We start from the raw sequence: 55,928 nt of genomic DNA on the forward strand, positions 1-55,928 counted from the left end.
GCCGAACCGGGAGCTGCCGTCGGCCGCGCACTGATCCGGGGCGTGCAGGGGACGCGCCGTCCGATCCGGCCGAGATGGGTGAAGCCGAAGCCGTCGGCGTATTTCAAACCGTAGCCGGCGAGGCGGTCGACGCCGACATGGGCAAGCCAGACGGTCGCGATCGCCGTGACCAGCGGTTGTCCGGCCAGGAGTCCGAGGGCGAGCAGGGCGGCGGGCGCCAGCGTGCTGTGGACGGCATTGTAGACGACCGCGCCGACGCGCGGTCCGCCGAGATAGGCCGCGAAGCTGGTGTCCGGGGCCAGAAACAGCGCCGCGAACAGCCACCACGACCCGCCCTGGTGGGCATAGAAGGCGGCTGCGCCGGCGGCCAGCGCCAGCCCTTCGAGCCGCAGCAGCAGGCGCGGGCCGCCATGGACGGCGCCATGGGATGTGCCGGAAGGCTCAGTGACCAGATCCGGTTGAGCGGCCATATCCATGATTCTGCTTCCAATTCCGAACTGTGGGAGGAGGGGTGGCACGGCCGAAAGCGGCTTTCCGGCTCCGAAATAGCCGTGATAGAAGGCCGCCAACAGTCACGACATCGGGAACGGGCGGGAAGCGCATGAAGGACATCCTGGACACCCTCGAGGAGCGGCGCAAAGGCGCCAAGCTCGGCGGCGGCGAGAAGCGCATCGAGGCGCAGCACGCACGCGGCAAGCTGACGGCGCGGGAGCGCATCGAGCTGCTGCTCGACAAGGGCTCGTTCGAGGAGTTCGACATGTTCGTCGAGCACCGTTCGACCGAGTTCGGGATGGAGAAGACCAAGGTCCCGGGCGATGGCGTCGTCACCGGCTGGGGCACCGTCAACGGCCGCAAGACTTTTGTGTTCGCCAAGGACTTCACGGTGTTCGGCGGCTCTTTGTCCGAGACCCACGCGCTGAAGATCACCAAGCTGCAGGACATGGCGATGAAGGCGAGGGCGCCGATCATCGGCCTCTATGACGCCGGCGGCGCCCGCATCCAGGAGGGCGTCGCGGCGCTCGCGGGCTATTCCTACGTGTTCCGCCGCAACGTGCTGGCGTCCGGCGTGATCCCGCAGATCTCGGTGATCATGGGCCCGTGCGCCGGGGGCGACGTGTATTCGCCGGCGATGACCGACTTCATCTTCATGGTGAAGAACACCAGCTACATGTTCGTGACCGGCCCGGATGTCGTGAAGACCGTCACCAACGAGGTCGTGACCGCGGAGGAGCTCGGCGGCGCCTCGGTGCATGCGACGCGCTCCTCGATCGCCGACGGCGCCTTCGACAACGACGTCGAGACCCTGCTGCAAATGCGGCGCCTCATCGACTTCCTGCCGTCGAACAACTCCGACGGCGTGCCGGAATGGCCGAGCTTCGACGACATCGAGCGCGTCGACATGTCGCTCGACACGCTGATCCCGGACAATCCGAACAAGCCCTACGACATGAAGGAGCTGATCCTGAAGGTCGTCGACGAGGGCGACTTCTTCGAGATCGCGGAAGGCTTCGCCAAGAACATCGTCACCGGCTTCGGCCGCATTGCCGGCCGCACCGTGGGCTTCGTCGCCAACCAGCCGATGGTGCTGGCCGGCGTGCTCGACAGCGACGCCTCGCGCAAGGCCGCGCGCTTCGTCCGCTTCTGCGACGCCTTCAACATCCCGATCGTCACCTTCGTCGACGTGCCGGGCTTCCTGCCGGGCACCGCGCAGGAATATGGCGGCCTGATCAAGCATGGCGCCAAGCTGTTGTTCGCGTACTCGCAATGCACGGTGCCGCTCGTCACCGTGATCACCCGCAAGGCCTATGGCGGCGCCTTCGACGTCATGGCGTCCAAGGAGATCGGCGCCGACATGAACTACGCCTGGCCGACGGCGCAGATTGCGGTGATGGGCGCCAAGGGCGCCGTCGAGATCATCTTCCGCGCCGACATGGCGGATCCGGAGAAGATCGCCGCGCGCACCAAGGAATACGAGGACCGCTTCCTGTCGCCGTTCATCGCTGCCGAGCGTGGCTACATCGACGACGTCATCATGCCCCACTCCACCCGCCGCCGCATCGCCCGTGCGCTCGCCATGCTGCGTGACAAGAAGATGGAGATGCCGGCCAAGAAGCACGACAATCTGCCGCTGTGAGCGGCGGTTGAAGAGCAGGGAGGGCGGCGCACGGCGGGTCGCCGTCGTATTTGACGAAGTCTGGCGGCCGCCGCGCGCTGCCGCCGGATCGGCGCGGCAATCTGCGCCGTTTTCGCCCCTGGCGTTAAGCTTACGGCTTAACTAACCTTTAACGAAGGGTTTGCGGGAACTGGGCCGCTGGCCTAGCCTTTGTCGATCGCTGATGGGTCAGAAGAGTAGGGTCGCGTATCATGGCTGTTAGAACATCGGCATATCGGAATTCCAGAGTTCTGGTCGTCTGCGCGGCCGCCGCCGCGCTGGTGTTCTCCTCCGAGGCCGCGTCGGCCCGGTCTGGCGTTGCCGTGGCTGCGCCCGTGGCCGCCGGTCAGGCGGGGGCAAGCCAAGTCGTCCCGCCGGCGCCTGGCGTGCGGCCCTTCGTCCGTCACCACCACCGCGGCTATCGTTCCTATCTGCCGGCTGCCGGCGCGTTCGCCTATGGCGGCTATGGCGAGCCCGTGCCGCAGCAGATCCCCGAGCACACATCGGCCGATGTGCGCTACACCTATACCTACGACGTCCCGTGGGACTGGGTCCACCGCTTTCCGCCGAACGTCGTGCCGTCGGATCGCCCCTATGTGTCGAGCTGCCCGATGCAGACCGTGACGGTGCCGGGACGCCGCGGCGGCGATCACTCCGTCACGATCACCCGCTGCTACTGACGTTTTGAGCCAGCTCAATGCGACCCGTGTGAACCGGCGCTAGATTTCATCAAATACCGACCGGCCTCGCTCGCGCGAGGTCGCGAGGTGACGAGGCCCGGACTCCTAGGCACTCCGGGCCTCGTTGATTCTGATAGTCTCCCGTCATCGCGCGAGTCGGCGCGGGGGAGGCTCCAATGATCGAGACGACGGCGAGGTCGCGTTTTTTCATCGTGCGCATCTGCATGGCGCTGATGATATCGGCCGCCGCCGCTCAAGCCGCCGGCGCCGATGAGACCGTGACGATCGGCGGCTCCCGCGTCGCCCTGATCAGGCCGGCCTTGGTGCGCGCCAGCGTGATCCTGCTGCCCGGCGGCGACGGCGCCATCAATGTCGGCGATCGCGGCGACATTCACGGCCTGCTCGGCAACCAGCTGGTGCGCACGCGCAACGCCTATGCCGCCCGCGGGCTCGCCGTCATGGTCGCGGACGCCAGCACCGATTTGAAGGCCGCGGTGGACTACATGGCCGCGATCAAGCGGCCGGTGACGGTGATCGGGACCAGCCGAGGCACGTTGCGCGCCGCGGAAGGCATTGCCCGCGGTGCCCGGCCGGATGCGCTGGTGCTGACTTCGGGCTTCCTCAGCTCGGAGTCCGGCAGCTCCTCGAACGTGATGTCGATCCTGGGCTCGCCCTCCGCCTTGCCGCGGACGCTGGTCATTCATCACACCAGTGACGGCTGCAAGTTCACGCTGCCGGCGGGCGTCGATCCATTCATCAGATGGTCGGGCGGCCGCGCGCGGGTGAAGTGGCTGTCGGGCGGCGCGGAGGCGGGGGATCCCTGTCAGGCGCGCGGCCATCACGGCTTCAACGGGCTCGACGGGCAGGTGGTCGGCCTGGCCGCAGGGTTTCGCTGAGCGGCCGATTGCAGGTAGACTCCGCGGCAACACCAACATGGTCCGGAGGAAACTCGATGCCGTCAGCCATTTTCGTCGTTCGCGCGACCCTGCCTGATCCCGCCCGGCGCGATGAGTTCGATCGCTGGTATCGCGACGTTCATCTGCCCGACGCGATCAGGAGTTTTGGCGTGCGCAAGGCGTGGCGGATGTGGAGTCTCGCTGATCCCTCGGTGCATCAGGCGATGTATCAGTTCGATGCCATCGACGCGATGGAGCGCGCCGTCGGCGGCGACGAGATGAAGCGCCTGATCGCCGACTTCAATCGCGACTGGCCCGACGTGACGCGGACGCGTGAGAGCTTCGTACTGGCGGACGGATTTCCAGTTGATTCTTGACTTTGGGTGCATTCTCATCGAGCTGCGGTAGCCATCAATTCGCAAGTGGCCACCAAATGCTCGCAATCGGAGATGAATTTTCTTCAGCATCCGCACAATGGCCGAGCAGGTGTTCAACAATCTAGCAATTGTCTCGCTCGTACGGCGTCACTTTGGCTGAGGCCAGAAGAGCAGCTAAGCACAATTCAGCCAAGACGAAGAAACGCATTTTGCGCAGTTCGTAAGCAATCGGACAATGCGCACTTGGACAATAGCGTATTTCACCCAACTCGTAAGGCCGGTGCTGGATGCTCTCGGCGCTTTCGGAAATGATGGTCTCACGCGGTCGAGGCCCGCCAGCAAAATCTTCAACCGGTCTATATCTCCTTCAGGATTGCTTCTATCTCGGGTATCAAGTTCCGCCCGGGACAGTCGGTAGGGGCATGAAGTTTGTGGATGGTGACGCTGGACGTTGGAAGATTCCAACGAATTAAGAGCCACTTCAATAGGCCTCGCAATGCTTCTCTTTGCCCTGGGCGTACCACTTCATGTTCGAAGTCACCCTCGACAGCAATCTGAATGTAACCTCTAGGATCGTAGCCCGTATTAGTGTCACCGGCGAACCTTACATCCCGTCCCTCAGCGATGGAGCCCCTTGCGTCGATGTAGAAATGATAAGGTACATCGGGCCAGGATGGTTTTGACTTTGATGGTGAGACTCGACCTGGCGATTGCGAGAATGCCTGCAAGCCGCGCATCTTCGCCTCGATGCTCGTCGAGTTGTTACTGCGAACGCCCGTATGATGTATAATTATGCCAATTACAGTCTGGGCTGTCATTCCACCATTTGCCGGTTTCGCTCCCCATTGTTCGCGCGACACGATCTCCGGCTGCACGCCCTGAACATCGGGGTTTCGGTCAGCAAAGGACCGCTCGGTACCGGTCGCGCTGCAATTCGAAAGGGTTGCAGCGAGGGCGAGTAACAAAACGAGCTGCTTCCCCATGGCCATTCCTTCGGGTCTGAAGTCGAATAGAGCGTATCCGGGTGCTATTAGGAATGCCTGGACAATGGTCAGGGCGGCCCAAGCTGGACGATCGGCACCAAAGTTAGGCGCGCTTCAGCAGCTATTCTTAAAGTATGCTGTTGGATAGCCGCGCTGCTTGTATCCTTGTGCGGCGCTCTGGGCTGTGTCCCTGTTCAGCGGGCCGACTCCGACACAGTACCAGCCGGCGCGGAAGTTAGGATAGTAATTACGAGCATTTGTGTCGATGAGTTGTGCTTGAAGCGCATCGCTGATTCCGCGGGCGACACTCAGATCTTCGGAACAATATGCTATCGCGTAGTAGCCGCACCTGCGGCCCCCTTCTGAGGGCGGGTTCGGCTGCGTAGGGCTGGGTGCTAAAGCTGCGTTGGGCGCCTGAAGAGCAGCGGGTGCCATCGCCGTTGCAGGTCGGGCACTCGAGTTGGCCTTCTCATTTTCAGAGTCGGCCCTTTCAAAGACGGCATTTGCGAAGCAAGGGCTTGAGCCACTCTTCAACTCCCATACCATCTTGGCTTGAGCATTCGTAGTAAGAATGAGGTAGTAACAGGTAAATCCAGCGCCAGCGATCTGATAGTTCGATCCGCTCTCGCCCCTTGAACTCGTGATGGAGGCCTGACCGAGATTGGGTAAGCTAGCTTCGCGCGTCTGACCAATCTTGTTGAAGACGATGTGCGGTCCAGGCGGACTGATCGAAACCCACACGCCATCGAACATTTGTAAGGCATCGTCGGCGAGCGCATTTGTCGAGAAAGCCAATGATACGCTCGTCACCCCGGCAACGAGAAAGACGGGAACGCGCATCGCTCACTGCTCCGCGCTAGGGAGGATCTTTCTTGAAATGCGCAGATGGGAAACACACCGAGGAGCCGCCTTTGAGTTCCCAGGTCATCTCGCTATTGTTTATCTTGCCGACGAAGTATTGACACGAAAAGCCCTCGCCGGAGACTAGGAAGTTCGACCCGTTCTCGCCGTTTGAAACTCGGATGGCCGCCTGTCCTAAGACAGGAAGGCTGGCTTCACGAGAGTTGAGGCCCACCTTGTTGAAGATGAAGTGCGGACCGGGCGGATTGACCGAAACCCAAACGCCGTTGAAAATGTCCAGCGCGTCCGCCCGAGCGTTAGCGGTTGCAAAAACAAGGAGGTACCCAAGAGCTATCAAAAAACAGCGCATTGCGCTTCCCCTTCAGGTTAATATACTAAGGTCAAAAAGCCGTATGCGCGGCATTGCCAAGGCTACAACCACTGCATTAGGATTTCCAGTGTTTTGACGAGGCCCGGACTGAGCACGGAATAAGGGCAGAGGGGGATAGTATGTTGATAGTTAGGGTATGGAAGAGTGATTTCTCTTCGAAGCTTCTGGTGGCCGGCCTCTGCGCAGCCTTTTTCCTGCCTCAAGCCCAAGCGCAAACTCAAGGCCTTCTCGATGGTCGGTTGCTCGGCAACTGGCTCAAGAGTGGATCCGGAGACAATATTCGCTTTCTGTCAAATGGTGATTTGAACATTTCGTTTTCCGGGGCGGCAACCGTTTTCAACGGAGTCGGATCGGTCGAGAGGTGTGCCGATGGCGGCGCGAATATTTGCCTGGTCGGGCCACGCTTTAGGTGTGCCTACCGGTATGCTTTTGCCGGTGAAGGACTAAATCTCTCGTTCCGTACAGGTGGGCCGGACGTGGCCTGTAGAGCCGCGGCAGGCGATTACCGGCGGGTGGAGCCCTAAGCGACTGGGGCTACTTCCGTTCTGAATCGTGTCCATCGAGCAGTCCCGGCGGGGCTTTTGATCCATTGGTCCCGCAAAAACGTCTGCTGACGGTTTGAGTGATTGCTTGCGCTATTTGAGCCTGCATTGTCTCCGTTTGAAGATTGATTTCGTCCGCTCGGTTGACGATCACGCCCGCCTCAAGGAGCAGAGCCGGATAGAAAGCTTCCTTCAGCACGGCTAACCGATCATTCAGATAGATCCCGCGCTGCCGATCAATGAGTTTTCGCCCTTCACCGGGAATCTTCATCGCATGGTGCAACGAAGGCCGCAGTCCTTGCCTGATCAGTTCATCTGCCAAAATCTGGGCAGCCGCTAAGCTTTCGGCAAACTTGGGAGTGAGCTCAGACAGGAAGATCGAAAAGCCGGAAAATTCGTCGCTGTAATGGTTTGCTCGTCCGGCGAAGCTCCATTCATGGATGAATAGCGGCTGAACTGAATCGTGATGAATGGAGATAAATAGAGTTGGAGAATAGCGCTTTGCCTGGGCGACGCGGTTGAGTAGCTGTTCTTGACCTATGCCGTGTACGACCAGCACGCTCACAAGGTATCCCGACCTTGCAAGTTCCAATGAAACCCTGCGAGCGAGGTTGAGGTTGAACTCAAACTCCGGCACGCCGCGCGCGCTAGTCGCTCCGGGTTGCTCAGGCGTGTGGCCGACGTCCAGCATAACCTTCGCGATCGATGTGCAGTGCGGCGCAGACGCTGACTGTGATGCTGCGGTCGGTATCAGAGCGATACTGCTAAGGCTGCTCGCGAGAAGGACAGCTCGAAGGCAAGATAATGCTCGCATGGAGGCCCCGGTCCAAAGCACCGCTTCTAATGCACTTGTCGATGGAGACCGATCCGATCAATCATACGGTTGTGTTCGAGGGAACTGTTAGCAGCCGTCACCACTGCGAAGCCGAGATAAGCAGGCTTTCAACTGGGAAATCCGCCTCGAGTAGGCGCTCGCCAAGCAAGTTATATTCGTAGCACAGGCATTTCGATCGTTGGACAACCAACTCTTCTCGGTTGCAGCCAGTCGTGAAGAGCTGGCTGCGTCACCGTTGCTGCGAGCGTAAGCCTGAGCCGATGTATACAAAGCGTCAAGATTTTGATCGAGCTGAGCTAGGCCGCTGTCTGAACAGACAGTTCGTTCCGCCTCATTCAAGCGCGCGGAGCAGGAGAAGCTCGGAGAGACGGGGGTGCGAGGCGGTGGAGGTGGCGGTAACGGTGTCGGTGCCGGTGCCGGTACCGGGCTATCGGCTTGCTCGAAAGCAGCTGATTTGAAACAGATGTCCCCACCGCTCTTCAGCTCCCAGACCATTCTTGTCCGCTGGTTGGTGGTGAGTATTAGGTAGAAGCAGGTGAACCCTGGGCCCGAGATTCGGAAATTTGATCCGTCTTCTCCATTGGATGGACCTATCGTGGCTTGGCCTAGTATCGGCAAACTAGCCTCTCTTTGACCCAGGCTGATCGTATTAAACACGACGTGCGGTCCCGGCGGGTTAACTGCCACCCACACGCCGTTGAAAATCTGTGTTGGATCGCCCTGCGCCTGAGCGCCGACGGCTGAGGCTAGGGAGCTCAACAACACCAAGGTAATGGCACGATAAAACACTGCTTGCTCTGAACGTTTCTTCAATTCGGGTGCTCAGTCTAATCCGCTCGCCAGCGGCTGATCAAGCCATACTCGACTGGACCGCGTACGCTCCTCCCGAGGCCGGATCATTATTGCCGCGCCATGTCCGATCGTTACGTGCTGGTCATCCGAACGCGTAGTTCTCCGCCTATTCAAGCGTTCACTCACGAGCGTCGTCCTGAATCGTAGTCGGCAACATTGAACGTCGGGGCTTTCCGCACGTGGCTATGGCATTGGGGTGTATGGTCGCCGCAAGCGTCGCACTCGTTGCAACCTCGTCGGCCGCTGCACCGCCGTCAGCCGCGCCGCTCGACGATGGCGCCGCGGTGGAGCGCGCGATCGGCGGCGTGAGATGTCGCGGCTGATCGCGGACTTCAATCGCGATCGGCCGGGTGTGACGCGTATGCGCGCGAGGTCGTGCTGGCGCAGACGGTCGACGCATGCTCGGTGCCGCCGGAAGAAGCCCTTTCGGATCACGGGGACGACGTGTCGATGGTATCATGTGCGCGCCATTTGGCTGTGATCGACTAAGTTCAGCTCACGTTCAGGTGATGGGTCGAATACTCCCTTCATGCCCTGGCTCGTGCATCATGGAGGCGTGCGATGGAACGACGGAACTTCCTCAAGCTGGCATTGGGGTTCGGCTGCACGGCGGCGGCCGGCGCCGTGCTCCGCACCACCGATGCGGTCGCTGCGCCGCTCGCGCCATTGCCGCTGAACGAGGCGGCGCCTTCAGCCAGGGATCAGCACGTCGAGCCCGCGGTCGGTTCGCAGGATGAGGCCGACCGGCTCGCGCCGGAGCAGGTTCGCTGGGGGCATCACGGACACCATGGTCACGGACACCATTGGGGCTGGCGCCGGCGGCATTGGGGTTGGCGGCGCCGTCATTGGGGCTGGCGCCACCATCATCGGCACTGGCACCGCCATTGGCATCGCCGCCACCATTGGTGATCGGCGCAGCCGCATTGCGAGAAAGCGCAGTTTCTGGCGTGTGACCGCAACACGGCAGGGGTCGGCGTGGCGCGATCCCTGTCGCTCATTGTTTGCTTTCACCTGCCGAGGAAGTCCAGCAGCAGCCGGTCGTACGTCTGCGGCGCATCGAGGAAGACGAGGTGGCCGGCATTGGCGACCACCTCGGCGCGCGCATCGCCCATCCGGCTGGCCAGGCCCTTTGCCAGCTCGGCGTTCTGGCCCATCTTCGCTCTCAAGGCCTCGGGCGCGTTGGGCCGTCCCGGCGCGTTGTGATCGTCCGCGCCCATGATGAACAGCATCGGCTGCGCCAGCAGCGGGATCTCGTGCACCACCGGCTCGCGGTAGATCATCTGATAGGAGCTGACGAAGCTCTTCAGCCAGCGCGAATAGTCGGCGCTTTGCTTCAGGTTGAAGCGTGCATCGATGAACGGCGTGACCTGCTCCGGCGGCAGCTTCAGCGCGTAGTTGGTCTCCAGCTGCTTGCGATAGCCGTCCGCCGTCAGCCGGTCCTCACTCTCGATGATCTTTTCCGACGGGATCGGCGGCACGTAGACGCGATAGTCCTCGAGCCCGATCGGCGCGGTCAGCACGAGATGCGCGACGCGGTCGGGATAGGCGCGGGCGATGCGCACGGCCAGCATGCCGCCCATCGAATGCGCGACGAAATCCGCCTTGGCGATGCCGAGGTGATCGAGCAGCGTCATGGTGTTGCGCGCCAGCGCGTCGAAATGCAGCTCGCCTGCAGGCTTGGATGATTTGCCGAAGCCGACCTGGTCGGGCACCACGACGCGGAAGCCGGCGTCGGTCAGTGTCTTGATCACGGGCGCCCAGTAGCTCGAGGGGAAGTTGCGGCCGTGCAGCAGCAGGGCAACGCGGCCGTTCGGCTGCGCCGGCGCCACATCCATATAGGCCATGCGCAGCTGCTCGCCGTCATTGACCAGGGGCAGCAGGCCGACCGGATACGGATAGGGGAAACCTTCGAGATTGATGCCATAGGGCTCGCGCGGTGCCTCCGCCGCCGGGGCGACAGTCGGGGCGAGGGCGAGCAGGGCGGCACAGAAGGCGACAGCGAAACGCGACATGAACACTCCACGACGGACGTGACGAGATGGTCGTCAACCGTCACGCCGTGCCCCGCGTTCGCCTTGGCCGCAAGGCACGAGGGCCACGCTGCGATAAAGAGCGCGTGATCGTCAGTCTTCGGCCGGACCGAACAGCGCCGCGAAATGCTTTTCCCCGGCGCGGCTGAAATTGACCACGCGACTGCCCGGGGTGGCATCGCGCGCCGCCCATTTCAGCTCGGTGAAGCGCTTCATCAACGCTGCGCCGAGCGTGCCGGCGAGATGATGCCGCCGCGCGCTCCAGTCGAGGCAGGCCTTGCACACGGGCCGGCGCGGATGCGCCAGCATTTCCGGCGAGATCCGCAAATGCTGCGACAGGAAATGTTTGCCGTCCTCGGTCAGCACGATCTCCTGCTTGCGCCGGCGGACCAGCTTCTGCCGCGTCATGCTGTCGAGCATCTGCACGCCGAGATCGCCGGCGAGATGGTCGTAGCAGATGCGTGCTCGCCGCAGCTCCGGCTCCTTCGGCCCGGTGCGTACCCGCATGTGGCCGGCGCGCGCGGCAAGGCCGGCGAGCTTCTCCAGCACGTCGGCGACATCGGGATCGGCGAGCCGGTAGTAGCGGTGGCGGCCCTGCTTCTCCGGCTCGACCAGGCCGCCGCCTTCGAGCTTGGCAAGATGCGAGCTCGCCGTCTGCGGCGTCACGCCCGCTTCCTGGGCGAGCTCGGTCGCGGTCAGCGCACGGCCCGAGAGCAGCGCAGTCAGCATGTTGGCGCGGGCGGGATCGCCGACCAGCGCCGCCACCATCGCAATGTCCGGACCTGATTTCATACTTCGATGCTAGCCGAAGCATTCTCGCCCGGCAAGCGGATAGTGTCGACGATACAGAACTCACCGGAGGTTGTCATGACCATCACCGTCTTCATCCGCTATCGCATCGATCCGTTCAAGCGCGACGTGTTCGAGGCCTATGCCAGGCGCTGGCTGTCGATCATCCCCCGTTGCGGCGGCGACCTGATCGGCTATTTCATGCCTCATGAAGGCACCAACGACATCGCCTACGGCCTGATTTCATTCGACAGTCTCGCAGCTTACGAGCGCTATCGTACAGCCTTGCGCGGCGATGCCGAGGGCCGGGCGAACTTTGCGCTGGCCGAGGAGCACAAGCTCATTCTGGGCGAAGAGCGAACATTCTTGCGCAACGTCGTGGCGGCGCAATGATCGCGGCTCTATGCTGCCGCAACGCGAGGATGCATGGGAGGATGACATGACGTTGATCAACACGGCGGACAAGCGCGCGGCCTTTCGCAAGCTGCACGAGGCCGGCTGCTTCGTGCTGCCGAACCCGTTCGATGCCGGCACGGCCAAAATGCTGCAACATCTCGGCTTCAACGCGGTCGCCTCGACCAGCGCCGGCTTCGCGTGGTCGATCGGCAAGGCCGACACCGGCACGACGCTCGACGAGATGCTCGCGCATCTGGCGGCGCTGTCCGCGGCGGTCGACATTCCCGTCAACGCCGATTTCGAGGGCGGCTTCGCCGATGCCCCCGAGGGCGTGGCCGCCAACGTCACGCGCGCGGTCGCCACCGGCGTCGCCGGTCTGTCGATCGAGGACTCCACGGGTGACAAGGATGATCCGCTCTACGCGCGCGAACTGGCGGTTACGCGCATCCGCGCCGCACGTCAGGCGATCGATGCAAGCGGTGGGGACGTGCTGCTGACCGGCCGCTGCGAGGCGTTTCTCTGGGGCAAGCCCGACCTCAAGCTCGTGACCGACCGCCTCGCGGCCTATGCCGAGGCCGGCGCGGATTGTCTGTACGCTCCGGGGATCAAGACGGTCGAGGAGATCACGGCTGTCGTCAAAGCGGTGGCGCCCAAGCCTGTGAACCTGCTGATCGGCGCGTCGGGTCTGTCATTGAGCCAGGCCGCCGAGCTCGGCGTGCGCCGCATCAGCGTCGGCGGTTCGCTGGCGCGGGTGGCCTGGGCCGGCTTCGTCCGGGCGGCCAAGGAGATGGCCGAGCAGGGCACCTTCACCGAACTGGCCAATGGCTATCCCGGGGGCGAGCTGAACAAGCTCTTCGGTTGAGATCAGGCTGCGCGCCCGTCCTCCCGCAGATTCTGATCTCATCCGCCTGTAGAAAAGCCGCGGACTCTGCCGCGGCTTTTCAGTCTGATTTGCTGAAATCGCTTAGTAGCGATCCGTTCCGATGCCGACGCTGACGCCCGGGGCGCGGAAGCCGATGCCGCCGCGGTCTTCGTAGCCGCGCCGTTCGATGTAGCGCTCACGCGGAGCGTACGCGTAGGAATCGCGATCTTCGCCTTGAATGATGACGCGGCGTTCACTGCGCTCGCGCCAACAGCGGCCTTCCTCGTTACAGACCATCCGGACGTTCTGGATGTCTCGTTGCGGGACCGCCGAGGCTACGGGAGAGATCGGTGCCGCCGAAGCGGCAGTCACGGCCAGCGTGCTTGCCGCGGCTGCGATAGCTATGGAGAGAGCTTTCATTACGTATCTCCTGGGTGAGAGTGTCAATGAGCCAACCGGTTCGCGCTGCTATGGTTCCATGGCGGCCCTCGCACGCTTCGCGTAATTTGTCGGAGGACTCGCCAAAAAACGGCGGCGGGTGATGCTCACCCGCCGCCCAGGAGTGGGACGGCTGATTGCCGTCCGCGAGATTATTTGATGGCGTTGGGCTTGTCGCTCGGGGCCGCCGGCGGCGGTGTGGTGCGATCTCCCGCGGCGCCGGTCGTCACGCCGGGCGAGGTGTTATCTTTGGTGGTCGAGGCGGATTGCGAGGCCGGCGTGGTGCTCGCCTGATCGTTGCGCATCGACATGTTGTTCAGCCCGTAGAACACGGCGCCGAGCAAAATCGCGATGCCAAGGGCGTACGCTGCGATCCGGCCGGTCGAGGCGGAGCCTTCCCTCAACTCGGGATCGGGCTGCAGCTGGCTGTCCGTCCGCGCCGCGCGCTCGTAGTCGGCGCCGGTCATGTCGGCACCGGGCATGCCGGGCCGCGTCGTCATGTCCGGCCGGTTCATGCCGTCGGGATAGCGTTCGTTCGGGAGCCGTTCGTTGGCCATGATGTCCTCCTTGCGATTGTCACCCGACAACCAGTCGGGCCCCGGCTCTGTTCCGCGAAACCTTACGAAATCGCCAGTCGATCCGTTGCACCGCGCGCTAAGGTGCCTCGCGTGCACTGCGATTCTCCGTCCTGTTTGTTGGAGCCTTCGATGTGGAACCTGCCGCCCGGTGACAGCGTGTTGCATCTGTTGACCTGGGTGGCGCTGGCGGCGCAGGCGATGACGGCCGCGCTGGCGGCGGGACGCCGCAGTATGGACTGGATGGGCGTCTGCTTGTTGGGGGCGATCACCGCGCTCGGCGGCGGCACCTTGCGCGACGTGCTGCTCGGCCACTATCCGCTTGCCTGGGTCGAGCAGCCGTCCTTGCTGCTGCTGACCGTGCTGGCGCCGTTCGTGACGATCGCCATGGCGCGCCTGGTTCACAGGCTGACCATGGCGTTCCTCGTTCTCGATGCGGTCGGCCTCGTCGTGTTCACGATGACGGGCTGCGACATCGCCTGGCAGATGAACGTGCCGATCGGCATCGTCATCGTCGCCGGGATGATCACGGGTTGCGCCGGCGGCGTGCTGCGCGACATCCTGTGCAATGACGTGCCATTGCTGTTTCGCGCCGAGCTCTACGCCAGCGTGTCCCTCGTCACGGGCCTGGTCTATGCGACCGGCTTGTCGCTCGGCATCGCCAGCGGATGGTGGACGGCGCTGACCTTCGCGCTCGGACTGTCGTTCCGGCTGCTCGCGATCCGCTACAAATGGAACATGCCGCGCTTCGTATTCGCGGGCGACGATCGGGGATGAACGACCGCGGTCTTGTCGCATCGCACAATTCGTTTCGGGCCAGAATCGCGCCGGCCACAACGGTTCACTAACCGTCCGCCGAGCCGCCAAAGCCATGGTGCGCATCATCCCATTTCGCGGCAGTGGCCGTTTTCGACACAAACCGCAAAAGCCGCAGCCGGCTCCCGCCACGAAATTGCGATTTCGGTTGGCTGCCCTGCGCAGACGAGATTTGTGATGCGCATTCTTCAAAAGCAGACATAAATGATTGGCAGAACGCGCGCTTCCGCCGGCCGGCGGCAGCCGCGCACCCTGACAAGGCACGGCAAGAGGGCGGAATGGGACTCAACGAGAGCGAGATCAATCTCGACCAGAAATACACCGCAAGCTCCGGCCACATCTTCCTGACCGGCATCCAGGCGCTGGTGCGGCTGCCGATGGCCCAGATCCGGCGCGACCGCGCCGCCGGCCTCCATACCGCCGGCTTCATCTCCGGCTATCGCGGCTCGCCGCTCGGCGGCTACGACCAGCAGCTGTTCTCGGCCCGCAAGCATCTCGAGCAGTACAACATCAAGTTCCAGCCCGGCGTGAACGAGGACCTCGCGGCGACCGCGATCTGGGGCTCGCAGCAACTCGCACTGTCGCCCGGCGGCAGGTATGACGGCGTCGTCGGCATCTGGTACGGCAAGGGCCCCGGCGTCGACCGCTGCGGCGACGTGTTTCGCCACGGCAATGCGGCCGGCTCCGCCAAGAACGGCGGCGTGCTCTGTCTCGCCGGCGACGACCACGGCGCCAAATCCTCGACCGTGCCGCATCAGTCCGACCATGCCTTCATCTCGGCGCTGATGCCCTATCTCTATCCGTCCTCGATCCACGAGATGATCGAGATGGGCCTGCTCGGCATCGCGATGTCGCGCTATTCCGGCTGCTGGGTCGGAATGAAGGTGATCACCGAGACGGTGGAGACGACCGCCGAGATCAACCTCAACGACGAGATGACGCCGTTCGTCATCCCCGCCGATTTCGAGATGCCGCCGGGCGGCCTCAATCTGCGCTGGCCGGATGACCGCTTCGAGCAGGATCGGCGGCTGCAGGACTACAAGGGCTTTGCCGCGATCGCCTTTGCCCGCGCCAACAAGGTCAACCGCATCACGATGGACTCACCGAACGCCCGCTACGGCATCATGGCGTCGGGCAAGAGCTATGAGGACATCCGCCAGGCGCTGCGCGAGCTCGGGATCACCGAGGAGGTCGCCGCCAAGATCGGGCTTCGCCTCTACAAGATCGGCATGCCCTGGCCACTGGAGCCGGAAGGCGTGCGGCAGTTCGCGGTCGGCCTCGAGGAGATCTTCATCATCGAGGAGCGTCGCGAGATCGTCGAGAACCAGGTCAAGCAGGAGCTGTTCAACTGGCGCGACGACGTCCGCCCGCGCATCGTCGGCAAGATGGACGACCACGACAAGCGCTTCCTGCCGTTTGCCACCGAGCTCTCCGTCGCCTCGCTCGCGACATCGCTCACCGAGCGTCTTCTCCGCCTCGACCTCAACCCCGAGATCAAGGCGATGCTGCGCGCCAAGGCCGACTGGTTCAATGGCCGCGACGCCTCGCAGATGCAACTGGTCTCGCCGGTGGCGCGCACGCCGTATTTCTGCTCGGGCTGCCCGCACAACACCTCGACCAAGGTGCCCGAGGGCAGCCGCGCGCTGGCCGGCATCGGCTGCCACTTCATGTCGTTGTGGATGAACCGCAACACCGAGACCTTCACCCATATGGGCGGCGAGGGCGTGCCGTGGGTCGGCATCGCGCCGTTCACCGACGAGAAGCACATCTTCGCCAATCTCGGCGACGGCACCTATTTCCATTCCGGCAGCCTCGCGATCCGCCAGTCGATCGCCTCCAAGGCCAACATCACCTACAAGATTCTCTACAACGACGCGGTCGCGATGACCGGCGGCCAGCGCCATGACGGCGATTTGTCGCCGCAGCAGATCACCTTCCAGCTCCATGCCGAGGGCATCCGAGAGATCTATCTGGTCTCGGAAAATCCCGACGCCTATCCGGCCGACAGCATCGCGCCCGGCGTCAAGCTCGCGCATCGCGACGAGCTCGAGAACGTCATGAAGACGCTCCGCGAGACCAAGGGCGCCTCGGCGATCGTGTTCGTGCAGACCTGCGCCGCCGAGAAGCGCCGCCGCCGCAAGCGCGGCACGATGGAGGATCCGCAGCGCCGTGTCTTCATCAATCCGGCCGTCTGCGAGGGCTGCGGCGACTGCTCGGTGCAGTCGAACTGCATCTCGGTCGAGCCGCTGGAGACCGAGCTGGGGCGCAAGCGCGTCATCAACCAGTCCTCCTGCAACAAGGACTATTCCTGCGTGAAGGGCTTCTGCCCGTCCTTCGTCACCATCGACGGCGGCAAGCCGCGCAGCCGCGCGCCCGCTGAGCTCGGCGACATCGGCGAGATGCCGGAACCGCTGACCAAGCCGTCACTGGAGCGGCCCTACAACGTCGCGGTCGGCGGCGTCGGCGGCACCGGTGTGCTGACGATCGGCGCGCTGCTCGGCATGGCCGCGCACATCGAGGGCAAGGCCTCGATGATCCTCGACATGTCGGGCCTCGCGCAGAAGGGTGGCGCGGTGCTCAGCCATGTCCGCCTCTCCGAGAATACGGCTGACGTGACCTGCTCGCGCATCGTCACGGGGACCGCCGACCTCGTCATCGCCGCCGACGAAGTGGTGGCGGGTGCCAAGGAGACGATCACGCTGTGCGATGCCGAGCGCACCCATGGGGTCATCAACAGCCATCTGATCCCGACCGCCGATTTCGTGCTCAACCGCGACTTCAATTTCCAGAACCGCAAGGTGACGAGCCTGCTGGAAACGGCGCTGCACAAGGACTCGACCTTCCTCGATTTCACCAAGCCGGCCGAAGCGCTGCTTGGCGACAGCATCGCCACCAACATGATGATGATGGGCTACGCCTACCAGAAGGGCCTGCTGCCGCTGTCGGCCGAGGCGATCGAGAAGGCGATCGCGATCAACGGCGTCGCGGTCAAGATGAACACCGAGGCGTTCCGGCTCGGCCGCCTCGCGGTGGTCAACCCGGAGCGGCTCGCCGACATGATGACCGGCAAGGACGAGGCGGTGCCGCCGAAATCGCTTGAGGCGATGACGCTCGACGAGATCATCGCCCACCGCATGGCGTACCTTACCGGCTATCAGAATGCGCGGCTCGCCAAGCGCTACCGCAAGCTGGTCGATCAGGTGCGCGAAGCCGCCGACAAGGGCGGCTACGGCGAGGCGCTGCCGCGCGCGGTGGCGATCAACTATGCCAAGCTGCTCGCCTACAAGGATGAGTACGAGGTGGCGCGGTTGTTCTCCGACGGCAGCTTCGAGAAGCAGCTCCATGACGCGTTCGAGGGCGACTACAAGATCAGCTTCAACCTCGCGCCGCCCATCCTCAATTCCGGCCTCGATCCGCAAGGGAGGCCGAAGAAGCGCAGCTTCGGGCCGGGCATGATGAAGATGTTCCGCCTGCTGGCAAAACTGAAGGGCCTGCGCGGCACACCACTGGACGTCTTCGGCTACGCGGCCGAACGCAAGATGGAGCGCGACCTGATCGCCGGCTATGAGAAAGACGTCGCCACCGTGCTGAACCTGCTGTCGCCTGCCAACGTCGACATCGCCGTCGAATTCCTGTCGCTGCCGGACAAGATCCGCGGCTACGGCCCGGTCAAGGAGAAGGCGGTGAACGACGCGAAAGTGCGTTATGCGCAACTCGCCGCCGACCTCGCCAGCCCGCCGCCGGCGCCACGGCAGATGGCGGCGGAGTAGGCACTCCAGGCGACGTGCCGTAGGGTGGGCAAAGGCGCGCGAGCGCCGTGCCCACCATCATGCGATCTGTATACCTCTCGTCATTCCGGGGCGCTCGTGCGCGCCTGCGCGAGCCGGGAATCCATAACCACAGACGGGATCATTGCGCGAGATTTTCGCTTTCGTCGTCGCAGCGGCCCGTCGTGGCTCTGGAACCCGCGCTCAGCTCTCACGTCAAATGGCTCCGCTATTTTGTCGAGCGGTCTGCCCCGGAATGACGCCTGGGAGTGTGTCGTGCGCTCACACCACCGTCATTGCGAGCGTAGCGAAGCAATCTAGCGTCCTTGCCCAACTCTGGATGACTCCCGTTCACCCACTCGTGCGGATGTCGCATAAATCTGCCGTATTCACTACATGTTGCTATATGCATGGAGGCGTCGATAGGGGTGATCCATGCGAGTTCTGGTTTTCTTGTTCGCGGCTATCGCGGCGATATCGACCTCGAGCCACGCCGAGGTCATGTCCTGGCGTGGCGTGGGGCCGGTCGACCTGGGCATGACCGTTGCCGAGGCCGAGCGTGCGTTGAACGCAAAGCTTGGTCCGATGGAGCCGCCGTACACGAAGGAGTGCTATGTCGCCAGTCGCGCCGACGGCAAGGACGAAGCGCTGTCCTACGTGATCGTCGATGGCAGGATTGCCGTGATCTACCTCTTTCTCGACGATGGGCGTCGACCAGATCCGAAGATCGTCGACGCGAACGGAGTTGGAGTGGGGTCGACGGAGGCCGACATCGCGGGTGCCTATGGAGCGACGGAGCGGACATTCGCGCCATACGAGAGCGAGGAGACCGAGGAAGACAAGGCCGAGCGGCTGAAGCAGGGTGTCACGGAGCCGCCACCCGCACCCAATCATTGGGTGATCGCCAAGAGCCCGGATGCCAAGAGAGCGATCATTTTCGAGACCCGGGATGATAAGGTGATCTACTGGAGGACGGGAATCTTGCCGGCGGTCATGTCCTGGGAGGATTGCATATAGTGCCCACGTGAACGAAGCGACACGGGCGGCCAGGGGCGTCAGTTCGCCATCCGCTCCCGGCTCATGCGCAGCGTCACGACCAGGCCTTCGGCGGACCAGTCGAAGGCGATGGTGCCGCCGAGCTGGGCGTTCATGCTGCGATGGATCAGTTTGCTGCCGAAGCCTTCGGTCGTGTCGGCCGACTTCGGCGGCCCGCCGCGCTCGGTCCACATGATCACCACTTCGTCGTCATGCGCGCTGCACGACACGTCCAGCGTGCCGCTCGAAACCGACAGCGAGCCGTATTTCGCCGAGTTGGTCGCGAGCTCGTGGATCACCAGCGCCAATGTCGTGCTCGAGCGTTCTCCGACATTCATCTTGGGCACCGACACACGGATGCGGACGCTGGCGCCTTTCTCATCATAGGGGGCAAGCAGCACCGAGACGAGATCGCCGAGCAGGGCTGCTTGGTTCGTCCCGCCCGGCCGCGGACGTATCAGATCCTGGGCACGGCCCAGCGCGATCAGCCGGCTGGCGAGCTCGTGGGCCATGTCCTCCTTTGTCGCCGCCGTGCGCGACGTCATCTGCGTCAGCGCGGTGGCGATCGTCAGCAGGTTCTTGACCCGATGGCTCATCTCGCCCGCCAGCAGCTCGTTGGCTTCTTCGGCCTGCTTGCGCTGGGTCACGTCGAGGAAGACGCCGAACATCAGCCGCTCGGCGATGTCGGCATCGTCACCTTGGCCGCGGGCGGAAATCCAGCGGATTTCGCCATCCGCGAGAATGCGAAAATCGATCTCATAAGCGCCGACGATCGCCCGTGTCGCTGAAAACGCCGATCTCACCCGTTCGAGATCGGCGGGGTGAATGTTCTGGGAGAGCACCTCGAACGTGATCCTGCTCTTGGTCTTGGGCACCTCCCACAGCTCATAGGCGCGCTCGTCCATCGTGATCGCGTCGGTGTCGACGTTCCACGACCACAGGGCCACGCCGGCAGCTTTGGTGGCAGCGCGCAGATGCTTTTCGTGCCAGATCGGCATGCACGCGTCCTCGGCCGGCATAAGTTCGATCCCCGCTTTCTTCGCCGCTCTGCAGGCTACGGATCCCGCAATCCGGCAGCCGCAGCCATGTTCGCCCTCCGACTACGCCGCCGCTGCGACTTCGTCGATCGAGGACATGACGGCCTCGGTCGCCGTCTGATGCACCATGTGGCCGGCGCCGCGCACGCGGCGAAAGGTGCTCTGGCTGACGTCGTGATGAAGCCGTCTGGACTGGGCGTCGATGTCGATCAGGCGATCCTGATCACCGGCAACGATCACGACCGGCATCTTCAGCTCACCGTACGCTCTCCTGAAGCGGAAAGCATCGGGAATCATCAGCGCGGCCTCCGCGGCGGAGGCGCGGATCTGCGACGGGCGAACCGCCATTTCCTTGGGGAAGCCGGCAAACTTCGCCGGAACCGATCGCGGGCCGAACAGCTTGGCCATCAGCAGCGGCCACATCATCCGGCTGATCAGAGGGGAGATGGTGTAGCGCAGGATATCGCCCAGCAAGGGAATGGCCGGAGCCGATCCGGCCACCACGTCGGACCGGAAGGTCGGATAGTAATAGCCAGAGGCGAGCACCATGCCCTTGACCATGGCCGGATGTTCGAGGGCGAGCGCGACGGCGACGGATGCGCCCCAGGAATGACCCAGGACGAAGGCCTCCGAGACGCCCAGGCGATCGAGCGCGCTCTTGATTAGCCCGGCCTGCGCCGTCGGCGTCCACACGACGTTGCGCGGCCGGTCGCTGTGGCCGAAGCCCGGCCGGTCGAACGCAATGACACGGTAGTTCTGCGCCGCCAGATCGATCAGGCCGCTGGAGGCAAAGTCCTGGATCATGCTGCCGTTGCCGTGCAGCAGCACCAGCGGCACGCCGGTGCCGCGCTCGACATAGTGCAGCCGGACGCCGTCGACGTCCATGAACTGGCCGGCGGGAGGATTGGCCCGCTCGGCAGACTTGGCGAGGCGGCGATTGACGAGCGCCGTGATGGCCAGGACGGCCGTGGCCGCCGCTGCCGCCAGAAGAAATGGATGAGTCTTCGCCAGCGACCGGCTGCGACGCGCCAGCGGCTGGAGGGATGGTGTCGAGTTGGTCAGGCGGCTGGGCGTCGACGCCGCGAGCGCGCGCGCTGTGGTCCGGGCTGCGGTCATCATCTGCCCTCATGGAAAGGCGTGCACGACATCTGGAGGATCCGAGAAATGATGCAGCACAGGAGCAACGGCCGGTCACGCGGTTCGTTCCGTTGTGCCGTCCTGGCGCGCATGGCCGGGGTGTAGGTCGACCTCCGAGCGTTCCGGCCGAGCTCGACCAGCGCAATCGGTCCGGCTTCTGCACCCGGCGGATCGAGGCAGGACTCCCCACAGATGTGCCTTGCGCAAACGGCCCGTCGGGCAGAATCTACTTTACGAAATTCAGAAATTGTGCTTTGATGCGCGCATCCCGCCTCGGCCGGAGGGGCGTTGCGCGCGATCGTCACGACACGCGAGGCGGGGAGCGATGGCCGCGCTTGTGCCGCAGCGTGTCTTCGGACGCGCCGACGAACGGCATGGTGCGGACGTGAAGTCGCAGCGTGCTGACACCCCGATGCTGGTGTCCCGCGCAATGCGCAAGCATTGTCGCGAATGGTGGCCAACAAGCCCGGCGCACCAGGCAGACTGCGTATAAGCGTTAAGACCGTCGCGCAGGGAAGGCCGGGCGTTCTCGGCTGCACCTGTGGTACCTGCCGCCTGCATTTTTTTTCGCAGGCGGGCCGCAGGCGTCAGCCGACGCCTGGCCTTCCCTGCGCCCTCCGACTTGATGAGGGTGAACGACCTCAGCACAGCTCGGGCAGCATCTGCCGCGGGAGCGCTCGCTCATGGGCTATGACGAACCGATCGCGTCAGCTTTCGAGCAGCCACTCCGTCGCGCTGCGCCACAGCGTGTCGCGATGCGCCGCGCGGAAGAAGCCCATATGGCCGATCGCGGACGCCCCGACGTCCTGCGGCGCGATGTCGAGCAGCTCCGGCGTCGTGCCCGTATAACCAGCGCACAGCAGCTCAACCGCGGGCCGCGTGGCCCAGGGATCGTCGGCGAGGCACAGCGCCCGGACGGGACTCTTGAAGTTGGCGTAGTTGGCAAGCGGCAGCGATGCGTCATCGAACAGATAGCGCGGGCTCATGATCCAGCGCACCCATTGCAGGAAGACACCCTTCGGCAGGTCCTCGCCGACGCCACTCCAGCCCGGCGTGTAACCCAGCGCATGAGTCAGCGGGACGCCAACGCCGTTGAGCATCGTCGCCACGCGCCAGCGTTCGCCCGGGGCCATCAGCTTCCAATAGCCGGCCTGCGAGGCGATGAAGAGGGCGCGCGACACCTCGGTGTTGTTGGCGAGCAGGCCGAGCGTCTGGCCGCCGAAGGAGTGGCCGACATAGCGCAGCGGCAGCGCACCGTAGCGCGCACGCATCCAACCGACCGCGCCGGTGATGTCGAGTGCGGCCCAGTCGGTCATCGAGGCCGCAAAGCCCTTCAGGGAGCGGGGACGGCTGCCGCCGATCCCGCGATAGTCGTAGGTCAGAACCGCGCAACCCTGCTGGGCAAGATGAGCAGCGAAGCCGCGATAGATCCGGCGCGGGATCGCCGCCCCGGAATTGATCAGCACGGCATGCGCCGGCGTGCCGCGCGGCATGAACAGGGTGCCCGCGAGCGCAAAGCCATCGACGGCCGGAAGGGTCAGATCCTCGCTCGAAACGCCGTCGGATCCCGTCTCAGCCACGCCTCGTCCTCCCATCACTTGCCCTTCCGCAGCAAAGTCAAATTCGGGTGGCGGTGCAAGCCCTTGTGTCCGCGCCCTAAATTCCAAGTGGCGGCACAGGAGCAGGCTGTGTATAAGGCGCGCGCCGCCGCGCGGGGAATTTGGCGTGCAGTTGCCGAGAGGGAGTAGAGAGCCATGACCGAGCGCTGGAGCCCGGAGAGCTGGCGGTCCAAGCCGGTGCAGCAGGTGCCTGACTATCCCGACCAGAAGGCGCTCGCCGAGGTCGAGGCGCAGCTTGCGACCTTCCCGCCGCTGGTGTTCGCCGGCGAGGCGCGCAACCTGAAGAAGGCGCTGGCGCGGGTGGCGGCGGGCGAGGCATTCCTGTTGCAGGGCGGCGACTGCGCCGAGAGCTTCGCCGAGCACGGCGCCAACAACATCCGCGACTTCTTCCGCGTGCTGCTGCAGATGGCCGTGGTCATGACCTATGCCGGCGCGGTGCCGGTGGTGAAGGTCGGCCGCATCGCCGGCCAGTTCGCCAAGCCACGCTCGTCGCCGACGGAGAAGATCAATGGCGTCGAGCTGCCGAGCTATCGCGGCGACATCGTCAACGACACCGCCTTCACGCCCGAGGCGCGCATCCCCGATCCGCAGCGCCAGCTCGACGCCTACCGGCAGTCGGCGGCGACCTTGAACCTGCTGCGCGCGTTCGCCACCGGCGGCTTCGCCAATCTCGGCAGCGTGCATCAGTGGATGCTCGGCTTCGTCAAGGATTCCCCGCAGTCGCGGCGCTACAAGGAGCTGGCCGACCGCATCTCGGACGCGCTCAACTTCATGCGCGCCTGCGGCCTCGACCTCGAGAGCCATCCGGAGCTGCGCGCCACCGACTTCTACACCAGCCACGAGGCGCTGCTGCTCGGCTATGAGCAGGCCTTCACCCGGGTCGATTCCACCACCGGCGACTGGTACGCGACCTCGGGCCATTTCATCTGGATCGGCGACCGCACCCGCCAGCTCGACCACGGCCATGTCGAATATTTCCGCGGCATCAAGAACCCGATCGGCCTGAAATGCGGCCCGTCGCTGAAGCCGGACGAGCTGCTGAAGCTGATCGACATCCTCAATCCCGACAACGAGCCGGGCCGGCTGACCCTGATCAACCGCTTCGGCGCCGACAAGGTCGGCGATCATCTGCCGGGACTGATCCGCGCGGTGCAGCGGGAAGGGCGCAAGGTGGTGTGGTCGTGCGATCCGATGCACGGCAACACCATCACCTCGACCTCGGGCTACAAGACACGGCCGTTCGATCGCATCGTATCCGAGGTGCGGGCGTTCTTCGCGGTGCATGCCGCGGAGGGCACCCATGCCGGCGGCATCCATCTCGAGATGACCGGCAAGGACGTCACCGAATGCATCGGCGGCGCGCGCGCGATCACCGACGAGGATCTCAACGACCGCTATCACACGGTGTGCGATCCCCGGCTGAACGCCGAGCAGTCGATCGACATGGCGTTCCTGATCGCCGAGCTGCTGAAGCAGCAGCGCGGCGGCAAGACCGCACCGATGCCGGCCGTCGCGGGCTTCTGATGCTGCGTTTGTGGCGCGCGACGGTCAACTCGCGCAACGGCCTGGCCTTCGCGCTCCGCTCCGAGCAGGCGGTGCGCGAGGAGGTGGTCGCGTTCCTGCTGGCGCTGCCGCTGGCCTATGTCGTCGGCGCGACGCCGATGCGCAGCGTCGAGCTGGTCTGCGCGGTGGTGCTGGTGCTGGTCGTCGAGCTGCTCAACACCGCGATCGAGAAGCTCGCCGACCGCCTCACCACCGAGCACGATCTGCAGATCGGCCGGGTCAAGGATCTCGGCTCGGCTGCCGTCGGCGTCGCGCTGCTGATGTCGGGCTGCTTCTGGCTGTTCGCGATCGCCGAGCGGCTCGGGCTGCTTTGAATGAGTTGAGCGATGGCCGCCGACATCTTCAGGATCACGCTGGCCCAGCTCAACCCGACGGTCGGCGACATCGCGGGAAATGCCGCGAAGGCGCGCGAGGCGCGGGCGAGGGCGGCGGCCGACGGCGCCGATCTCGTGGTGCTGCCGGAGCTGTTCCTGGCGGGGCATCCATGCCAGGATCTGGTGCTGAAGCCGGCATTTCAGGCCGCGTGCCGGGCCGCGATCGAGGCTCTCGCGCGCGAGACCGCCGATGGCGGGCCGGCGGTGCTGATCGGCACGCCCTGGATCGACGACGGCAAGCTCTACAATGCCTGCGTGCTGCTCGACACCGGCCGCATCGCCGCGACGCGCTTCAAGGCCAACCTGGCCGATGGTGATCAGAAGCGCGTGTTCATGTGCGGCCCGGCGGCCGGCCCGCTCAGCGTACGGGGCGTCCGCATCGGCGTCGCGATCGGCGAAGACATCTCGCCCGAAGAATCCTCGAACGACGAAAACGTCATCGAGACGCTGGCGGAAACCGGGGCCGAACTCATCGTCGTGCCGAGCCGCTCATGCTACCTGCGCAGCGGCGGCGACCGGCGCCTGTCGGCCGCCGTGGCGCGCGTCACCGAAAGCGATCTGCCGCTCGTCTGGCTCAACCAGGTCGGCGGTCAGGACGGCAAGGTGTTCGACGGCGCATCGTTCGCGCTGAACGCCGATCTCTCGGTGGCCGCGCAGCTTCCGGGCTTCGCCGCTGAGGTCACGACCTTGGCATGGAGCAGGGGAGACGACGGCTGGCAGTGTCGGGGACCGGTCACCACGCCGAGCGAGGGCGACGAGGCGGACTACGCGGCCCGCGTGCTCGGCCTGCGCGACCACGTCGAGAAGCATGGCTTCACCGGGATCGTGCTGGCTCTGACCGGAGGCATCGAATCCGCGCTGTCATTGGCGATGGCCGTCGATGCGCTCGGAGCTGCGAGGGTGCGCGGTGTGGTGCTGTCCGGGCCGGACATGCCGCAGGAATCGCCGGCTATTGCAGTCGCGGCGCGGTTCGGCGTCACCGCCGAGACGTTGCCGATCGCACCGGCAGTGGCAGGCTTCGAAACGGTTCTCCCCGGGCCGCTGGCGGGCGACGCCCGTCACGCTCTCCTGGCGCGCGTGCGCGGCTCGCTGCTGCTGGCCTTGGCGAGCCTCTCGGGTGCGCTCGCGGTCGTGCCTCGCAAGACGTCGGACCTGCATGGCTGCGAGATCGGTGACGCGACTGGCGGTGCCACTCTCGTCGACGGCGTGTCCCCGGCCGAGATCGTTCGTCTCGCAGCGCTGCGCAATCGTTGGAAGCCTGCGAACGCGCTAGGGCCGTCGGTCGAAGTCATGTCGCCCGATCTCGCTGGCCGCGCGTCCTCAGATGCGTTCGAAGGATGACCCGGCGATCTCGCTCAACGCGCGGGAATGAAGGTCGGTCCGACCGTGCGGATCTGCTTGTCGCCACCGGCGCCCGTCGTGGCGTCCGCGGTCGCGGGCGCTGCCGCATCGGCCGGTGCGGCGCCTTTGCGGGCGGCGTTCGCCGGCGGCTTGCCGGTCTGGCGCTGCTGCATCCGCTTGGCGCTCTCCTCGGTAACGATGATGTCGCCCTGCTCGGCGGCTGTGGCCCGGTCGTCGATCGATTTCAGCGCGTCGGCCCAGGTCTGGCCGGGCGCCTTGCAGGAACAGCTCGGGTTGAACTCGGTGCGATACTTGAAGGCGTTCGGCAGCGCGGTGTAGGGCTGGCCGTTGACCGAGACCGCCTGGTTCATGTCCTCGCCGGGATTGCGATAGGTGAACAGCGTCGCGTCGGCGGCGGGGCATTGCGCCTTGCAGGCGCGCTCGTCGTCGGCGAAGCGGCCGGGAACGGTGGCAAACGAGATCGGGAAATAGGCGCCGTCGCAGCTACGCACGCACACGGTCCGGTAGGTGCCCTGCGGCGCCGCGAGATCGGCGCTCGGCGGCGGCAGCGATGCGGCGGGATTGCTGTCGGCACCGCCGCCGAACAGGCTGGTCAGGAAGTTGCCGCCGCCGCCGCGATTGGCGTTAGCGTACTGCTGATATTGCGGGCCGCAATTGTTCTGGCCGAGGGCTGCCAGCACCGAGCGGCGCTGGTTGTCGCGCTCGCCGCCGAACCCGCCGCCACGGAGCCGCTCCAGGCTGCTCATGATCTGGTCCAGGTTGGACCGCATCTGCTGGATCTGGTTGTTCACCGGGGCGCATTCGGCCGAGCGGCCGTTGAAGATCGAGAAGAAGCCCGGGCTGTCGCAGCCCATGCGCTTGGCCTGCATGCTGACGCGGTCGAGCTCGCCTTGCTGCTTGGCGGCAGCATCCTGATAGCGTCGGATCTGGTCCTCACGCGCGGGATCGCCGCCACCGCGATCGATCGAGGCGAGCTGCGCCTCCAGGCGCGGACAGATCGGATTGACGCCGGCCTGCGGTCCGGGCGGGCCCGGCGGCATCTGCGCATAGGAATCGGAGCTGGATTGCGCCAGGGCGTGCGAGCCGGTCAGGGTCAGTCCGAGCAGCGCAGACACGGCCAGCAGGCGCGGAGACAGGGATGCGATCAAGATGCGGTATTCCGGTCCATGGGTGCAGCCGCGGGACTAGCACAGAATTCGGAAAAATCGCGGCAGCGGCGGGCATCCCATAGCCGCTTTGTCGGGCATCGTCACGTCGTTTCCAGGGCGCCGGGGTGGCGGGAACCGCCGTTCCCGGCCGTCTCAGCGCTGGCAGGTGATCGCGACAAAGTCGCTGCAGCCGCCACGGGCGCAGTTTGCGCCGGCTTTCGGCACCGATCCGGTGATTTCATCGGGGTCGACGCGGCGATAGGAGGAGGCCTGTGCAAAATCCCGTGATTGGCAGTACGACCGCGCGGCCGAGGCGCCGCATCGGTCGCCCTTGGCGAGGCACTGGTCGACGCCGTAGCCGTCGGCTTCGTTGGCGATGATGAAGATGCGACTCTCCGCCGTGGCGGTGGTCGCGGCGGCGAGGAGAACACAGCAGGCGAGCAGCGCCGGGGAGATTCGCATGGTGCACCGGTGGGTGTAGGAGACAACTCATGGTTAGGCCCAAAAGCTTAAAAATGATTAACCATGAGGCGGGGCGCGAGCATTTGGGCAGTGAAAACGGCCGTTTTGCGGCTCTTGACGGAGACAGTCTGCTGCAGCATGGTGAGTTTCATGAACGGTTTCCTCGCCATCTGCTGCATTTGCCGCGAGATTACGCGCTAGCGATTCGCTGGCTGAGGCCGTCTTTTCTCAACAGAGATGATCAGGACGCCCGGCCGGCAGGTCGGAAGTGTGATTCGTGCCGTGGCGGCCCGCTCGCGGGCGGTCGTGCGGCGTAGGACACCCGTTTCGCTTCGTCATGGACTGTCGGTCCGGCGGGGCGGTGAGCACAGGGCATTCGGGGACGGACCATGGACTTGCGTTTGTACGACACCGCGTCGCGGGAGAAGCGCCCCTTCGTGCCGCTCGATCCCAACAATGTCCGCATGTATGTCTGCGGACCGACGGTCTACGACTTCGCCCATATCGGCAATGCGCGGCCCGTGATCGTCTTCGACGTGCTGTTCCGGCTGCTGCGGCATCTCTATGGCAAGGATCACGTCACTTATGTCCGCAACATCACGGACGTCGACGACAAGATCAACGCCCGCGCCGCGCGCGACTTTCCCGGGCTGCCGCTGAACGAGGCGATCCGGAAGGTGACGGAGCTGACGGCCAATCAGTTCCGCAGCGACGCGGCTGCGCTCGGCAGCCTGCCGCCGACCTTCGAGCCACGCGCCACCGAGTTCGTGCTGCCGCGCCCTGATGGCAAGGCGGATATGGTGAGCCTGATCAAGCAACTGATCGCGCGTGGCCACGCCTATGAGGCGGGCGGCGAGGTGTTGTTCGACACCCGGTCGATGCCGGACTACGGCGCGCTGTCGGGCCGCAGGCTCGACGAGCAACTCGCCGGCGCGCGCGTGGCCGTCGATGCGCACAAGAAGAATCCTGCCGACTTCGTGCTGTGGAAGCAGTCGTCGGAGGACGAGCCGGGCTGGGACAGCCCGTGGGGCCGCGGCCGGCCGGGCTGGCACATCGAGTGCTCGGCGATGAGCGCAGCCTATCTCGGCGAGGTCTTCGACATCCATGGCGGCGGACTCGATCTGATCTTCCCGCATCATGAGAACGAGATCGCGCAGTCGCGCTGCGCGCACGGCACGTCGGTGATGGCGAACTACTGGCTGCACAATGAGTTCGTCCAGGTCGAGGGCGCGAAGATGTCGAAGAGCCTCGGCAATTTCGTCACCATCCGCGACCTGCTGGCGGACTGGCCTGGCGAGGTGCTGCGCCTCAACATGCTCAAGATGCATTATCGCTCGCCGGCCGATTGGACCGTCAAGGGCCTGGAGGAGAGCGCGAAGACGCTCGACGACTGGTATCGCGTCGTGGCCGATGCGCCGGGTGAGCAGCCGGGGCCCGAGATCATCGCCGCCCTCGTCGACGACCTCAACACGCCGCTGATGATCGCAGAGCTGCACGCGTTGCGGAGCCGTGCGGCGTCCGGCGGCGAGACGGACCGCGCGGCCTTTGCCGGCTCGCTCCGCTTTGCGGGCTTCCTGTCGGACACCGTCGCGCGATGGGAAGCGCGAAAGCAGCAGGCCAAAGGCGTCGACGCCGCCAAGGTCGAAACCCTGATCGCCGAGCGTACCGCGGCCCGGGCGCGCAAGGACTTCAAGGAGTCCGATCGCCTCCGCGACGCACTCGCCGCGATGGGTATCGTATTGAAGGACGGCAAGGGCGCCGACGGCAAGCCGGTCACGACCTGGGAGATTGCGCGATGAGCAAGCCCGACACCCCGTTTCCGCGGCACTGGCTGTACTACATCCTGCTCAAGCTGGTGCTGATCGCGGGCGCAGTGGCGCTGGTCACGAAACTCTATGGCATGTGGTGACGCATGGGACAGGCTCTCCCGAGGCCCGCGCTGCGGCCGTTTCTTCCCGCTGATGCGCCGGTGCTGGCCGCGATCTTCGTCGCCAGCATCCAGCAATTGACCGGTGATGACTACAGCGAGGAGCAGCAGGAGGCCTGGGCGTCCGCTGCTGAGGATGAGACGGGTTTTGGCAAGAGGCTGGCATCCGAGCTCACCTTGATTGCGACCCTGCAGGGCTCGCCGGTCGGCTTCGCCGCGCTGAAGGGCAACGATCACATCGACATGCTCTATGTCCATCCGAATGCGGCCGGGCAGGGCGTCGGGGCCCTGCTATGCGACGCGCTGGAAAAGCTGGCGGGCGCGCGCGGCACGACCGGTCTGTCGGTCGACGCTAGCGACACGGCGGTCGAATTCTTTCGCAAGCGCGGCTACGTCGCGCAGCAGCGCAATAGCGTCTCCATCAATGGCGAGTGGCTCGCCAACACGACGATGAAGAAGACGCTCGGCTCCGGGGGAGCGCAGGCATGAGCAGGGCAGGCACAAGCAGGGAACGGCTTTATCTGTTCGACACCACCCTGCGTGATGGCGCGCAGACCAACGGTGTCGATTTCACGCTGGCCGACAAGCAGGCCATCGCGCGCATGCTCGACGATCTCGGCATCGACTATGTCGAGGGCGGTTATCCCGGCGCCAACCCGCTCGACACCGAGTTCTTCGCCGCCAAGCCGAAGCTCGGCCACGCCCGCTTCACCGCCTTCGGGATGACGCGCCGGGCGGGACGCTCGGTGTCCAACGATCCGGGCGTGGCGGCGCTGCTGGAGGCCAAGGCGGACGCGATCTGCTTCGTCGCGAAGTCATCCGCCTACCAGGTGCGCGTCGCGCTGGAGACCACCAACGAGGAGAATCTCGCCTCGATCCGCGACAGCGTGACGGCCGCGAAGGCTGCGGGGCGCGAGGTGATGCTCGACTGCGAGCATTTCTTCGACGGCTACAAGGAGAATGCGGAGTTCGCGCTGGCCTGCACCCGCGCGGCCTATGAGGCCGGCGCGCGCTGGGTCGTGCTGTGCGACACCAATGGCGGCACCATGCCGCACGAGATCGAGCTGATCGTCGGCGAGGTCGTGAAGCACGTGCCGGGCGATCACCTCGGCATCCACGCCCATAACGACACCGAGCAGGCGGTGGCGAACTCGCTTGCCGCGGTCCGCGCTGGCGTGCGGCAGATCCAGGGCACCTTGAACGGACTCGGTGAGCGCTGCGGCAATGCCAATCTGTGCTCACTGATCCCGACCTTGAAGCTGAAGACGGAGTTCTCGGATCGGTTCGAGATCGCCGTATCGGACCGGCAGCTCGCCGGCCTGATGAAGGTCTCGCGCACGCTCGACGACATGCTGAACCGTGCGCCGAACCGGCACGCGCCTTATGTCGGCGAGAGCGCCTTCGTCACCAAGACCGGTATTCATGCGTCGGCCGTGCTGAAGGATCCGCAGACCTATGAGCACGTCCTGCCCGAGCGCGTCGGCAATCATCGCAAGGTGCTGGTCTCCGACCAGGCCGGACGATCCAACGTCATCGCGGCGCTGGAGCGCGGCGGCATTCCCTTCAGCAAGAGCGATCCGAAGTTGACGCGCCTCGTCGAGGAGCTGAAGGAGCGCGAGGCCGCGGGCTACGCCTACGAGTCCGCCGACGCCTCGTTCGAGCTGCTGGCGCGGCGTACGCTGGGCTCGGTGCCGGAGTATTTCCGGGTCGAGCAGTTCGACGTCAATGTCGAGCAGCGCTACAACGCGCTCGGTGAACGCGTCACGGTGGCGCTGGCCGTGGTCAAGGTGGACGTCGCTGGCGAGCGGCTGATCTCGGCGGCGGAAGGCAACGGCCCGGTCAATGCGCTCGACGTCGCCTTGCGCAAGGATCTCGGCAAGTACCAGGGCTTCATCGACGGCCTCAAGCTGATCGACTACCGCGTCCGTATCCTCAATGGCGGCACCGAGGCGGTCACGCGCGTGCTGATCGAGAGCGAGGACGAAAAGGGAGAGCGCTGGACCACGGTCGGCGTCTCGCCGAACATCATCGACGCCTCGTTCCAGGCGCTGATGGATTCGGTATTCTACAAGCTGGTGAAGTCCGGCGCGAAGGGATGAGATGATGCATCCGTCGTTGCGAGCGAAGCGAAGCAATCCAGGCCTGAATGCGCGATTCTGGATTGCTTCGTCGCTTCGCTCTTCGCAATGACCTGGAGAGGCCAGGAGCAAACGCATGATCGACCACGTCTCCGTCGGTGTCAGCGATCTCGTCCGCAGCGCGCGGTTCTATGAGCGTGCGCTGGCGCCGCTCGGGCTGACGCGGCTGATCGAGCGTCCCACGACCATCGGCTTCGGGAAGGCCTATCCGGAATTCTGGATCAATCTACGCCCCGCCATGGCGCGCGTGCCGGCCGACACCGGCTCTCATGTGTGCCTGCGAGCCAGGAGCACGGCGGAGGTCGATGCGCTTCACGCGGCGGCGTTGGAGGCGGGCGGAGTTTCCGACGGTGCGCCAGGACTGCGGCCGCATGATCGCGTGCGCTATTATGCGGCCTTTGTGCTTGATCCCGATGGCAACCGGATCGAGGCGGTCACATTCCCGAGCGAGTAGGCGCTCAGAGCCGTTTGGCGATCTCAGGCGCCATCTCGGTCTCTTCCTTGGCGACGCGGGCGGCGGCCTCGCGCAGGCGCGGCAGGATGTCCTCGACGCGTTCGGCCCTGAGCAGCTCGATCTGGAAGCCGGGGCGGATGAACTCGGTCTCGCGCATGTGCGCGAGCAGCCCGAACAGCGGTTCCCAGAAGCCGTCGATATTGGCCATCAGCACCGGCTTGGCGTGGCGTCCGAGCTGCTTCCAGGTCAGCTGCTCGACGAGCTCCTCGAGCGTGCCGATGCCGCCGGGCAGCGCCACGAACGCGTCGGAGTGCTCGAACATCAGCCGTTTGCGCTCGTGCATGTCGGGCGTGATGATGAGATCCTTGAGCGGCATCATGACTTCCTTCTTCACCAGGAAGTCCGGAATGATGCCGGTGACGTCGCCGCCATGGTCGAGCACGGCCTTGGCAACCGCGCCCATCATGCCGATGGAGCCGCCGCCATAGACGAGCCTGACGCCGTTCTCGGCAAGCGCCTTGCCGAGTGCTTTCGCCGATTCGATGAAGCTGGGATTCGTCCCCGGGCCGGAGCCGCAATAGACGCAAACGGTGCGGATTTCAGTCATTGGAGCGGTGTGACACTGCAGTTGAAAGGCGTCAAGACGAGGGCGGAGGACGTGGATTCGCGGGCTTTCACGGATTGATGCAGGCTGAATGGGTCCATTTGTCCGAAAACAAGTATGCAAATACTGCGCCGCGGCAACGGATTCCGTCGACGTACCGGTGCATCCGGCGCCCGGACACTCTATATGACGCAGGCAACGCCCGGCATCACAACATGCCAAAACACTCGCTGCTCCAGAACGTTTGATGCCGCCCGATTCCTCCTCCGAACCAGCCGCCAACCAGCCTTCGTCCCTCGAGCAGGGAACGCTGGCCGGCACGCTGCGCCACTTGTGGCCCTTCATCTGGCCGCGCGATCGCGCCGACCTGAAGATGCGCGTGCTATGGTCGGTGGTGCTGCTGATCGTGGCCAAGGTCGCGACGCTGGTCCTGCCCTTCACCTTCAAATGGGCGATCGACGCGTTGACCGGCGCCAATACCGCGCCGATCGCGCCCGATAACTGGGCGTTCTGGCTGGTGGCCTCGCCGATCGTCATGACGGCAAGCTACGGCGGGATTCGGGTGCTGATGGCGGTGCTGACGCAGTGGCGCGACGGTATTTTTGCCCGCGTCGCCATGCATGCCGTGCGCAAGCTCGCGACCATCACCTTCGTCCACATGCATGAATTGTCGCTGCGCTTTCACCTCGAGCGCAAGACCGGCGGCCTGACCCGCGTGCTCGAGCGCGGCCGCAACGCGATCGAGACCATCGTGCGCATGGTGATCCTGCAGCTGATCCCGACCATCGTCGAGGTCTCGCTGCTGACGGCGGTGCTGCTGTGGCAGTTCGACTGGCGCTATGTTCTGGTCACGCTCACCATGGTCGCGGCCTATCTCTATTACACCTACATTGCGACCGAGTGGCGCATCGAGATCCGGCGCCGCATGAACGACTCGGATACGGATGCCAATACCAAGGCCATCGACTCGCTGCTCAACTACGAGACAGTGAAGTATTTCGGCGCCGAGGCGCGCGAGGCCGAGCGTTATGACCGTTCCATGGAGCGCTACGAGCGGGCCAGCGTGAAGACCTATACCTCGCTCGCGGTGCTCAACGCCGGGCAGGCCGTGATCTTCACGATCGGGCTGACGGTGGCCATGCTGATGTGCGCCCAGGGCGTGCGTCAGGGACGCAACACGGTCGGCGACTTCGTCATGATCAACAGCATGATGATCCAGCTCTACCAGCCGCTGAACTTCATGGGCATGGTCTATCGCGAGATCAAGCAGGCGATCATCGACATCGAGAAGATGTTCGGCGTGCTCACGCGCGATGCCGAGGTGAAGGACGCGGCCGGAGCGACGCCTTTGGTGGTCACCTCTGGCAATGTCCGCTTCGACGACGTCCGCTTCGCCTATGAGCCGGAGCGGCCGATCCTGCAGGGGCTGAGCTTCGAGGTGCCGGCGGGCAAGACGGTCGCGATCGTGGGGCCGTCCGGTGCTGGCAAGTCGACCATCTCGCGGCTGCTGTTTCGGCTCTACGACGTCTCCGGCGGACGCATCTTGATCGACGGCCAGGACATCCGCGACGTTACCCAGGTGTCGCTGCGCGCCCAGATCGGGATGGTCCCGCAGGATACCGTGCTGTTCAATGACACCATCCGCTACAACATCCGCTACGGACGCTGGGATGCGGACGACGCCGCCGTCGAGGAGGCGGCGAGGCTGGCCCAGATCGACGGGCTGATCCGGATGGCGCCGAAGGGCTACGAGACCCAGGTGGGCGAGCGCGGCCTCAAGCTCTCCGGTGGCGAGAAGCAGCGCGTTGCGATTGCCCGCACCATCCTGAAGGGGCCGCCGATCCTCGTGCTGGACGAGGCGACCTCGGCGCTGGACAGCCATACCGAGCACGAGATCCAGGAGGCGCTCGATGGTGTGTCGCGCAATCGTACCTCGCTCGTGATCGCGCACCGGCTTTCGACCATCGTGGCGGCCGACGAGATCATCGTGCTCGACCGGGGGCGAATTGCCGAGCGCGGCACTCATGCCGAGCTGCTGGCCAAAGGCGGGCTGTATGCCGGCATGTGGAACCGGCAGCGCGAGGCTGAGGAGGCGCGCGAAAAACTGGCGCAGATCGGCGACGATGCGGGGGCGCCGAACCGCAATCCGCCGGATCGGAGCGAGCCGGACGCGGCCGGGCCCGATCGGACCGGACAGGTGGCGAGTGCCGCCGAATGATGCCGCGAACCGCCCTGATCTGAACTCAAGAATGCATTAAGGATTCATTTTGACCTTCGCCGGCCATCGACCTAGTCAAGGCGGCGGTCCGCTCTGAGGTCAGAGCGACAACACTCAACGAAGCAGGCCATGTCGATCAGCAATTCCATCCGCGCTCAGATCCCGCCGATCCACCCGGAAGGTTATCCTTTCATCGGGGGATTTGCCCTCGTCAGCCTGATCCTGTTCTGGATATTCACCCCGCTCGGCTGGATCGGCACGCTGCTCACCGTCTGGTGCGCGCTGTTCTTCCGCGACCCGATCCGGGTCACGCCGCAGCGGGAAGGGCTGGTGGTGGCGCCGGCCGACGGGCGCATCTCCATGATCACGCGCGCCCTGCCGCCGGCCGAGCTCGGCCTCGGCGACCGACCGCTGCTGCGGGTCTCGATCTTCATGAGCGTGTTCAACGTGCATGTGAACCGCAGCCCGGTGGCCGGCCGGATCGAGAAGATCGCCTACCGTCCGGGCGCCTTCATCAATGCCGAGCTCGACAAGGCGAGCGAGGACAACGAGCGCAACTCGCTCGCGATCTCGACGCCGCATGGCCGCATCGGCGTGGTCCAGATCGCAGGCCTCGTGGCGCGCCGGATCGTGTCGTTCGTGCGCGAGGGGCAGACCATTGGGGCTGGCGAGCGCTTCGGCCTGATCCGCTTCGGCTCGCGGCTCGACGTCTATCTCCCCGACGGCACGGACGTTCTGGTCTCGGAGGGGCAGACGGCCATTGCCGGCGAGACGATCCTGGCCGATTTCGACGTCCCCGTGCCCGGCCTGACGTTCCGGAGCCAGTGAACCGTCGCTGCCCGCTGGTGACCCATTAAGGGGACCTTGAGCTGTGTTCAGGCACAAGGTTCCGGCCCAAACCACACGTGGTGTGATCATGAGCTTCGACGTGAACTCTCCCGAACTGCGCCGCCGCCGTTTCCGTCCGATCCCGGTGCGGCTGCTGGTGCCGAACATGATCACCCTGCTGGCGATCTGCGCCGGCCTGACCGCGATCCGGCTGTCGACCGAGGGACGGATGGAGCTCGCGGTCGGCGCCATCGTCTTTGCCGCCTTCCTGGACGGCATCGATGGCCGCATCGCCCGCATGATCAAGGGCCAGTCGAAGTTCGGCGCCGAGCTCGACAGCCTGGCCGATTTCGTCAATTTCGGCGTGGCGCCGGGCCTGATCCTGTATTTCTGGCAGCTCCATGAGCTGCGCGACGGCGGCTGGATCGCCGCCATGATGTACGCCATCAGCGGCGGCCTGCGGCTGGCGCGCTTCAATGCCAGCATCGACGATCCCAACAAGCCGCCCTTCGCCGCCAATTTCTTCACCGGCGTGCCGGCACCGCTCGGCGCCATCACCGTGCTGCTGCCCGTCTATCTGGCGTTCCTGGACCTGCCGAGGCCGCCGGCGCTGGTGACGGCGTTCTACACCCTGCTGATCGCCTTCCTGATGGTGTCGCGGCTGCCGGTGTTCTCCGGCAAGACCACGCGGATGCGTGTCTCGCCCGAACTCGTGCTGCCGGTGTTCGCCTCGGTGGTGTTCTTCGTGGCGCTGCTGGTGGTCTATCCCTGGCACATCCTGTCGGCCGGATCGATCCTCTACATCCTGAGCCTTCCGTTCGGCTGGCGGCTGTATCGGCACCAGGCGGCGCGGCACGCCGCGGTCCTTGGTGCCGCGGCTGCGGCGTCGCACGCCTCGTCTTCATCCACGACGGCTTTTGCGCCGACCGGCGCGCCAGCGGTGGAGCAGGGGCAGCGGCCGCCGGAACGGCTGCACTGAGCGCAGGGCCCAAGACCCGGCGCGCGCTTTGCCGGCTTGGGCGCCTCAGTTATACCGGATGGCCAAGGACGGCCGCGAATGCCGTCCGCATCATCCGGAGAAAACGCCCGTGACAAGCACTGCCGCCGCGCCCCTCGCTGCTTCCGTCCTCGAGGCGCTCGCGCGCTACGATACGCCGACCATCTGCAACGCGATGGAGATCGTGGCGCCCGAGCGGCGCCTGATCGGCTACACGACCAAGCCGCTGGTGTGTCCGTTCCCCGATCTGCCGCCCATGGTCGGCTACGCGCGGACGGCGACGATCCGGTCCGTCATCAAATCGGGATTGCCGGCGGAGGAGCAGGCGAGGCGACGCACCGACTACTACGAATATGTCGGCACCGGTCATGGTCCCCGCATCGTCGTGATCCAGGATATCGACGGCCCCGACATCGGCTACGGCGCATTCTGGGGTGAGGTACAGAGCAACGTCCACAAGGCGCTCGGCTGCCTCGGCGTGATCACCGATGGATCGATCCGCGACATCCCGCAATGGGCTGCCGGCTTCCAGGCACTGGCGGGCTCGATCGGTCCGTCGCATGCGTGGGTGCATGCCGAGAGCTTCGGCGGCGAGGTCCGCGTCGCCGGGATGACCGTGCGCTCGGACGACCTGATCCACTCCGATCGCCATGGTGCGATCGTCATCCCCGCCGACATCGCGGCGAAGCTTCCCGAGGCGGCCGAGTTGTGCGCGCGCCGTGAAACGCCGATCCTGGAGATCGCGCGGTCTGCGGATTTCTCGCTCGAGAAGCTCAAGGCCGCCTTGAAGCGGTCGGCGGAGATTCATTGAGCGTCGCTTCGCTCCGGTCCCAATGGGCGAGCCGTACCGCGCGGCGGTGCGGCCCGCCGGCCTTGCGCAGGGCGCTCGCCGAACTGCGACGCTGCAACCGCATCCGGATGACTACGGGGTGACGGCTGACCCTCCGCCGAAAATATCGCACACGGTGACGAATTACCCGCAAACAGGCCGGAATTCGCCGAAGGTTGAGCGGCCGTCGCTCGTTGAGAAGATTTTATCCATCAAGCTTTACCTGATGGCTAGCCTGTCCCGATAGGCATGTCGCCCGAGGGCGAAGGACATGCGCAGGCTGATATCGAAATCCGGGCCGTTGTTCGGGCGGCTCGACCGGACCGTCGACAAGATGGTTCGGCTGATCGGACATTTCGGCAGCGCCGCGATCGGCCTCTCGGCGATCGCCCTGGTGTGGGCCGGCATCTTCTACACCATCTCTGAAGAGTATACGCGCACCGAGCAGTCGGCGCTTAAGAACGGCGCCAATCTGGCCCGCGCGTTCGAGGAGCAGATCATCCGCTCGATCCGCGCGGCAGATCAGACCTTGCTCTACGTCCGCGACTCCTATGCCAGGGACCCGCACAACTTCGACATGTCGCTATGGTCGAAGAACAGCCAGTTCCTGTCCGACTTCTCGTTTCAGGTCGTCGTGATCGGCAAGGACGGCATCATGCTGTCCAGCAACATCGATCCGAAGATGCGGGGCCTCGACCTGCGCGACCGCGAGCACTTCCGCGTTCATGCCGACGGCAAGGATGATTTTCTCTTCATCAGCAAGCCGATCTTCGGCCGTGTCTCCAACAAATGGTCGATCCAGTTGACCCGCCGCATCATCATGCCGGACGGTTCGTTCGGCGGCGTCGTGGTGGTCTCGCTCGACCCCGAATATCTGTCGAGCTTCTACAATTCGGTCGATCTCGGCAAGAAGGGCAATGTCACACTGCTCGGTCTCGACGGCATCGTGCGCGCACGGGCCTCTGCGGGTCCAGGGGGCGTCGGATCCTCGCTCGCCGGCAGCCCGGTGATGAGCGCCATTCAGCACAGAAGCAGCGGCTTCTACACCTTCAAAAGTCTGATCGACGGCGTCACGCGCATCTACTCGTTCCAGCGCATCAAGGATCTGCCGCTGGTGGTCATCGTCGGTCAGGCCTCCGAGGAGATCTTCAGCGCCTTCAAGCTCAACCGCGATCGTGATCTGCTGGTCGGAGCGTTGCTGACGGTGGTCATCGGCATCATCACGATCCTGATTGCGCGCTATCAGGCGGGGCTTGCCGCCTCGCGTGATGCCGCCGAGGCAGGTACGCGGGCGCGCTCCGAATTCCTGGCGATGATGAGCCATGAGATACGCACGCCGATGAACGGCGTCATCGGCCTTGCCGATCTCTTGCTGTCGGCGGACCTCGCGCCGGAGCAGCGCAAGATCGCGACCACCTTGCGCGAGTCGGCCGACTATCTGTTGCAGCTGCTCAACGACGTCCTCGATTTCTCCAAGCTCGATGCCGATCGTCTGGAGATCGAGCACATCGAGTTCGACCTGCACCGGTCGGTGACGGCGACCGCCGAGCTGCTGGTGTCCCGCGCCAAGGAAAAGGGTCTGCAGCTGACCACCTCGATCGCGCCGGAAGTGCCGAACTACGTGGTCGGCGATCCCGCGCGATTGCGCCAGGTGCTGTTCAACCTGGTCGGCAATGCGCTCAAATTCACCGAATCGGGCGGCGTCCATATCGATGTCCGTGCCGAGAACCTTGCCGGGCCGCACCTGACGCTGGTGTTCTCGATCGCCGATACCGGCGTCGGCATTCCCGCAGACGCCGTCAGCCGGCTGTTCAAGCAGTTCTCGCAGGTCGACAATTCCATCTCGCGCCGCTTTGGCGGCACCGGCCTGGGGCTCGCAATCTGCAAGCGCCTCGTCACCTGCATGGGCGGCGACATCACGGTGCAGAGCAAGGTGGGGGAGGGAAGCACCTTCACCTTCTCGATCCAGGTCCAGACGCAGCCGGACGTCGAGCAGGTGAGCGCGCCCGAGGCGACCATCGTGCCGGTTGGTGAGACGATCGCCGAGGAACGTCCGGGCAGCCTCGAGCCGCTGAAGATCCTCGTTGCCGAGGACAATCTGACCAATCAGTTCGTCATCAAGAAGCTCCTGGACAAGCTCGGTCACCGCTACGACATCGTCGAGAACGGAACCCAGGCGATCGCGGCCGTGCAGAGGCAGGCCTACGATCTCGTGCTGATGGACATGATGATGCCCGAGATGGACGGGCTGACGGCGACGCGGATGATCCGCTCGCTGCCGCCGCCCGCCCAGGACATCTACATTGTTGCCCTGACGGCCAACGCCACCAGCCAGGATCATCTGGCTTGCACGGACGCCGGCATGAACGACTTCGTGACCAAGCCGGTCACGCGCGATCGACTGAATGCCGCTCTGCTTCGCGCGGCCGCTGCTACACACAAGGAAAGGCTTGTCGCATGACCGACTGGGTGCAATTCGACGAATCCGTCTATCAGATCCTGGTCTCCGAGCTCGGCGAAGAGGATGCGCTGGAGGTCCTGCGCACGTTCCTCGACGATACGTCCGGAAAGTTCGGCACGCTTGCGGCCAAGTTCGAGGATCGCCTCGAACTGAGGCGTGAGGCGCATTCGATCAAGAGCTCGTCGGCGACGTTCGGTTTCTCGGCGCTGTCGCGCCTGTCGCGCGAACTCGAGGTGGGATCGGCGACGATGGAGCCGGCGCAGATGCTGGAGATGGTCCACAAGATGCAGCGATCATTCGATCAGTCGGCCGTCTTCGCCGCGGCGAACCTGCTCAAGTCCGGATCCTCAGCCGCTTGAGCGAGTCGGCGTGGTCTGCGGCGCTGCTGTTTACGTTTCATTATGCCTACCGAATTCAGTAACTCGTCCTTAATGGCGGACATCTAGTCTCGTGACATGCGGTCCAGAAGCACCGCGTCGGTCCGGCAGGGTCGTGGTTTGCGTACGCGGGTGGAGTTGACTCATGGATATTATGACGAGTGCGGGGCTCGTGGCTGGCGTGATCGTCATCGCGACGATGATGCTGCTGGGCGGCGATCTCGAGATGTTCGTCAGCGAGCACGCCGCAATCATCATCTTCGGCGGTTCGATCGCAGCCACCATGATTCGCTTCCCGCTGGGCGTTATGCTGCACGGCGTTCCGCTTGGAATGAAGTACGCTTTCACCATGAGCCGTCTGTCGGCCCGCGAGCTCGTCGACGAGCTCGCCCGCATTGCCGAGATCGCGCGCAAGCAGGGCCCGGTCGGCCTGGAAAAGGTCGAGACCGACGAGCCGTTCCTCGCCAAGGGAATCCGCTACGTGGCCGACGGCTACGACCTCGAATTCATCCGCGACAATCTCGAGCGTGACCGCGACAATTTCCTGATGCACCTCGACGAAGGCAGCAAGATCTATCGCGCCATCGGCGACTGCGCCCCGGCGTTCGGCATGGTCGGCACGCTGATCGGCATGGTGCAGATGTTCGCCAACATGACCGACCCCTCGAAGCTCGGCCCGTTCATGGCGACCGCGCTGCTCGCGACCCTGTACGGCGCGTTGGTGTCGAACCTGATCTGTCTGCCGATCGCCGACAAGCTGCATGGCAAGCTGCTGGACGAGGAAACCAACCGGACGCTGATCATCGACGGAATCCTGATGATCCGCGACTCCAAGAGCCCCGCCCTGGTCCGCGAAATGCTCCTGGCCTATCTGCCTGAGAAGCATCGCCACGCCGAAGGCGAGCCCGTGCCGGCCTGATCGGCTGCGGCGGGGCGATCCGGGGTGGGGTAGGCAATGGCCAAGAAGAAGAGGGGCGATGCGCATGGCGGCGGTCACGGCTGGTTCGTGACCTTTGCCGACCTGATGGGACTTCTGGTCAGCTTCTTCGTGATGCTGGTCGCGTTCTCGACCATGGACAACAACAAGCTGAAAGTCGTCGCAGGCTCGATGCGCGACGCCTTCGGCGTGCAGTCCGAGTCGCGCTATTCGGGCATCGTGGAATCCGACGGCCTGCCGACCCGGCCGAAGCTCAAGAACGCCGCCCACATCTCGCCGGAGGAGACCGCGCGCGAGCCCAGCCCCGAGCAGGAGGAGCGCCAGCATACCAATGGCGCCAAGCTGAAGATCGATCGCCAGTTCGCGCTGGCGTCTGCCTCGCTGCGTCAGGCGCTGCAGGACATGCCGGAGATGACCGAGATCTCCAAGCACATCATGTTCGAAGAGACCAAGCAGGGGCTCAACCTGGAGATCGTCGACCAGGACGGGCGGTCGATGTTCGCGGATGGCTCGAAGGTGCCCTTCGACCGCACGCGACGCCTGATCGAGAAGCTGGCCGCACCGCTCAAGGCGACACCGCTTCGGGTCCAGATCACCGGGCACACGGCCGCCGGCTTCGTTCCCGCCCGGAGCGATTATGATGGTTTCGACCTGTCGGCGGACCGCGCCAACGCAGTACGCCAGATCCTGGAGCGGGAAGGGTTGCCGGCGAGCCACATCTACGCGGTCTCCGGCAAGGCGGATAGCCAGCCACTGTTCCCGGACGATCCCTCGCTGGCCGCCAACCGCCGCGTGACGATCACCTTGATGCGGGAAGACCCGCCATTGCCGCCCGATCTGAAGCCGTAGCCGGGACGCTTTGCCTCCCGCATCATATTGCCGCACGGGCGCCTGCGAACGGCAACGAAGAGCATCAGCAGCCACTTGATTCGCCTGAGGCAGATCCGACATCTGCCTCAGGATGCTTGGGCTAAAGGCACTTGCCGCGATGCGGCATGCGACATCTGTGTCAGCCGTGCCGTTTGGTTGCGGGCTGGGAACATAGGTCTGCTTACGGTAGAGACTTGACCTGCGAACGGTCTACGTTCACACGCGCCGGGCCAAACAGGGAAGATGCGTTCCGAGCACATGACGGCCAGCGCGACATCGACCGAAGGACAGGACACCGCGAGCACGTCGGGGTTCTGGGGGCTGACGCTAGGCAGCATCGGCGTGGTGTTCGGAGACATCGGCACCTCGCCCCTCTACGCCTTTCGCGAGGCCGCGCACGGCGCTGCTCAGGGGCACCCGGTGTCGCGGATCATCGTGCTCGGCGTGCTCTCGCTGATCCTCTGGTCGCTGTTCATCGTGGTGACAGCCAAATACGTCCTGCTGCTGCTCCGCGCCGACAATAACGGCGAGGGCGGAACGCTGTCGCTGATGGCGCTCGGACAGCGGGCTTTGGGTCGGCGCAGCCTGTTCCTGATGTCGCTGGGCGTGATCGGCGCTTCGATGTTCATCGGAGACTCGATGATCACACCGGCGATCTCGGTGTTGTCGGCGGTCGAAGGCCTCAAGCTCGCCGCGCCTGCGCTCGAGCATTATGTCGTGCCGCTGACCGTGTTCATCCTGGTCGTGCTGTTCGCGGTCCAGAGCAAGGGGACGGCGCGCGTCGCCTCCGCCTTCGGCCCGGTCATGGTCACGTGGTTCACCGCCCTCGCCGTGATGGGGCTGGTCCACATCCGCGACGACCCCTCGGTGCTCGCGGCGATCAATCCCTACTATGCGGTGCAGTTTCTGCTCTCGCACGGCACGATCGGCCTGGTCACCCTGGGCGCGGTGTTCCTCGCGGTCACCGGCGGCGAGGCGCTCTATGCAGATCTCGGTCATTTCGGCCGCAAGCCGATCCAGTCGGCCTGGCTGTTCTTCGTGCTTCCGGCGCTGCTGATCAACTATTTCGGGCAGGGCGCCCTGGTGCTGTCCGATCCGGCCGCGATCGAGAATTCGTTCTACCGGATGGTGCCTGAACTGTTGCTGCTGCCGCTGGTGGTGCTGGCCACCGCCGCGACTGTCATCGCGAGCCAGGCCGTGATCACGGGCGCATATTCGCTGGTCAGCCAGGCGGTCCAGCTCGGTCTGCTGCCGCGTTTCGAGGTGCGCTATACGTCGGAGAGCCATGCCGGCCAGATCTATCTGCCGCGGGTCAACCGGCTGCTGCTGATCGGCGTGCTGCTGCTGGTCCTGCTGTTCCGGACCTCGAGCAATCTCGCCTCCGCCTACGGCATCGCAGTGTCCACCACCATGGTCGCCGACGGCATCATGGGCTTCGTGGTGATCTGGAAGCTGTGGAACTTGCGTGCGGCCGTGGCGGCTGCCGTGATCGCTCCCTTCGTCATCGTCGATATGACCTTCTTCAGCGCCAACCTGCTGAAGCTCCTCGAAGGAGCCTGGGTTCCGCTGCTGTTCGGTGCCGCGATGGTCGTGACGATCTGGACCTGGCGGCGTGGTTCGGCGATCTTGGTGCTCAAGACGCGCAAGATCGAGGTTCCGCTGGATGACCTGATCACCAGCCTGGAGAAGAGGCCTCCTCACATCGTCAAGGGCACGGCGGTGTTTCTCACGAGCGATCCGACCTCGGTGCCGACCGCATTGCTGCACAATCTCAAGCACAACAAGGTGCTGCACGAGCACAACGTGATCCTGACCATCGAGACCGCACAGACGCCGCGGGTCGATGTCTCGGAGCGCGTGCGCATGGAGAAGATCAGCGAGAAGTTTTCCAAGGTGCGGCTGCGCTTCGGATTCATGGAATCCCCGAATGTACCGCGCGCGCTCGCGGTGGCGCGCAAGCTCGGCTGGCAGTTCGACATCATGTCGACGTCGTTCTTCGTCTCGCGCCGCTCGTTGAAGCCATCGTCCCAGTCGGGCATGCCGGCCTGACAGGACCATCTCTTCATTGGTCTGAGTCGGTCGGCCAACGACGCCACGGACTATTTCCAGATTCCCACGGGCCGGGTCGTCGAGGTGGGTACCCAGGTAACGATTTGATCGGTTGGTCTTCCCTGATGTCTCATGTATGCCTAAATGCATGGCTGAGGCGCATTCCCGACAGGTCCGTCGCAACGCGCTGCCGCTATAAGCCGCGCGCTCTGCCGCGTTGTGCAGTGAAGCATTAACGAGTCCTCGAGGGGGCTACCCCATGACAGTCGACGTCGCAGCTACGCCCGCGGAAGCGCCGGCGACCAACGGGCATGGCAACGCCCATTCCACGGCGAGCTTCGCGGCGCTGACACTGGGAAGCATCGGTGTCGTCTATGGCGACATCGGCACCAGCCCGCTGTACGCGTTGCGCGAAGCGGTCATGGCTGCGAGCAGCAGCGGCGAACCTGCGCCTCACGCCGTGATGGGGGTGATCTCGCTCATCCTGTGGGCTCTCATCGTCGTCGTGACCCTCAAATACGTCGTGATCCTGCTGCGCGCCGACAACCACGGCGAGGGCGGCACCCTGGCGCTGATGGCGCTCGCCCAGCGCGCGGTCACACGCGGCGCCAGCGTCATCGTTCTGCTCGGTATCGTCAGCGGCGCGCTGTTCTATGGCGACGCGGTGATCACGCCGGCCCTGTCCGTCCTGTCGGCGATCGAGGGCATCAAGCTGGTGACGGCGGCGTTCGATCCCTACGTCGTGCCGCTCACGGTCATCATCCTGGTCATGCTGTTCGCGGTCCAGGTGCGCGGCACGGCCAAGGTGGCGGCGTTCTTCGGCCCGATCATGCTGATCTGGTTCCTGGTGATCGGGATCGCGGCGTTGCCGCCGATCCTGCACCATCCGGAGGTGCTGTGGGCGATCAACCCGCTGCATGCCGTGACCTTCATGCTGCATCACGGGATCATCGGCTTCATCACGCTCGGCGCGGTGTTCCTGGCCGTCACCGGCGCCGAGGCGCTGTATGCCGACCTCGGCCATTTCGGCAAGCGGCCGATCCAGACCGCCTGGCTGTTCATCGTGCTGCCGTCGCTGGCGCTCAACTATCTGGGGCAGGGGGCGCTGGTGATCGCCGACGCGAAGGCGATCGAGAACCCGTTCTTCCTGATGTTCCCGGATTGGGCGCTGATCCCGATGGTCGCGCTCGCCACCATGGCGACCGTCATCGCGAGCCAGGCCGTCATCACCGGTGCCTATTCGCTGACCCGGCAGGCGATCCAGCTCGGCCTGCTGCCGCGCTTCGAGATCCGTCACACCTCCGAAGCGCATTCGGGCCAGATCTACATTCCGCGCATCAACAAGCTGCTGCTGATCTCCGTCATGCTGCTCGTGCTGATGTTCAAGTCGTCCAGCGCGCTGGCCTCGGCCTACGGCATCTCGGTCACCGGCACCATGGTCGTGACGGCCATGATGGGCTTCGTCGTGATCTGGAAGGTCTGGCGGTGGTCGCCGTTCGCGGCCGCCGCGCTGATTGCGCCGTTCCTGTTCCTGGACCTGACCTTCCTGGCGGCGAACCTCCTGAAGGTGTTCGAAGGCGGCTGGGTGCCGCTGGCGCTGGGCGGCTTCGTGATGACGCTGATGTACACGTGGCGGCGCGGCAGCCGGCTCTTGTTCGACAAGTCGCGCAAGCTCGAATTCCCGCTCGCCGATCTCGTGACCATGCTTGAGAAGCGTCCGCCGCAGCGGGTGGCCGGTACGGCCGTGTTCCTGACCAGCGATCCCTTGAGCGCGCCGACCGCGCTGATGCACAGCCTCAAGCACTACAAGGTGCTGCACGAAAAGAACGTGATCCTGACGATCGAGACCGCGCCGACGCCGCGCATCGAGCCGTCCGAACGCGTTCGCCTCGAGCAGATCAGTCCGACGTTTTCCAAGGTGACGTTGCGCTTCGGCTTCATGGAATCGCCCAACGTGCCGCGCGCCCTGGCGATCGCGCGCAAGCTCGGCTGGCAGTTCGACATCATGTCGACCTCGTTCTTCCTGTCGCGCCGTGCGCTGAAGCCGGCTGCGCATTCAGGCATGCCGCGCTGGCAGGATCACCTGTTCATCTCGATGAGCCGCTCCGCCAACGATGCGACCGACTATTTCCAGATCCCGAGCGGGCGGGTGGTGGAGGTCGGCACCCAGGTCACGATCTGAGCTCGAGACCCATCCCGTCAGCGTGCCGAAGCGCTTGATTTTCGCAGCGTCTGGGGTGAGTTTGGCGGCCGGATCAGGGCCGATACGGCCCCGCTGAAGGCTTGGAGGATGGGCGTGGCTGTTGTGCACGATTTGACCCCGCAGGACGTGGCCCAGGGGATCGCGGAAGGGCGAATTCTTCTGGTTGACGTGCGCGAGCCGAATGAAGTTTCCGCGGAAGCCTATCCCGACGGCGTCGTCGTTCCGCTGTCGGGCTTCGACCCGAAGCTGATCCCGGATCCCCAAGGCAAGGACGTCGTGTTCGCCTGCCGCTCCGGCAAGCGCTCGGTGACGGCATCGCTCGCCGCGCAGGCCGCCGGGCTGCCCTACGACAAGCATCTCCAGGGCGGTATGCTCGGCTGGAAGGCGGCCGGCCTGCCGACCAGGACCGGCGGCTGACAGGCGATCATGATCTCGCAGAACAAGGTCTTCGCCGACCTGCCCGTCACCATTTTCGAGCAGATGTCGCAGCTCGCGCGCGACAACGACGCCATCAATCTGGGGCAGGGCTTTCCCGACGATCCGGGCCCGGAGGATATCCGCCGCGCCGCAGCCGACGCGGTGCTCAACGGCTATAATCAGTATCCGTCGATGATGGGCCTGCCGGAGCTGCGCCAGGCCATCGCCGCGCACTACAAGCACTGGCACAAGCTCGATCTCGATCCGATGAGCGAGGTCATGGTCACCTCCGGCGGCACCGAAGCGCTGACGTCGGCGATCCTGTCGGTGGTCGAGCCGGGCGACGAGGTGATCTGCTTTCAGCCGGTCTATGATTCCTATCTGCCGATCATCCGCCAGGCCGGCGGCATTCCGCGCCTCGTCCGCCTCGAGCCGCCGCATTGGCGGCTCTCGGAGGAGATGCTGCGGCAGGCGTTCTCACCAAAGACCAAGGCGGTACTGTTCAACAACCCGCTCAACCCGGCCGCGGTGGTCTACCCGCGCGAGGACCTCGAGCTGTTGGCACGCTTCTGCCAGGAGTTCGACGCGGTCGCGATCTGCGACGAGGTGTGGGAGCACGTCGTGTTCGACGGCCGCGCGCACATTCCGCTGATCGCGATTCCCGGGATGCGCGACCGCACCATCAAGGTCGGCTCGGCAGGCAAGATCTTCTCGTTGACGGGCTGGAAGATCGGCTTCGTCTGCGCCGCGCCGCATCTGTTGCGCGTGGCCGCCAAGGTGCATCAATTCCTGACCTTCACGACCGCGCCGAACCTGCAGGTCGCGGTCGCCTACGGCCTCGGCAAGTCGGACGACTATTTCGTCAACATGCGCAGCGAGCTTGCGCGCAGCCGCGACCGGCTCACGGCCGGTCTCGAAAGCCTGGGCTTTCCCGTGCTGAAGGCGCAGGGAACCTACTTCCTGACCGTCGACCTTTCGCCGCTCGGCCTCAACGAGACCGACGAGCAGTTCTGCCGCCGTATCGTCCACGACTACAAGGTGGCCGCCATCCCGGTGTCGGCGTTCTACGAGACGGATGCCGTGACCTCCGTGGTGCGGTTCTGCTTTGCCAAGAAGGACGCAACCCTGGATACGGCGCTGGAGCGCCTGTCGGACGCCATCCACCGGCGCTAGGAGACAAGTGATGACGCGCGGCTGCATGGGTTCGGCTCTGGCGCTGGCCGTCGCGGCGTTGACGCTTTCCGTACCGGCGGGGCGCGCCGAGGAGCGCGTCGTCAACTTCTACAACTGGTCGAACTACATGGCGCCCGGTGTCCTTGACGACTTCACCAAGGAGACCGGCATCAAGGTGGTCTACGACACGTTCGACGCCAACGAGACCCTGGAGACGCGGCTGCTCGCCGGCAAATCCGGCTACGACGTCGTGGTGCCGACCGCGTACTTCCTACAGCGCCAGATCAAGGCAAAAATCTTCCAGCCGCTCGACAAGTCGAAGCTGCCGAATCTCGCCAATGCCTGGCCTGTCGTGACCGAGCGTCTCGCCACCTACGATCCCGGCAATCAGTTCGCCGTCAACTACATGTGGGGCACGACCGGGATCGGCTACAACGTCAAGGCGGTCGAGAAGATCCTGGGTCCCGGCGCGCGCATCGACAGCTGGGACATGGTGTTCAAGCCGGAGAACCTCGCCAAGTTCAAGGATTGCGGAGTCCACATGCTGGATTCCGCCGACGACATCTTTCCGGCGGCGCTGAACTATCTCGGCATCGACCCGAACTCGACCAGGCAGGCCGACCTGGAGAAGGCGGCCGAGGCGGTCGGCAAGGTCGCGCCATCGGTGCGCAAGTTTCATTCGTCGGAATATCTGAGCGCGCTCGCCACCGGCGAGATCTGCCTCGTCGTCGGTTGGTCCGGCGATATCATGCAGGCGAGGAGCCGTGCCGAGGAAGCGAAGAACGGCGCCGAGATCGGCTATGCGATCCCGAAAGAGGGGGCGCAGATGTTCTTCGACAATTTTGCGATTCCCGCCGACGCCCCGCACGTGGCTGAGGCGTATGCGCTGATCAACTACCTCTACCGCCCGGAGGTCGCCGCCAAGAACTCGGACTTCCTGTCCTATGCCAACGGCAACCTGGCCAGCCAGAAGCTGATCGACCCGAAGATCCTTGGCGACAAGAACATCTATCCGGACGACGCGACCTTGAAGAAGCTGTTCGTCATCACCGCACGTGAGCCGGCGACGCAGCGGATCATCAACCGGCTCTGGACCAAGGTGAAGACGGGCAGGTGATGACTCCCGTCATTCCGGGATGGTGCGCAAGCACCAGACCCGGAATCTCGAGATTCCGGGTTCGATGCTGCGCATCGCCCCGGAATGACGAGACTTGATCGCTTGGTTTGATCTGACAAATCGGTTGAGATCGATCACGTCATCCGGTGCATCGCGCAGAGCTTGTTGCCGTCGAGGTCGCGCAGGTAGGCGAGATACAGCTTGCCGGCCGAACCTTCACGAACACCAGGCGGGTTTTCGCAGGTGGTGCCGCCGGCTTCGAGCCCCGCCGCATGCCAGGCGTCGGCCTGTTCGGGCGAGCTGCAGGCAAAGCCGATGGTGCCGCCATTGGCAGGGGTCGCGGGCTGGCCGTTGATCGGCTTCGACACCGAGAAGATGCCGGTCGGTGTGATGTAGAAAATGCGGTGGCCGTCGACCCTGGCGGGGCGCACGCCCAGCGTCCCCAGCAGCTTGTCGTAGAAGGCCTTGGCCTTGTCGAGGTCGTTGGTGCCGATCATCACGTGCGAAAACATTCGCGCTTGTCCTCCCTGGAGCTTCCGAACAGCCGTCGGATACACGGCAAAGGTAGCGAGCGGCGATGGAAGAGGTAAGAGTTTTCTTCGAATGGCCCGTCAGCGGTAGAAGATGCTGCAGTCCCACTTCCTCGTGGTGGAATTTGCCCGGGCGCCGACTACCGCCAGCGCCGGTGCAGCCAGAGCCATTGCTCGGGATATTCCCGGACCCAACTCTCGACGACGTCGGTGACCGCCTGCGTCGTGCCCTGGATGTCGATCTCACCGTCGGCCGTCCGTACCGGCTTCACTTCCTCCGATACTTCGGCGCGGAAGCGATTGCCGGGAAGGCGGATGATGCGGACGCCGTGCACGGGGCATTCGACCTGGCGTAACAGACGGGCCAGCATCGGATTGGCGCGGGTCTTGCGGCCGAAGAAGGTGACCTCCACGCCGCCGGTCAGGTACTGATCGACCAGCATGGCGACGTGCTGGCCGTTCTTGAGCGCCTGTGCCAGCCGCAGCGGCGCATCGCGGCCGGCCGGGACGAGTGTGCCCATCTTGACCTGCCGTATCTCCTGGATGATGCGGTCGGCGGCGGCGATGTTGGGTCGACGATAAAGGATCGCCGTATCGAGCTTATGGGCGACCGCCGCCAGCGCCGGCATCTCCCAATTGGCGAGATGGCTGGCAAAGATCAGGGCTGGCTTGCCGTCGAGACGGAGCTGATGAAACAGCTCATGGGTGCGCGGCGACAGCTCGATCCGGCTGCGCTCGGGATGCGCCTCGTCGTAATCCCAGATCTTGTCGAGATGGGCGAACTCGGCGCCGACGCGGCCGAGATTGTCCCACACGCCGGCGAGGATTCTCTCGATCTCCTCGGGCGATTTCTCCGGGAAGGCCGCGGTGAGATTGTCGCGACCAATGCGCTGCTCGCGCAGACGTGGCCCGATCATCTGCGCAATGCGCGCGAAGCGGTCGGCCGTCTTCTGCGGGTCGAAATAGCGCGTGGTCCTGAGCATTCCGACCGTCAGCGCGCCGACGGCGGAAGCCCCGGCCGACTTCACGGCTCGGCGGATCACGAGCTTGGTCCGGAGGGGCAGGAGACTCATCGATGGCAGCGGCGGATCAGGCCGGTTCGCGCGTCAGGATCAGCGAGGCGTTCTGGCCGCCGAAGCCGAACGAATTCGACATCACGGTGGTGACGCGCGCATCGCGGGCCTTGTTGCCGACGACGTCGAACAGGATCGCGGGATCCGGAATGTCGTAGTTGATGGTCGGCGGAATGCGCTGATGCTCGAGCGTCTGCAGCGAGAAGATCGCCTCGACCGCGCCGGCTGCCGAGATCGTGTGGCCGACCATCGACTTGTTCGACGACACTGGAATCTTGCTGGTGTGCTCGCCGAACACGGCGGAGACGCCGACATATTCCATCTTGTCGTTCTCGGGCGTGGCGGTGCCGTGGGCATTGATATGGTCGATCTGCTCAGGGGCCATGCCGGCATCGGCGAGCGCCTTGCGGATGCAGCCGATGATCGGCTTGCCGTCCGGCGAGGAACGGGTGCGGTGGAAGGAGTCGGTCAGCTCGCCGCAGCCAGCGACGACGCCGAGGATCTTGGCGCCGCGCGCCACGGCCGCGTCGTAGCTTTCCAGCACCAGCGCGCCGGCGCCCTCGGCCATCACGAAGCCATCGCGGTTCTTGGAAAACGGCTTGGAGGCGGCCTGCGGCGGGTCGTTCTGGGTCGACAGCGCCGACAGCAGCGAGAAGCGCACGAGCCCTTCCGGATTGACCGAGCCTTCGGTGGCGGCGCATAGCGCGACGTCAGTCTCACCGCGTCGGATGGCTTCGACGCCGAGCTGGATCGCGGTCGCGCCGGAGGCGCAGGCGGTCGACAGCGAGATCGGCGAGCCCTTGGTGCCGAAGGTGTCGGACAGCGAATCGGCGACCGAGCCGAACAGGAAGCGGTGGTGATAGTTGACGAACTTGCCGCCGCCGCAGACCTTCAGCAGGTCGTCATAGGTGAACTGAGTGCCGCCTACCTCGTGCGCGAGCTCCAGACGCTGGGGCCACTCGATCTCGACCGGCGCCACGGCGAGAAACAGCGGGCCCGGAAAATCGCCCTTGCTGCCGATTCCAGCCTGCGCGATGGCTTCCTCGACAGCCATGTGACCGAGCCGCTCGGACAGTCCCGTCGACGTGAACGGCGCCACGGGGACGAAATCGACCGTGCCGGCCATGGTCGTCTTCAAGCCGTCGATCGGAAACCGCGTGATGGTGCGGATTCCGGACTCGCCGGCCACGAGCTTGTTCCAGTTATCGGACTTGCCGGCCCCAAGGGAGGTGACGATGCCCATCCCGGTCACGACCACGATGGGGCGTCCAAACTTGTCGCGTACACTCATGATGTCCCCCGTCGTGTCTTCTTAAGGCCGTGCCGCGTTCACTTGACTGCTTCGACCAAGGCCATGCCTTCGCCGCGGTAATGGCCGGCGCCGACCACCACGATCTGGGCCGGAGCATCCTTCATGTCGGTCTCCACGCCCGAGGCGTCACCCGGCGCGAACAGCGCGCCGCGCGAGATCGAGAGCGCAGCGAGCGCGAGACCGAGCGCGAACTGCGCCTCCATCGAATGGCCGAAGCGGGTCCCGCTCGAGCGCACCGCGAACGCCTTGTGATGGTCGAGGAATGCGCGCTCCTCCGACGTCACCGGCTCGGCGCCGGTCGCGCCGGTGATGATGGCGCCGGGGGCCTCGTGGACGTCGAGCGCCGACCACAGACGGTCCAGCGTTCCCGTCACCGCGCCTGCCTCCTTGCGGCGGGCGCGGTCGGCGACGACCTTGCTGAGCCGGGCCAGCGGCTTGGCGCCGCGGGCCTCGGCATGCGGCCTGGATTCCAGCACCAGGAACGCGCCGGCCGATCCGAGCGCGAAGCCCGGATGGTCCTTGCGGGACCAGACCGGCTTGAATTCGTTCTTCAGATTGTAGTCGCCGAACTCGTACAGCACGAGCAGATCCTTGCGCTCGCCATTGTGCGAGCCGCCGACCAGCGCGATGTCGCTCTGGCCGCCGGCGATGCGGGCCAAAGCGATCTTGAACGCGTCGACGCCCGCAACCTCCTCGCCCATGAAGGTGCGCGAGGTGCCGCAGACGCCGTGCGAGATCGCGATGTTGCCGGCGAGCAGGTTGGACAACTGCGCCAGGAACAGGGTCGGGCGCAGGTCGCTCATCAGCCGATCGTTCAGGAAGCCGGGCGTGCAATTGCCCTGGGCTTCCGCGTTGAGGATCGCGGTGTCGACGGAGATGTCGCGCTCACCGCCGCCCGCGGCGACGATCATGTCCATCCGCGACAGGATGTCCTTGTTGCCCTTGAGGCCGGCGGAATCCAGCGCAAGCCCGGCGGCATAGGTGCCGATGCGCTGCCACGCCTCCATCTGGCGCTGCTCCTTCTTCGGGATCTGCGCTTCCAGATTCACCTTGGCCCAGGGATGCACGATGTAGGGCGCGAAACCCTGCTCATCGACGTTGATCTGGCCGGAGTTGAGGGCGTCCCAGTTCGCATCGAGTCCCTCGCCAAGCGAGGTCGCAAGACCGATACCGGTGATCCAGACTTCGACGGGTTCGGAGGTCACGGCTGTCGTCTCACTCATCGCTGCAGGACCTGTTGCGGAAAGCCGACGCGCTCGGCGACGGCGTCCATGTGTCCGCGCAGCTCCGGATTGGGGAAGGGGACGTGACTGAAAGTGATGGTCGCATTCGAACGCAGTTTGCCGCCGACCTTCACGCGCGCTTCGGTCATGGCGTAACCGGAGCCCTCGTGCAGCACGTTGGCCTCGACGGTCAGCACCTCGCCCGGCGACACGAAGCCGCGCATCTTGGCCTCCTTGACTGCGGCAAGGAACGGCATCCGCTCGAACTTCATCAGCGCGAGCAGCAGCCAGCCCGATGTCTGCGCCATCGATTCGATCAGGAGAACGCCGGGCATGATCGGATAGCCCGGGAAATGTCCTTCGAAGATCGTGCTTTCGGTGGGGACCTTGGCTTCGACGGTGATGGTCTTCTCGTCCAGCCGAAGATCGAGAATGCGGTCGATGAGCAGGAAGTATTCGATCTGCATGGCGGGCGCTCACGCGCCCTTGGCGGCGACCAGCTCGTCGATGCGGGCGCACAGGTTCTTCAGCACGAAATACTGCTCGGTGCTGGCTTTGCCGTCGTTGACTTCCTGCGTCCACTTCTCGAGCGGCAGCTTGATCCCGAAGGCCTTGTCGATCGCAAATGCGATGTCGAGGAAATCGAGGCTGTCGATGCCCAGATCGTCGATGGCATGGCTATCCGGCGTGATCGTGTCGCGCGGGATGTCGCAGGTTTCAGCGATGATCGTGGCGACCTGATCGAATGTTGAGGACATCACTAAGCCTTTGATATTTTGGAGCTAATCCGGTAGGTGGCGACGGGAGGACACCGCGCCCCCGGGGCCGTCTGATGCGAGCCCTTCTACCCCCGTCGCCCGGGAGTCGTGTGCCCGTATATCGGAGCGACGCGGTGAGTTCAATGGAGCCGGACACGGCGGTTGTGGCGGGATTGTGATGCCTCGTCGGCCGCGGCAGCCGCGTCCAGCAGGGGGATCAGGGCGTGTAGGTCTCGGTGATGATGCGGGCGCAGTCGCGCCGTCCGGTCAGCAGGCAGTCCTGGGTCTTGCGCAGGTCGGCAATGCTCATCGCCAGCCAGATGCCGATCGCGGTCAACGCGACCGTGAAGGCGATGGCGGCGATGTTGGCCAGGATGCGGTGACGGAAGTCATCGGGCTCCTCGCGCGGCTGCTCATACCGGGAGAGATCGAGTGTCGGCCGCTCGCCCCGATGCAGCTGAATCGGCGGACTGCCGCCCTCGGTGACGCGCCGCACCGGACTGCTGCGCGGCCGGAACGGCACCACGCGATGCTCTTCCTCCGCTGCAATGGGGCGCTGGGACTTCATGCCTCGACTCCGATGGTCCTTTCTAGCACGCGGGCCCAACCTCTCACAAAGAAACTTTGCCATAATTGAGCTGCATCAGCAAAGCATCTCGCTCCTCGGATGCATCCAATCGGCGCCCGCTCCGCGGGTGATTGGAACCTGCCGCGGCCGGTCCGAACGGCGTCGCAGCTACGGGCAGATGCGCTGGAATGGCTCGGCAGGCGTGGCATAATGCTGATCATCCCCCGGAGCCCAGCCATGGCCAATACCCGCGAGCCGCTGCTTCATCCCGTGCCGATCCTGTCCCTGCGCCCGACGCAGATGACCGTGGGCATGCGCGAGGTGAAGGAGAAACGCGAGCGCTGGCGCGAGCACAAGTCGAAGAAGAAGCAGGCCGAGCTGCTCGGCAAGCACATGATCCCGGTGGTGCTTGGTCCCGATGAGCGGCACTACGTCGTCGACCACCATCACCTCGCCCGCGCGCTCCATGACGAGGGCGTCAAGGACGTGCTGGTCACGGTGATCGGCGACCTCTCGATGGTCGATCGCGAGGCGTTCTGGGGCGTGATGGACAACAAGCGCTGGGTCTATCCTTACGACGCCAAGGGCGAGCGGCGGCATTTCAAGGACCTGCCGAAGTCCGTCGCGAATCTGAAGGACGATCCCTTCCGCAGCCTGGCCGGCGAGCTGCGCCGCGCCGGCGGCTTTGCCAAGGACACGACGCCGTTCAGCGAGTTCCTATGGGCCGACTTCCTGCGCCGCAAGGTCAAGCGCAAGACGGTCGAGACCCATTTCGCCGCCGCCATGGAGCACGCGCTGGCGGCCGCAAAGAGCCACGACGCGGTCTATCTGCCGGGCTGGTGCGGGCCGGCGTCGGACGACTGATCGTCTCACTTGGTCTTCGGCAGCCGCCCCATCAGGTAGAACT

54 protein-coding genes and 1 pseudogene (3 of these 55 running past the window's edge) are annotated in these 55,928 nt (G+C 64.8%); 32 read left to right on the forward strand and 23 right to left on the reverse strand.

Going from position 1 to position 55,928, the window contains the following annotated elements:
* Nucleotides 1-34 carry the end of an efflux RND transporter permease subunit gene (locus tag QX041_RS04630; RefSeq protein WP_315827350.1) on the forward strand. Its footprint begins 3,107 nt before the window's first position, so the window shows 34 of its 3,141 coding nt (coding positions 3,108-3,141); its start codon lies beyond the left edge, outside the window; the stop codon is at nt 32-34.
* Here QX041_RS04630 and QX041_RS04635 read toward each other — a convergent pair.
* Nucleotides 1-476: the 5' portion of a DUF4260 domain-containing protein gene (locus QX041_RS04635; protein ID WP_316164576.1), read on the reverse strand. 28 nt of this gene lie to the left of the window's left edge; 476 of the gene's 504 nt are visible here — the first part of the coding sequence; its start codon is at nt 474-476; the stop codon falls past the left edge of the window. The genes QX041_RS04630 and QX041_RS04635 overlap by 62 nt on opposite strands.
* Before the next feature lie 125 nt (nt 477-601).
* Here QX041_RS04635 and QX041_RS04640 point away from each other — a divergent pair, with 125 nt between their 5' ends.
* The 4 genes from QX041_RS04640 to QX041_RS04655 all read left to right on the forward strand — a co-directional run bounded on the left by QX041_RS04640 (nt 602) and on the right by QX041_RS04655 (nt 4,105).
* A complete protein-coding gene (locus QX041_RS04640; protein ID WP_009027335.1) occupies nt 602-2,134 on the forward strand; it encodes an acyl-CoA carboxylase subunit beta in 1,533 nt (510 codons plus the stop codon).
* Nucleotides 2,135-2,364: 230 nt separating this feature from the next.
* Complete coding sequence (locus QX041_RS04645) at nt 2,365-2,832, forward strand: hypothetical protein (RefSeq protein WP_315714530.1); 468 nt, start codon at nt 2,365-2,367, stop codon at nt 2,830-2,832.
* 176 nt (nt 2,833-3,008) lie between these two features.
* On the forward strand, nt 3,009-3,728 hold the full coding sequence (locus QX041_RS04650) for an alpha/beta hydrolase (RefSeq protein ID WP_315714529.1): 720 nt from the start codon (nt 3,009-3,011) through the stop codon (nt 3,726-3,728).
* Between the two features lie 56 nt (nt 3,729-3,784).
* On the forward strand, nt 3,785-4,105 hold the full coding sequence (locus tag QX041_RS04655; protein ID WP_315827353.1) for a hypothetical protein: 321 nt from the start codon (nt 3,785-3,787) through the stop codon (nt 4,103-4,105).
* Between the two features lie 356 nt (nt 4,106-4,461).
* Here QX041_RS04655 and QX041_RS04660 read toward each other — a convergent pair whose 3' ends face one another.
* The 4 genes from QX041_RS04660 to QX041_RS04675 form a co-directional block, all read right to left on the reverse strand.
* Nucleotides 4,462-5,088, reverse strand: coding sequence for a peptidoglycan recognition family protein (locus QX041_RS04660; RefSeq protein ID WP_315749652.1), 627 nt, complete (start codon nt 5,086-5,088; stop codon nt 4,462-4,464).
* Nucleotides 5,089-5,202: 114 nt separating this feature from the next.
* On the reverse strand, nt 5,203-5,928 hold the full coding sequence (locus tag QX041_RS04665; protein WP_316164577.1) for a hypothetical protein: 726 nt from the start codon (nt 5,926-5,928) through the stop codon (nt 5,203-5,205).
* A gap of 16 nt (nt 5,929-5,944) precedes the next feature.
* Nucleotides 5,945-6,298: a hypothetical protein gene (locus tag QX041_RS04670; protein WP_315749656.1), complete on the reverse strand. Its 354-nt coding sequence runs from the start codon at nt 6,296-6,298 to the stop codon at nt 5,945-5,947.
* 555 nt (nt 6,299-6,853) lie between these two features.
* On the reverse strand, nt 6,854-7,552 hold the full coding sequence (locus QX041_RS04675; RefSeq protein ID WP_315749658.1) for an N-acetylmuramoyl-L-alanine amidase: 699 nt from the start codon (nt 7,550-7,552) through the stop codon (nt 6,854-6,856).
* Between the two features lie 1,557 nt (nt 7,553-9,109).
* On the opposite strand from QX041_RS04675, the gene QX041_RS04680 reads away from it, so the two are divergent.
* The gene (locus QX041_RS04680; protein WP_316164578.1) at nt 9,110-9,457 is read left to right on the forward strand and encodes a hypothetical protein; all 348 of its coding nucleotides are present in this window, start codon (nt 9,110-9,112) and stop codon (nt 9,455-9,457) included.
* Nucleotides 9,458-9,555: 98 nt separating this feature from the next.
* Here QX041_RS04680 and QX041_RS04685 read toward each other — a convergent pair whose 3' ends face one another.
* Nucleotides 9,556-10,560, reverse strand: coding sequence for an alpha/beta hydrolase (locus QX041_RS04685; RefSeq protein WP_316164579.1), 1,005 nt, complete (start codon nt 10,558-10,560; stop codon nt 9,556-9,558).
* 111 nt (nt 10,561-10,671) lie between these two features.
* Nucleotides 10,672-11,370 (reverse strand): winged helix-turn-helix domain-containing protein, encoded by a 699-nt coding sequence (locus QX041_RS04690; RefSeq protein ID WP_315749664.1) that lies wholly within the window; start codon nt 11,368-11,370, stop codon nt 10,672-10,674.
* Nucleotides 11,371-11,445: 75 nt separating this feature from the next.
* On the opposite strand from QX041_RS04690, the gene QX041_RS04695 reads away from it, so the two are divergent.
* On the forward strand, nt 11,446-11,760 hold the full coding sequence (locus QX041_RS04695) for an NIPSNAP family protein (protein WP_315749665.1): 315 nt from the start codon (nt 11,446-11,448) through the stop codon (nt 11,758-11,760).
* Nucleotides 11,761-11,806: 46 nt separating this feature from the next.
* Nucleotides 11,807-12,625, forward strand: a complete 819-nt coding sequence (locus tag QX041_RS04700) for an isocitrate lyase/phosphoenolpyruvate mutase family protein (protein WP_315749666.1) — start codon at nt 11,807-11,809, stop codon at nt 12,623-12,625.
* Between the two features lie 102 nt (nt 12,626-12,727).
* On the opposite strand, the gene QX041_RS04705 is transcribed toward QX041_RS04700, so the two are convergent.
* Entirely contained in the window at nt 12,728-13,045 is a 318-nt protein-coding gene (locus QX041_RS04705) for a hypothetical protein (RefSeq protein WP_315749667.1), read from the reverse strand.
* 170 nt (nt 13,046-13,215) lie between these two features.
* Nucleotides 13,216-13,620: a hypothetical protein gene (locus QX041_RS04710; RefSeq protein WP_316164580.1), complete on the reverse strand. Its 405-nt coding sequence runs from the start codon at nt 13,618-13,620 to the stop codon at nt 13,216-13,218.
* A 150-nt stretch (nt 13,621-13,770) separates the two neighbouring features.
* On the opposite strand from QX041_RS04710, the gene QX041_RS04715 reads away from it, so the two are divergent.
* The 3 genes from QX041_RS04715 to QX041_RS04725 all read left to right on the forward strand — a co-directional run bounded on the left by QX041_RS04715 (nt 13,771) and on the right by QX041_RS04725 (nt 19,238).
* Nucleotides 13,771-14,415 (forward strand): trimeric intracellular cation channel family protein, encoded by a 645-nt coding sequence (locus tag QX041_RS04715; protein ID WP_315749670.1) that lies wholly within the window; start codon nt 13,771-13,773, stop codon nt 14,413-14,415.
* 317 nt (nt 14,416-14,732) lie between these two features.
* Complete coding sequence (locus QX041_RS04720; RefSeq protein WP_316164581.1) at nt 14,733-18,224, forward strand: indolepyruvate ferredoxin oxidoreductase family protein; 3,492 nt, start codon at nt 14,733-14,735, stop codon at nt 18,222-18,224.
* A 432-nt stretch (nt 18,225-18,656) separates the two neighbouring features.
* Nucleotides 18,657-19,238, forward strand: coding sequence for a hypothetical protein (locus QX041_RS04725; protein WP_316164582.1), 582 nt, complete (start codon nt 18,657-18,659; stop codon nt 19,236-19,238).
* A 38-nt stretch (nt 19,239-19,276) separates the two neighbouring features.
* Here QX041_RS04725 and QX041_RS04730 read toward each other — a convergent pair whose 3' ends face one another.
* The 3 genes from QX041_RS04730 to QX041_RS04740 all read right to left on the reverse strand — a co-directional run bounded on the left by QX041_RS04730 (nt 19,277) and on the right by QX041_RS04740 (nt 23,010).
* Nucleotides 19,277-20,254 (reverse strand): sensor histidine kinase, encoded by a 978-nt coding sequence (locus QX041_RS04730; protein ID WP_316164583.1) that lies wholly within the window; start codon nt 20,252-20,254, stop codon nt 19,277-19,279.
* A gap of 102 nt (nt 20,255-20,356) precedes the next feature.
* Nucleotides 20,357-21,409, reverse strand: coding sequence for an alpha/beta hydrolase (locus tag QX041_RS04735; RefSeq protein WP_316164844.1), 1,053 nt, complete (start codon nt 21,407-21,409; stop codon nt 20,357-20,359).
* A 728-nt stretch (nt 21,410-22,137) separates the two neighbouring features.
* On the reverse strand, nt 22,138-23,010 hold the full coding sequence (locus tag QX041_RS04740) for an alpha/beta fold hydrolase (RefSeq protein WP_315714516.1): 873 nt from the start codon (nt 23,008-23,010) through the stop codon (nt 22,138-22,140).
* Nucleotides 23,011-23,184: 174 nt separating this feature from the next.
* Here QX041_RS04740 and QX041_RS04745 point away from each other — a divergent pair, with 174 nt between their 5' ends.
* Genes QX041_RS04745 through QX041_RS04755 form a run of 3 tightly spaced genes read left to right on the forward strand, consistent with a single transcriptional unit; the run spans nt 23,185 to nt 26,327 of the window.
* Nucleotides 23,185-24,573: a class II 3-deoxy-7-phosphoheptulonate synthase gene (locus tag QX041_RS04745; protein WP_315749678.1), complete on the forward strand. Its 1,389-nt coding sequence runs from the start codon at nt 23,185-23,187 to the stop codon at nt 24,571-24,573.
* Nucleotides 24,573-24,926 (forward strand): diacylglycerol kinase, encoded by a 354-nt coding sequence (locus tag QX041_RS04750; RefSeq protein WP_315749679.1) that lies wholly within the window; start codon nt 24,573-24,575, stop codon nt 24,924-24,926. Before QX041_RS04745 ends, QX041_RS04750 begins: the two co-directional genes overlap by 1 nt.
* Before the next feature lie 12 nt (nt 24,927-24,938).
* The gene (locus tag QX041_RS04755) at nt 24,939-26,327 is read left to right on the forward strand and encodes a nitrilase-related carbon-nitrogen hydrolase (protein WP_316164584.1); all 1,389 of its coding nucleotides are present in this window, start codon (nt 24,939-24,941) and stop codon (nt 26,325-26,327) included.
* Nucleotides 26,328-26,341: 14 nt separating this feature from the next.
* Here QX041_RS04755 and QX041_RS04760 read toward each other — a convergent pair whose 3' ends face one another.
* On the reverse strand, nt 26,342-27,496 hold the full coding sequence (locus tag QX041_RS04760; RefSeq protein ID WP_316164585.1) for a DUF2865 domain-containing protein: 1,155 nt from the start codon (nt 27,494-27,496) through the stop codon (nt 26,342-26,344).
* A 153-nt stretch (nt 27,497-27,649) separates the two neighbouring features.
* Nucleotides 27,650-27,958, reverse strand: a complete 309-nt coding sequence (locus tag QX041_RS04765) for a hypothetical protein (protein ID WP_315714511.1) — start codon at nt 27,956-27,958, stop codon at nt 27,650-27,652.
* 389 nt (nt 27,959-28,347) lie between these two features.
* Here QX041_RS04765 and cysS point away from each other — a divergent pair, with 389 nt between their 5' ends.
* The 4 genes from cysS to QX041_RS04785 all read left to right on the forward strand — a co-directional run bounded on the left by cysS (nt 28,348) and on the right by QX041_RS04785 (nt 32,477).
* The gene (cysS, locus tag QX041_RS04770; RefSeq protein ID WP_315827366.1) at nt 28,348-29,757 is read left to right on the forward strand and encodes a cysteine--tRNA ligase; all 1,410 of its coding nucleotides are present in this window, start codon (nt 28,348-28,350) and stop codon (nt 29,755-29,757) included.
* 113 nt (nt 29,758-29,870) lie between these two features.
* Nucleotides 29,871-30,374, forward strand: coding sequence for a GNAT family N-acetyltransferase (locus tag QX041_RS04775; RefSeq protein ID WP_315714508.1), 504 nt, complete (start codon nt 29,871-29,873; stop codon nt 30,372-30,374).
* Nucleotides 30,371-31,984: a citramalate synthase gene (gene cimA, locus QX041_RS04780; RefSeq protein WP_315827367.1), complete on the forward strand. Its 1,614-nt coding sequence runs from the start codon at nt 30,371-30,373 to the stop codon at nt 31,982-31,984. The genes QX041_RS04775 and cimA overlap by 4 nt, the downstream gene beginning before the upstream one ends.
* Before the next feature lie 115 nt (nt 31,985-32,099).
* A complete protein-coding gene (locus QX041_RS04785) occupies nt 32,100-32,477 on the forward strand; it encodes a VOC family protein (RefSeq protein WP_315749685.1) in 378 nt (125 codons plus the stop codon).
* A 4-nt stretch (nt 32,478-32,481) separates the two neighbouring features.
* Here the strand turns inward: QX041_RS04785 and QX041_RS04790 are convergent, their stop codons facing one another.
* Nucleotides 32,482-33,084 (reverse strand): TIGR00730 family Rossman fold protein, encoded by a 603-nt coding sequence (locus QX041_RS04790; RefSeq protein WP_315749687.1) that lies wholly within the window; start codon nt 33,082-33,084, stop codon nt 32,482-32,484.
* Nucleotides 33,085-33,328: 244 nt separating this feature from the next.
* Here QX041_RS04790 and QX041_RS04795 point away from each other — a divergent pair, with 244 nt between their 5' ends.
* The 13 genes and pseudogenes from QX041_RS04795 (at nt 33,329) to QX041_RS04855 (ending at nt 49,557) form a co-directional block, all read left to right on the forward strand.
* The gene (locus QX041_RS04795; protein WP_315827368.1) at nt 33,329-35,299 is read left to right on the forward strand and encodes an ABC transporter ATP-binding protein/permease; all 1,971 of its coding nucleotides are present in this window, start codon (nt 33,329-33,331) and stop codon (nt 35,297-35,299) included.
* A 93-nt stretch (nt 35,300-35,392) separates the two neighbouring features.
* Nucleotides 35,393-36,127 carry a phosphatidylserine decarboxylase gene (locus QX041_RS04800; RefSeq protein WP_315827468.1) on the forward strand — a complete coding sequence of 245 codons (735 nt, stop codon included), beginning with the start codon at nt 35,393-35,395 and terminating at the stop codon, nt 36,125-36,127.
* An 88-nt stretch (nt 36,128-36,215) separates the two neighbouring features.
* Nucleotides 36,216-37,106 carry a phosphatidylcholine/phosphatidylserine synthase gene (locus QX041_RS04805; RefSeq protein WP_315714503.1) on the forward strand — a complete coding sequence of 297 codons (891 nt, stop codon included), beginning with the start codon at nt 36,216-36,218 and terminating at the stop codon, nt 37,104-37,106.
* Between the two features lie 109 nt (nt 37,107-37,215).
* Entirely contained in the window at nt 37,216-37,935 is a 720-nt protein-coding gene (locus tag QX041_RS04810) for an RraA family protein (protein ID WP_316164586.1), read from the forward strand.
* A gap of 289 nt (nt 37,936-38,224) precedes the next feature.
* On the forward strand, nt 38,225-40,414 hold the full coding sequence (locus QX041_RS04815) for a hybrid sensor histidine kinase/response regulator (protein WP_315827371.1): 2,190 nt from the start codon (nt 38,225-38,227) through the stop codon (nt 40,412-40,414).
* A complete protein-coding gene (locus QX041_RS04820; RefSeq protein WP_315749694.1) occupies nt 40,411-40,773 on the forward strand; it encodes an Hpt domain-containing protein in 363 nt (120 codons plus the stop codon). The genes QX041_RS04815 and QX041_RS04820 overlap by 4 nt, the downstream gene beginning before the upstream one ends.
* 163 nt (nt 40,774-40,936) lie before the next feature.
* Nucleotides 40,937-41,710, forward strand: coding sequence for a motility protein A (locus QX041_RS04825; RefSeq protein ID WP_315714499.1), 774 nt, complete (start codon nt 40,937-40,939; stop codon nt 41,708-41,710).
* A 36-nt stretch (nt 41,711-41,746) separates the two neighbouring features.
* A complete protein-coding gene (locus QX041_RS04830) occupies nt 41,747-42,577 on the forward strand; it encodes a flagellar motor protein MotB (RefSeq protein ID WP_315714498.1) in 831 nt (276 codons plus the stop codon).
* A gap of 279 nt (nt 42,578-42,856) precedes the next feature.
* A pseudogene (locus QX041_RS04835) lies at nt 42,857-44,755 on the forward strand (potassium transporter Kup).
* 151 nt (nt 44,756-44,906) lie between these two features.
* A complete protein-coding gene (locus QX041_RS04840; RefSeq protein WP_315749695.1) occupies nt 44,907-46,829 on the forward strand; it encodes a potassium transporter Kup in 1,923 nt (640 codons plus the stop codon).
* A gap of 108 nt (nt 46,830-46,937) precedes the next feature.
* Nucleotides 46,938-47,267, forward strand: coding sequence for a rhodanese-like domain-containing protein (locus QX041_RS04845; RefSeq protein ID WP_315714496.1), 330 nt, complete (start codon nt 46,938-46,940; stop codon nt 47,265-47,267).
* Between the two features lie 9 nt (nt 47,268-47,276).
* The gene (locus tag QX041_RS04850) at nt 47,277-48,440 is read left to right on the forward strand and encodes an aminotransferase (protein WP_315714495.1); all 1,164 of its coding nucleotides are present in this window, start codon (nt 47,277-47,279) and stop codon (nt 48,438-48,440) included.
* Nucleotides 48,441-48,450: 10 nt separating this feature from the next.
* Nucleotides 48,451-49,557 (forward strand): polyamine ABC transporter substrate-binding protein, encoded by a 1,107-nt coding sequence (locus QX041_RS04855; RefSeq protein ID WP_316164587.1) that lies wholly within the window; start codon nt 48,451-48,453, stop codon nt 49,555-49,557.
* 134 nt (nt 49,558-49,691) lie between these two features.
* Here the strand turns inward: QX041_RS04855 and QX041_RS04860 are convergent, their stop codons facing one another.
* From QX041_RS04860 to QX041_RS04890, 7 genes are all read right to left on the reverse strand, one after another.
* Nucleotides 49,692-50,069 carry a VOC family protein gene (locus tag QX041_RS04860; RefSeq protein WP_315714493.1) on the reverse strand — a complete coding sequence of 126 codons (378 nt, stop codon included), beginning with the start codon at nt 50,067-50,069 and terminating at the stop codon, nt 49,692-49,694.
* Nucleotides 50,070-50,227: 158 nt separating this feature from the next.
* Entirely contained in the window at nt 50,228-51,160 is a 933-nt protein-coding gene (locus QX041_RS04865) for a lipid A biosynthesis lauroyl acyltransferase (protein ID WP_316164588.1), read from the reverse strand.
* A gap of 16 nt (nt 51,161-51,176) precedes the next feature.
* Nucleotides 51,177-52,451 (reverse strand): beta-ketoacyl-ACP synthase, encoded by a 1,275-nt coding sequence (locus QX041_RS04870; RefSeq protein ID WP_409977896.1) that lies wholly within the window; start codon nt 52,449-52,451, stop codon nt 51,177-51,179.
* A 38-nt stretch (nt 52,452-52,489) separates the two neighbouring features.
* Nucleotides 52,490-53,695, reverse strand: coding sequence for a beta-ketoacyl-ACP synthase (locus tag QX041_RS04875; protein ID WP_315714491.1), 1,206 nt, complete (start codon nt 53,693-53,695; stop codon nt 52,490-52,492).
* Entirely contained in the window at nt 53,692-54,162 is a 471-nt protein-coding gene (locus QX041_RS04880) for a 3-hydroxyacyl-ACP dehydratase FabZ family protein (protein WP_315714490.1), read from the reverse strand. Before QX041_RS04880 ends, QX041_RS04875 begins: the two co-directional genes overlap by 4 nt.
* A 9-nt stretch (nt 54,163-54,171) precedes the next feature.
* A complete protein-coding gene (locus QX041_RS04885) occupies nt 54,172-54,453 on the reverse strand; it encodes an acyl carrier protein (protein ID WP_006609130.1) in 282 nt (93 codons plus the stop codon).
* Between the two features lie 217 nt (nt 54,454-54,670).
* Nucleotides 54,671-55,021, reverse strand: coding sequence for a hypothetical protein (locus QX041_RS04890; RefSeq protein ID WP_315714489.1), 351 nt, complete (start codon nt 55,019-55,021; stop codon nt 54,671-54,673).
* Between the two features lie 237 nt (nt 55,022-55,258).
* Here QX041_RS04890 and QX041_RS04895 point away from each other — a divergent pair, with 237 nt between their 5' ends.
* A complete protein-coding gene (locus tag QX041_RS04895; RefSeq protein WP_315714488.1) occupies nt 55,259-55,885 on the forward strand; it encodes a ParB-like protein in 627 nt (208 codons plus the stop codon).
* 5 nt (nt 55,886-55,890) lie between these two features.
* On the opposite strand, the gene QX041_RS04900 is transcribed toward QX041_RS04895, so the two are convergent.
* A protein-coding gene (locus QX041_RS04900) for a peroxidase-related enzyme (protein ID WP_315714487.1) crosses the window boundary here: on the reverse strand, nt 55,891-55,928 show its end. It continues 547 nt past the right edge of the window; only the last 38 of its 585 coding nucleotides appear in the window; its start codon lies beyond the right edge, outside the window — the gene reads right to left on this strand; it ends in the stop codon at nt 55,891-55,893.

The sequence above is a fragment of the Bradyrhizobium sp. SZCCHNRI2009 genome, assembly GCF_032485115.1.
In the GTDB taxonomy this organism is placed as follows: Bacteria; Pseudomonadota; Alphaproteobacteria; order Rhizobiales; family Xanthobacteraceae; genus Bradyrhizobium.

What these genes read in the sequence shown, in the direction of transcription:
- QX041_RS04640 (WP_009027335.1), top strand. Translation starts at nt 602, where the DNA reads ATGAAGGACATCCTGGACACCCTCGAGGAGCGGCGCAAAGGCGCCAAG.
- QX041_RS04645 (WP_315714530.1), top strand. Translation starts at nt 2,365, where the DNA reads ATGGCTGTTAGAACATCGGCATATCGGAATTCCAGAGTTCTGGTCGTC.
- QX041_RS04650 (WP_315714529.1), top strand. Translation starts at nt 3,009, where the DNA reads ATGATCGAGACGACGGCGAGGTCGCGTTTTTTCATCGTGCGCATCTGC.
- QX041_RS04655 (WP_315827353.1), top strand. Translation starts at nt 3,785, where the DNA reads ATGCCGTCAGCCATTTTCGTCGTTCGCGCGACCCTGCCTGATCCCGCC.
- QX041_RS04660 (WP_315749652.1), bottom strand. Translation starts at nt 5,088, where the DNA reads ATGGGGAAGCAGCTCGTTTTGTTACTCGCCCTCGCTGCAACCCTTTCG.
- QX041_RS04665 (WP_316164577.1), bottom strand. Translation starts at nt 5,928, where the DNA reads ATGCGCGTTCCCGTCTTTCTCGTTGCCGGGGTGACGAGCGTATCATTG.
- QX041_RS04670 (WP_315749656.1), bottom strand. Translation starts at nt 6,298, where the DNA reads ATGCGCTGTTTTTTGATAGCTCTTGGGTACCTCCTTGTTTTTGCAACC.
- QX041_RS04675 (WP_315749658.1), bottom strand. Translation starts at nt 7,552, where the DNA reads ATGCTGGACGTCGGCCACACGCCTGAGCAACCCGGAGCGACTAGCGCG.
- QX041_RS04680 (WP_316164578.1), top strand. Translation starts at nt 9,110, where the DNA reads ATGGAACGACGGAACTTCCTCAAGCTGGCATTGGGGTTCGGCTGCACG.
- QX041_RS04685 (WP_316164579.1), bottom strand. Translation starts at nt 10,560, where the DNA reads ATGTCGCGTTTCGCTGTCGCCTTCTGTGCCGCCCTGCTCGCCCTCGCC.
- QX041_RS04690 (WP_315749664.1), bottom strand. Translation starts at nt 11,370, where the DNA reads ATGAAATCAGGTCCGGACATTGCGATGGTGGCGGCGCTGGTCGGCGAT.
- QX041_RS04695 (WP_315749665.1), top strand. Translation starts at nt 11,446, where the DNA reads ATGACCATCACCGTCTTCATCCGCTATCGCATCGATCCGTTCAAGCGC.
- QX041_RS04700 (WP_315749666.1), top strand. Translation starts at nt 11,807, where the DNA reads ATGACGTTGATCAACACGGCGGACAAGCGCGCGGCCTTTCGCAAGCTG.
- QX041_RS04705 (WP_315749667.1), bottom strand. Translation starts at nt 13,045, where the DNA reads ATGAAAGCTCTCTCCATAGCTATCGCAGCCGCGGCAAGCACGCTGGCC.
- QX041_RS04710 (WP_316164580.1), bottom strand. Translation starts at nt 13,620, where the DNA reads ATGGCCAACGAACGGCTCCCGAACGAACGCTATCCCGACGGCATGAAC.
- QX041_RS04715 (WP_315749670.1), top strand. Translation starts at nt 13,771, where the DNA reads ATGTGGAACCTGCCGCCCGGTGACAGCGTGTTGCATCTGTTGACCTGG.
- QX041_RS04720 (WP_316164581.1), top strand. Translation starts at nt 14,733, where the DNA reads ATGGGACTCAACGAGAGCGAGATCAATCTCGACCAGAAATACACCGCA.
- QX041_RS04725 (WP_316164582.1), top strand. Translation starts at nt 18,657, where the DNA reads ATGCGAGTTCTGGTTTTCTTGTTCGCGGCTATCGCGGCGATATCGACC.
- QX041_RS04730 (WP_316164583.1), bottom strand. Translation starts at nt 20,254, where the DNA reads ATGCCGATCTGGCACGAAAAGCATCTGCGCGCTGCCACCAAAGCTGCC.
- QX041_RS04735 (WP_316164844.1), bottom strand. Translation starts at nt 21,409, where the DNA reads ATGACCGCAGCCCGGACCACAGCGCGCGCGCTCGCGGCGTCGACGCCC.
- QX041_RS04745 (WP_315749678.1), top strand. Translation starts at nt 23,185, where the DNA reads ATGACCGAGCGCTGGAGCCCGGAGAGCTGGCGGTCCAAGCCGGTGCAG.
- QX041_RS04750 (WP_315749679.1), top strand. Translation starts at nt 24,573, where the DNA reads ATGCTGCGTTTGTGGCGCGCGACGGTCAACTCGCGCAACGGCCTGGCC.
- QX041_RS04755 (WP_316164584.1), top strand. Translation starts at nt 24,939, where the DNA reads ATGGCCGCCGACATCTTCAGGATCACGCTGGCCCAGCTCAACCCGACG.
- QX041_RS04765 (WP_315714511.1), bottom strand. Translation starts at nt 27,958, where the DNA reads ATGCGAATCTCCCCGGCGCTGCTCGCCTGCTGTGTTCTCCTCGCCGCC.
- cysS (WP_315827366.1), top strand. Translation starts at nt 28,348, where the DNA reads ATGGACTTGCGTTTGTACGACACCGCGTCGCGGGAGAAGCGCCCCTTC.
- QX041_RS04775 (WP_315714508.1), top strand. Translation starts at nt 29,871, where the DNA reads ATGGGACAGGCTCTCCCGAGGCCCGCGCTGCGGCCGTTTCTTCCCGCT.
- cimA (WP_315827367.1), top strand. Translation starts at nt 30,371, where the DNA reads ATGAGCAGGGCAGGCACAAGCAGGGAACGGCTTTATCTGTTCGACACC.
- QX041_RS04785 (WP_315749685.1), top strand. Translation starts at nt 32,100, where the DNA reads ATGATCGACCACGTCTCCGTCGGTGTCAGCGATCTCGTCCGCAGCGCG.
- QX041_RS04790 (WP_315749687.1), bottom strand. Translation starts at nt 33,084, where the DNA reads ATGACTGAAATCCGCACCGTTTGCGTCTATTGCGGCTCCGGCCCGGGG.
- QX041_RS04795 (WP_315827368.1), top strand. Translation starts at nt 33,329, where the DNA reads ATGCCGCCCGATTCCTCCTCCGAACCAGCCGCCAACCAGCCTTCGTCC.
- QX041_RS04805 (WP_315714503.1), top strand. Translation starts at nt 36,216, where the DNA reads ATGAGCTTCGACGTGAACTCTCCCGAACTGCGCCGCCGCCGTTTCCGT.
- QX041_RS04815 (WP_315827371.1), top strand. Translation starts at nt 38,225, where the DNA reads ATGCGCAGGCTGATATCGAAATCCGGGCCGTTGTTCGGGCGGCTCGAC.
- QX041_RS04820 (WP_315749694.1), top strand. Translation starts at nt 40,411, where the DNA reads ATGACCGACTGGGTGCAATTCGACGAATCCGTCTATCAGATCCTGGTC.
- QX041_RS04825 (WP_315714499.1), top strand. Translation starts at nt 40,937, where the DNA reads ATGGATATTATGACGAGTGCGGGGCTCGTGGCTGGCGTGATCGTCATC.
- QX041_RS04830 (WP_315714498.1), top strand. Translation starts at nt 41,747, where the DNA reads ATGGCCAAGAAGAAGAGGGGCGATGCGCATGGCGGCGGTCACGGCTGG.
- QX041_RS04840 (WP_315749695.1), top strand. Translation starts at nt 44,907, where the DNA reads ATGACAGTCGACGTCGCAGCTACGCCCGCGGAAGCGCCGGCGACCAAC.
- QX041_RS04845 (WP_315714496.1), top strand. Translation starts at nt 46,938, where the DNA reads ATGGGCGTGGCTGTTGTGCACGATTTGACCCCGCAGGACGTGGCCCAG.
- QX041_RS04850 (WP_315714495.1), top strand. Translation starts at nt 47,277, where the DNA reads ATGATCTCGCAGAACAAGGTCTTCGCCGACCTGCCCGTCACCATTTTC.
- QX041_RS04855 (WP_316164587.1), top strand. Translation starts at nt 48,451, where the DNA reads ATGACGCGCGGCTGCATGGGTTCGGCTCTGGCGCTGGCCGTCGCGGCG.
- QX041_RS04860 (WP_315714493.1), bottom strand. Translation starts at nt 50,069, where the DNA reads ATGTTTTCGCACGTGATGATCGGCACCAACGACCTCGACAAGGCCAAG.
- QX041_RS04865 (WP_316164588.1), bottom strand. Translation starts at nt 51,160, where the DNA reads ATGAGTCTCCTGCCCCTCCGGACCAAGCTCGTGATCCGCCGAGCCGTG.
- QX041_RS04870 (WP_409977896.1), bottom strand. Translation starts at nt 52,451, where the DNA reads ATGAGTGTACGCGACAAGTTTGGACGCCCCATCGTGGTCGTGACCGGG.
- QX041_RS04875 (WP_315714491.1), bottom strand. Translation starts at nt 53,695, where the DNA reads ATGAGTGAGACGACAGCCGTGACCTCCGAACCCGTCGAAGTCTGGATC.
- QX041_RS04880 (WP_315714490.1), bottom strand. Translation starts at nt 54,162, where the DNA reads ATGCAGATCGAATACTTCCTGCTCATCGACCGCATTCTCGATCTTCGG.
- QX041_RS04885 (WP_006609130.1), bottom strand. Translation starts at nt 54,453, where the DNA reads ATGTCCTCAACATTCGATCAGGTCGCCACGATCATCGCTGAAACCTGC.
- QX041_RS04890 (WP_315714489.1), bottom strand. Translation starts at nt 55,021, where the DNA reads ATGAAGTCCCAGCGCCCCATTGCAGCGGAGGAAGAGCATCGCGTGGTG.
- QX041_RS04895 (WP_315714488.1), top strand. Translation starts at nt 55,259, where the DNA reads ATGGCCAATACCCGCGAGCCGCTGCTTCATCCCGTGCCGATCCTGTCC.